A 56,212-nucleotide genomic window follows, 5' to 3' on the forward strand; every position below is an offset into this window, starting at 1 on the left:
GCGCGTGGTACAAAGCCGGGCGGCGCTTCGACACGATCGTGGTGGATCCCCCCGCGTTCGCCAAGACGAAAGCCGCCCTCGACGGGGCGCTGCGCGGCTACAAGGACATCAACCTCCAGGCGATGAAACTCTTAACGCCCGGCGGGCTTTTGTTCTCAGCCTCGTGCAGTTTCCATTTGTCGCGCGGGCACTTCTTCGATGTGCTGCAGGAAGCCGCGGCCGACAGTGGCCGCCGCCTGGCGTTGCGGGCATTCACCGGCCAGCCCCTCGATCATCCAGAAATCATCGGCATCCCCGAGACCGGGTATCTCAAGGGCGCCGTGCTGGAGGCGATGGACTGACGTGAGTGTGATGCGGCGCACGGTGCGCGCGTAGGGTGGTGCTTCTGTGACGGTGTCGTCAGATCACCACGTGTCATGCGTCCCTTCTCCGGAGACCGCCGTGTATTCAGGCTCGACAACAACGGCTGTGCGTCATCTCGCCATTGAGGCGACGCGTCTCGTGCAGGAGAAGCGGGGCATTGCCCGCTATGTGCGCAACGTGGTGCGCGAACTCGCCACGCAGCACCCGTCGCTGCGCTTCACGTTCTACACCGGCAGCCTGGCCGATGAGGCGCCCCTGCGTGCCCTCCTGCGCACGCTGCATCCCACGCTCGATGCGCGCGCCGAGGTGGCCCCCATCGATGAACTCCGCGACACGCGCGCCGATGTGGCGTGGTATGCCTGGAACTTCATCACCGAGCCCGCCGAGCACGCCGCACGCGTCGTGACCATTCACGACCTCGCCCCCATGCTCCAGGTGGACGGGCGCTGGTGGAAGTTCTACAAGCGCGCCAAGTATCGCCGCCGCTACGAGCGCACCGTGGCCATGGCCGATGCCATCGTCACCGACTCCGCGTTCAGCCGCCGCGAGATGATGCATCATCTGGGCGTCGACCCGTTTCACATCACCGTGACGCTGCTGGCGGCCGATGATCTGCCGCTCGCCAGCGCCGACGATACGACACCGCTCGACGACGCCGGTGTGCACGGCGCGTACTTTCTGTACGTGGGGGCCCAGGACGGCCGCAAGAATCTGTGCACGCTGTATCGCGCGATGGAGCAGCTGTGGGCGAATGGCCATCGCGTGCCGCTCGTGCAGTGCGGCCCGTCGCTCTCGCGCGAAACCAAGGCGCTTCTCGGCAAGGTCCCGTGGCTCCGCCATGTGGGCTTCGTGAGCGAGACGCAGCTGGCGACACTCTATCGACGGGCGACCGCGCTGGTCTTTCCGTCGTGCTACGAAGGCTTCGGCCTGCCCGTCGTGGAAGCGATGCGCGTGGGCACGCCCGTGATCTGCGCCGCGGGCAGTTCGCTCGCCGAGGTGGTGGGCGGCGCGGCGCTGCAGGTGACATGGAACGACGCCACCGGTTTCACCACCGAGATGCAGCGGTTGCTCGTGCATGCCGCACTGCGCGACGAGTTGCGCACGCGTAGCATCACGCAGGCCGCGCAGTACTCGTGGTCGCGCACCGCGAGCGAGACGTACGCGCTGTTCACGCGCGTCGTGCGTCGCCGCGTGGAGCGCGAGGTCACGCCACCACGCGTCCTCGTGCCGGTGGATGTGCTGCGCTCACCGGCGCTGGCACCGAGCGCACCAGTAGCTGCGTCGGCCCGCCTGCAGAACATCGCGAACGGCTGATCCGCAGCGCCGGCACGGGTCGCCCGTGCGGCCATACACGCGCCAGATCTCGCTCTCCCGCACCGGCGTGCCATCGGCGGTCGTCCGCTCCCAGTAGCGCCCCGTTGGCGCGGTGCGCAGGACCTCCACGATCGCATCGCGCAGGCGTGCCACCCGCGCCGCCGACAGCGTGTTGGCTGGCGTCGCCGGATGGATCCGCGCTTCCCACAGCGCTTCCGACGCGTAGATGTTGCCGACGCCCGCGACCACATGCTGATCGAGCAGCACGGGCTTGATGGGCGCACGCCGCGTGCGCAGCGCCGCGCGCAGCACCTCGGCGGTGAACGTGTCAGCGAGGGGCTCGGGCCCGGCCTCCACACCGGCGAACGTGCCCGGTGCATGGCGCGTGAGCACGCAGAGGGCGCGCGAATCCACGAGGCTCACTCGCACCCCTTCCCGGGTGGTCAGACGGACCCGTTCATGCCGCGGAGGTGGCTCGTCGAGAGTCGTGAACTCCCAGTCGCCGTTGAGCCGGAAGTGCACTTCCAGCACGCTGCCGTCGGTCAGGTGAATGAGCTGCACCTTGGCCCGGCGGTCCACCCGCTCGATCCGCTGGCCGGCGAGCGCCCGCGCCGCCGCCGGGGGCAGGTGTCGCCGCTGCGAGGGGTGCAGCGCCTCGGCGCGGTCGATGGTGTGCCCCAGCACCGCTTGGCGGAGCCGACCGGCAGCGAATTCGACTTCGGGAAGTTCCGGCATGCCGATCGGAACCCCACCGGGCGGCTCGCGGTGCCGATGCGCCAAACATGGTCCAATCCGTCACTTAGTGGTCCGTGAATCACAAAAGTGGGGTCTTGCGCGAATCGCCGGTGGGCGTAAGTTGTCCACAATCTTCCACAAGGCCTCGAGGGCTATTCCTATCAGTTCGCCCCGGTCCCTCAAGTACGAATACGAGCTCTACGTCGAGAGCGAGATCGAGCACTACAAAGACTCGGTGTCGCGCGGCGCGCTCCTGAAAATCGGTGACGAGGCGGTCGCGGCGCTCATGGCGTCCGACCAGATCGGGCTCACCGAGCTCCTCGTGTGCGACGAGGTGGACCGGATTATCGCGAAGCGCCTCCGGCTGCCCACGTTCGCGACCTGGAAGCGGCGCCGCCTCAAGGCGCTCGAGGAATACCGCAAGCCGGAGCACTGGGGGATCGACCCGAACGCCGCCTTTGTTCGCGCGCTCGCCGATTCTGATGGGCACGTGCTGGTGGCCGGTGCGGAGCAGGAGGGGCCGGCGCTCTATCTGGCGGCGCGTGGGGCTGCCGTGACCGCCGTGGAGCCCGAGGAAGACGCCGTGGAGCGCGTTGTCCGGGCGGCCCATGCCGCAGGCCTGACCGAGCGGGTGCGGGGCTACTGCAGCGATCTGGGCGCCTGGGCGCCCGACGTGGCGCTGCATGCGGTGGTGTGCACGCCGGCGGCCTTCGCCGGGCTCGATGCCCAGGACCGCGCCCGGGTCATCGAGGTGCTCCAGAGTGCCACGGTTGACGGGGGCGTGCACCTCGTGGAGACGATCGTCGCCGGGACCGAGCCGCGGCAGGGCGATGCGCCGGCGATGATGGAGGAGCTCCAGACCCGCTATCGCGGCTGGACGATCTCGATCGACCGGAGCTCGCCGTTCAAGGAAACCTTCCTCGCGCGGAAGGCCGCGGCGGTCGCCTAGCCGCTGGCGGTCGATCACAAAGTTCGCGGAACCGGGCCAAGCGCGTGTCACACCGACACGCGCTTTTGCTTTTGTGACGTGTCGGCGGGACACAGCAAAGGCCGCGAGACGCGCCGGCAATCCTGCAAGTCCTTGATAAGCAATCGGTTGGAACGATTCCGCCGACTGGCATCCACCCTGCTATATACGGGAGTGAATGCCGACTTCGCGTGACGTCGGCCGACTCTTTTTCGGGTGGAGGGCCACCCATGCGAACCAAGACGATGCTCATCAAGCCCGAGTCCAAGGAACCCCTCGGGATCGTTGTCGCCGATGGCGGCCAGGGGGATGTGGCGCCGCGCTTTTCCGCCTTTGTCTGGGGCCCTGTGCCCGACGATCTCGAGGCGGAAGCCCAGCACCCTGCCCTGGTCGGGTCAGCGGCCTGACGGGCCATTTCCGGCCAACGGCCGGGCAGAAAACGTGAAAGGCGCCGGCTGACATGCCGGCGCCTTTCGCGTATGGTCCCCGAACGGGGGTACTGCGACTGCGTCTTCGCTGACGAGCGAAGGATTACGCAGCAGCCGGGGCCGGAGCCGCAGCCTTCTTGGCGCGCTTGGCCGGCTTCTTGGCCTTCTTCGCAGCCTTCTTCGCACCCTTCTTGGCGGCCTTCTTGGCCGTCTTCTTGGCGCCCTTCTTGGCGGCCTTCTTGGCCGTCTTCTTCGCGCCCTTCTTCGCGGCCTTCTTGGCGGCCTTCTTCACGGTCTTGCGGGCAGCCTTCTTGGCGGTCTTGCGAGCGCCCTTCTTCGCCGCCTTCTTGGCGGCCTTCTTGGCAGGAGCCATTTGAACAACCCTCTCACGAGAGGTGGAAATGCTCACTTTCCCCCGGTGGAAAGGTGAGCGCGCACTTCGAGCGGCGCATGCACCGCGTCGGAATGCGCTACGCAGCCTCCAGGAGGACAGCGTAGCTGGGGGTCAGCGCCACAACGGCCGCCGACAACTGGGTGGGGGTCGCATCGGCGCGATCAGCGGCCACGGGGCGCGCGCTGCCGGACGCAGACTGGGGAGGGAGAGACGACGGCGCCGAGGTCTCGACCGCCGTGCGCTGAGCGCACCGGGAGACCTCCAGGCGGGGAGCCACGGGGCATGCTGCCACCGCAGCCATAGGCTTTCGAAGGAACTCGTGCCGTTTTATCGCCACGCGTTTCCGATGGGGCTTACACAGCGCATATCCGCGAACATCCGTGACGTTGGGTGCATCAGATGTGGACAGCGTGCGCAAGTCGTTGAATTACAGCGAATATAGGCGTGGATAATTGCATCGCGCAATAGTGCGTATAAAGAACGCGCGCGATTACATCATCCGGCGCTCGCGGAAGAGACGGACCACCCCCCGCCACCGTCACACATTCGGCACCATTTTCGTGCCCCTTTCTCCCGTCGGGCGTCCGTGCGAGTTTGCGGCTCTCCCCAGTGGGACTCGCCCAACCCCCCCTCGCCGGCCTCGCCGGCTTCTCGTGCGGAGCGTCATGAAAGCGCTGGTGAAGGAGACCGCGGGTCGCGGTCTCACCCTCAAGGACGTCCCGGAACCCACCATCCGCGACAACGAAGTCCTCGTCAAAGTCCGGAGCGCCGGGGTCTGTGGCACCGACGTGCACATCTACGAGTGGGATGCCTGGGCCGCCGGTCGCTGCAAGCCGCCCTTCATCTGCGGCCATGAGTTCGCCGGCGATGTCGTCCAGGTCGGCGCCCTCGTCGACTCGGTGAAGGTCGGCGCCCGGGTCACCGCCGAAGGCCACATCGTCGACGAGCACTCGCTCTTTTCCCGAACGGGCAACGCCCACGTCGATCCGGCCACCAAGATCATCGGCGTCGATCGCGATGGCTGCTTCGCCGAGTACATCGCGATGCCGGCCTCGAACATCTGGCCCCTCGACCCGGCGATCAGCTATGACCTGGGCGGGATCCACGACCCGATGGGCAACGCCTTTCACACCGCCCTCACCGCCGATATCCCCGGCAGTGTCGTGCTCATCACCGGCTGTGGCCCGATCGGCGCGTTCGCCGTCGGCATCTGCAAGGCCGCCGGCGCCGCGCACATCATCGCGACCGATGTGAATCCGCGCCGCCTCGAACTCGCCCGGCGCATGGGCGCCCACGATGCGGTCACCCCCGACGAGGCGAAGGACGCCGTCATGCGCGCCTCCGATGGCCATGGGGCCGACGTCGTCCTCGAGATGTCCGGGGTGCCGAGCGCCGTCCATCAGGCCTTCGCGCTCGCCCGCCCCGCCGGCCGCGTGAACATGCTGGGCATCCCGTCGAAGACCATCGACATCGATTTCGCCACCGAAATCATCTTCAAGGGGCTCACCATCTATGGGGTCGTCGGCCGCCGCATGTACGACACCTGGCACCAGATGACCCGTTTCATCCGCTCGGGCGCCTTCGACCCGACGCCGGTCATCACCCACCGCCTCCCGCTCGAAGCCGTCGACGACGCCATGCACCTCATCAAGAGCGGCGAAGCGGGCAAGATCATCTTCCAGATCGGCTGACGCCTTCCCGACCATGAGTCTTTTCACCGACCTGCAGGACGAACTCGACGCGCTCAAGGCGGCCGGCACCTACAAGCGCCTCAACTATCTCGAAGGGCCGCAGGGGGCACGCGTCCGCATGGAAGGGCGCGGCGAGGTCATCGTCCTCTCCTCCAACAACTACCTCGGCCTGTCGAACGAGCCGAGTGTGGTGCAGGCGGGCATCGATGCTCTGCACCAGTTCGGCGCCGGGACGGCGAGTGTCCGGTTCATCTGCGGCACCTTCACCGTACACCGCGAGCTCGAGGCCGCGCTCGCGCGCTTCGTCGGCACCGAAGCCAGCATGAGTTATGTGTCGGCGTGGAACGCCAACGAAGCGCTGACTGCCACCATCGTGCGCGAAGGCGATTTCGCCATTTCCGACGCACTCAACCACGCCTCGATCATCGATTCGATCCGCCTCGCCAAGGCGATCACCAAGTGCACGACGGCGGTCTACAAGCACGCCGACCTCGACGATCTCCGCGAAAAGCTCCGGGCCAACAAAGACGCCAAGCGGAAGCTCATCTGGACCGATGGCGTCTTTTCGATGGAAGGGGCGATCGCCAAGCTCCCCGACATCGTGCAGATCGCCCGCGAGGAAGGGGCGATCGTGGTCATGGACGACTCCCACGCCACCGGCGTGCTGGGCAAGACGGGGCGCGGGACCGCCGAGCATTTCAACATGATCGGCGAGGTGGACATCATCACCTCGACCCTCGGCAAGGCACTCGGCGGCGCCGCCGGTGGATTCATCGCCGGCCCGGCGTCGCTCTGCGACATCATGACGCAGCGCTCGCGCCCGCAGCTCTTTTCCAACGCCCTGCCGCCGACGGTCGCGGCGAGTGCGCTCCAGTCGGTGCGCTACACGGAAGCGCACCCGGAGCTGGTGACGCGGCTCCACGAGAACGCCCGCTATTTCCGCGCGGCGATCCAGGAGGCGGGGTTCCATCCGCTCCCGGGTGAAACGCCGATCGTCCCGATCATCGTCGGCGAGACGGCGCTGGCGATCCGTATGAGCGACCTGCTCCTCGAGCGCGGCGTGTTCGTGACGGGCTTCGGCTTCCCGGTCGTCCCGCAGGGCCAGGCGCGCGTGCGCTGTCAGGTCAGTGCGGCGCACACGAAGGAGGACTTGGACGCGGTGGTCTCCGCGTTCAAGTCGGCGGGCAAGGTCGCCGGGCTGCTGTAAACAGCATACACAGAGCGCATGGAGACTGAGGGGCGCACGGGGATTCTGGAGATACGGACCGATACCGTCCTCCTTCCCCTCTTCAGTCACCGTGACCTCTGTGTGTGCTGTGAGCGTTCGTCCAGATCGGCACCCAACACTACTATATAGATGCAATGTCGTCGCTCCTCCTGCCGCTGATCCTGTTTTTGGGGTTCATCGGCTTCCGCATCGCCAGCATCATGGCGACGCGGAAGCGCGAGGCGCAGCTGCGCGCGGCATGGCGTGCGGAGGTCGAGGCGACGCGCGCGGCGTCCGCGCAGGCGGCACGCGCACTCCGTGAGCCGCTCGACGCGCTGCTCTCCGCCGCCGCGCGATTGCAGGCGAGCGGCGCGGAGCGGACGGCGGCGGAACGCGCCGAACTCGCGACGATCGCGGCGGCCGGGCAGCAGCTCACCACGCTCGTGGACGGGATGGTCGGCGCTCCCGCGACGGGTCCCACCGCGTGAGCGCGTCGGAGATGCACGTCTACGCCGCCGACCCGCTCACGCTCGAACAGCTGAGTGAGATCCGCACCTTTGTCCGGGATGCGTTGTCGGGATTGGGCTGCGACGCCGCCATCGAGCCCTGCACGCTCGCCGTGGACGAAGTCTGCGCCAATCTCGTGGAGCATACCGTCGGTCCATCGGCCGGACCCACCCGGGTGATGGTGCGTCGCGACGGTTTTGACGCCATAATCGTGGTGGAGGATCACGGCACGCCGTTCGATCCTGCCAACGCCCCGCCTCCCAACCTCTCCACCAACTGGGAAGAGCGCCCGATCGGCGGTCTCGGTTGGTTTTTCGTCAAGCAGCTGATGGACGGCGTGCACTACGCCTCCGCGCCAACGGCCACCGGTCAGGTCAATCGCCTGACGTTGACCAAGCGCGACGCGTGTCCGCCTCCCCCCGAATCGTCCCAAGCCTGACCATGCAGATCGCCATCGACCAGCACGACCATGTCACGGTCGTCGCCGTGACCGGCAGTATTGACGCCCTGACCGCCGACACCCTCGTCACCGCCATGCGCGAGCAGCTCGAGTTGGGACGCACGCGCCTCATCGCCCACTTCGCCGGCGTGGAGTACACGAGTTCCGCCGGGCTGCGCGTCCTGCTCACCACGCTCAAGGACGCCCGCCAGCGAGGCGGCGACCTGCGACTCGCCGAAATTCGGCCGAACGTGAAGCAGGTGCTCGAGCTGTCGGGCTTCACCAGCATTCTCAAGTGCTTCGCCGACGTGCCGTCGGCGGTGGCGAGCTTCCCGGCGTGAGCCACCCGTGAGTCAGCCCGGCGTCGCGCTGGTGATCGGCTCAGGCGGTGTGAAGTGCGCCGCGTCGATCGGTCTGATGAAGTGCTTCCATGCCGAGGGCATCCCCATCGAGCAGGTGGTGGGGTGCAGCGGCGGCGCCATCTACGCCGCCGCCATCGCGCTGGGCCATGATGCGGCCACCGTGCAGGCGCTCACGACGGAATTGTGGACGCGCGAGGTCACCTCGCAACCCGACCGCCGGGCGCTGCTGAGCATGGTGTTCCCCAAGCTCTTCGGCTTCGACGGCCGCTTCGGCCTCAAGCAGGATCGCATCGTCAATGAACGGCTGGCCACGGCCTTCGGCGACGCGACCTTTGCCGACTGCAAGATCCCGCTGCACATCACCGCCACCGATTTCCGCACCGGCGAGCAGGTCACGATTTCCGAGGGGCGCATTCGCGACGCCGTGCGAGCCAGTATCGCGATTCCCTTCGCCTTTGCGCCGTGGGAGATCGATGGCCGCCTGCTCGTTGACGGGTTCCTGTCGGATCCGCTGCCGGTGGGCGTCGCCATTCGGGAAGGGGGACACGTGATCGTGGCGATGGGCTTCGAAAGCCCTAATCAGGAGCGGATCACGTCGGGCGGGCGCTTCGCGTTCCAGCTGAGCAGCATCATGACCAACAACCTGCTGCGTGCCTCCTTTGCCTTTCACGGCCTGGCGCACCACAGCGAGGTCATCGCGGTCATTCCGCAGTTCTCCGAGCGGATTCGCCTGTTCGACACGGCCAAGATTCCGCTCCTCGTGCGCGAAGGCGAAGCGGCGATGCGCGAGCAGCTTCCGTATCTCCGCCGCTTGCTGGCGGCGGTTCCCGCCACCGGCGCGTAATCCCTATGGAACGGCGCGCCCGCATCGGCCTGGTGATCGGCTCCGGCGGCATCAAGTGCGCCATGGCCATCGGCCTGCTCAAGGTGCTCGCGCGCGAAGGGATTCCGGTGGACGTCGCCGTGGGGTGCAGCGGCGGCTCGATCTACGCCGAGCTCTATGCCCTCGGCGACGATGTGGACGTGATGGAAGAGCAGTCGCAGTATCTCTGGCGCGACCTCTTCACCAAGCTCCACTACCGCTCGATCGTGCGCACGGTGGCGCCGGCGCTCTTCGGCTATCACGAACAGGTCGGCATCATCGACGATCGTCGCGTCTGGAAGACGCTCGAAGCCGCCTTCGGCACCCGCACGTTCGCCGATTGCCGCTATCCGTTCTTCGTTGCGGCGACCGATTACCGGACCGGCGAGAAGGTGACCCTGAGTGAGGGGCGGCTGCTCGACGCCGTCCGCGCGAGTATCGCAATTCCGCTGCTGCTTCGCCCGTGGCCCGTGCAGGATCGACTGCTGGTGGACGGCGGTGCCTCGAACCCGCTGCCGGTGGACGTGGCGATCCGCGAAGGGTGCGATCTCATCCTGGCCATGGGCTTTGAAAGCCAGATGACCGCGGACGTTTCCAGCCTGACCGAAGCGGTGGGGCGTACCTCCACCATCGTCACCAATCACCTGCTCCGCGCCACCTTCGCGTTCTACAGCGCCGCGCATCACGCCGAAGTGCTCCCCATCGTGCCGCTGCTCGATCGCGAGGTGGGGCTCACCGACTGGCAGGAGATTCCCTATCTCATCGCGCAGGGCGAGAAGGCGGCGTACGAGCATGTGCCGTACTTGCGACGGCTGCTCGAGTCGGAAGGGATCGAGCCGACCTTCGGGGGATCGACGCAGCATGCCATTCCGACGGATCTGCCGCGCATTCAGCCGGGGTGAGGTGGGCGCCTGCGGTTCTCGGTTCTTAGCCGCCTTTGCCGTAAGGTTTCCGCCCCCCCGCGCCATACAGAATGTCCGCCCTCCCCCGCTCTCGAATGGAGCCACCAATGCGCCGCCTGTTCGTTTCGCTGCTCGCGCTGACCGTCGCCGCCCTGCCGGTGCGCGCGCAAACGCTTCGTGTTGCCGGCACGCCATCGCTGCGCCTCGGCGCCTCCGACGAGCAGAGCGGCCTCTTCAACGCCATCGCCGGCGCCACGCGGTTGCCCACTGGGCAGATCGTGGTCGGCAACCGCGGCGACTACGCGCTGCTCGTGTTCGATGCGAAGGGCGCCCTCGTCAGGAAGGCCGCGCGCAAGGGCAAAGGCCCCGGGGAGATCGACTACCTGCTGTGGCTCAAGCGCTGCGGCACGCAGCTCTTTACCGGCGACATCGAAGCGAATCGCGTGCTCGTCTTCAACCCCGATTTCACAGTCGCGCGCAGCTTTCGCTTTGCCGACCAGACGTATCGCCTGGCGTGCAACGCCGCCGGGCAGTTCGTGCACATGGGGTGGGAGCCCAGCAGCGCCTTCAAGCAAGGCGTCTTTCGCGCCGACACGAAGTTCTGGATCACCGGTGCCAACGGCGACGCGGGGATCTCGCTGGGTATGCTACCGGGCTCCGAACGCTTCGGCACCACCACCGCCGACGGACGTCCCACGGGCACGGGGCCGCTGGTGCTGGGACGTGAGACGCGACTCGCGATCGGCAGTCAGGCCGCCTACGTCGCCACCGCCGACAGCCTGACGCTGCTGGCCTTCGCGCTCGATGGTGCGCGGCGACCCGCCCTGCGCGCGCCGTATGTGCCCGTGCCGAGCACCGAGGCCGACGTGGACGCCGAGGTCGAGCGGCAGGTCGCCGCCCTTGGCGAGGCCGCGCGCAAGCGCACGGCGGAGGGGCTGCGCGCGATGCCACGCCCCAAGACGCTCCCGGCCACGCGTGACGTACTGGTGGATGCCGCCGATCTGGTGTGGGTGCAGGCGTATCCCAGCGCGAAGCAGGCGATGGTCGCCTGGACGGTGTTCCGCCCGAACGGCACCGTGGCGGCGCGGCTTTCGCTGCCGACGGCACTCGAAGTGTTCGAGATCGGGCGCGACTATCTGCTGGGACAGGTGCTCAACGCCGACACGGGCGTGCCGGAGATTCACCTCTATACCGTCACGCGATAGCGCAGCGGCCAGTCCACCGCCTTGGAGATGCCGATGCGCGGGCCGATGACCACGCGTGCATCGGGTACGGGCTCGCCAGCGCGGATCGACAGCGCGGACGCCCCGGTGAGGGGTGCGCCATCGAAGTCGCGCGTGATGCCAAGGGCCGCGCACACCTTGCCCGGCCCATTGCACAGCTCCGCTTCGCGTCGGGCCTTCGGGCGCCGCGCGCGCATGTGTTCGATCCCTTCGAGCGGCTCGAGCGCGCGGATGAGCACCGCACTGCCGTACCCCTCTTCGCGGGTGACGGCATTCACGCACCAGTGCATGCCGTAGATGAAGTACACGTAGGCCGTCCCCGGCGGGCCGAACATGTGCCACGTTCGGGCCGTCCGCCCCACGGCCGAATGCGAGGCGGGGTCATGCGGACCCAGGTAGGCCTCGGTCTCGATGATCCGCCCGCTGACGACGACGGGGCCGTCCTCCATGCGGAGAACGGCCCCGAGCAGGTCCCGGGCCACCCGGTCCGGCTCGCGATCGTAGAACGCGGCCGGCAGGGGGGCGCCGTACGTCGTCACCGCTTCTTGGCCGCCTTCTTGGCTGGGGCCTTGGCGGCCTTCGCCGGGGCCTTGGCCGCCTTCTTGGCCGGCGCGGCAGGGGCAGCCTTGGCCGCCGGCTTCTCGGCCTTGGCCGGGGCCTTGGCGGCCTTCTTGGCGGGCGCCTTGGCCGGAGCCTTGGCCGCCTTCTTGGCCTTGGCCGGAGCCGCCGCCGGAGCCGGGGTCTCGGCGGCCGCCGGAGTCGCCGGAGCCACCGCCTGAGGCGCCGGGGCAGCCGGCGCGGCCGGAGCCGCCCCGTTGGTCGCCACCGGCTTCGCGGCGCCCACCACGCCCACCATCAGCAACTCCGGCGGCGGACCCGCCGGCTTGCCACGCCCACCGATCCCGCGGGCACCCATCCCACGCGGGGCGGCCGGCAGCAACGCCTGCGCCGCCTTCTTCTCGGCGGCCTGCTGCTCATCGACCGCCTTGAGCTGCTCCACGATGCTCGCCGCATCTGCCGCGCGCGCAACTTCCCAGTCGTGTCCACGACGACGCAAATCGATCATGTTCGCATCATGCGCGTCCTGCAGGATGCGCTCGAACATGCGCGACGCGAGCGACTCGCTGTCGCGGCCGAGCAGATCGAACGCCTTCTGCCGCACGGCGCTGGCCGTAGTCGCGTCTTCACCCGTGACCAGCGCTTCGACGGCGCGGCGCACGAGATCGAACGCGTCGTTGCGCGTCAGACGCTCGCCACTGCGGCCAATGTCATCGGCCAACGGCTTGATGCCTTCCGGCTCGAGCTTGAGCGGCACATCCACCGGCGGTGCCGCCGGCGTCCGCGCGAGCACGGGGATCTCGACGGTCTCGTCAAGCGCACCCTCCGCGCCCTCCGCGGGGGCCAGCGAAGCGTCGCCCCCCTCCGCGCCCTCCGCGCCCTCCGCGCCCTCCGCGCCCTCGGCGCGATCACGGAAGCGGTCGCGACCACGCCCGCGACGCCCACGGCGCCCACGCCGGTCGTCGCGATCGCGCTCCGCGCGGGCGGTCTCCGCAGGAGCCGCCCCCTCCGCGCCACCAACCGACGGCGCGGCGCCAGCCGCGCCTTCCTTCGCCTCCGCGACACTCGTCGGCGTGCCGTCCGGCACGTCGACCTCGAGCTGGCCGCTTTCGAGCTTCGTCACCTTGAGCAGGCCGCGCTGCTGCGCCTCCTGCACGAAGCGCGAGAACTTCGGATGGCCGAGGTTCTTTTCGTCGAACGACGCGTCGATCTCCTGCATCACCTGCTTCAGGCGATCGGAGCGCATCACGTCGCCGTTGCGCTTCATGCGCGCCACCGACTCCGTCACGAGCTCCCACGGATCCCAGCGCGTGGTTTCGTCTTCGCCGTTCTTCACGAGGCCGGCGAGCGCGTTGTACGAGTAGTACTCGTCGCAATTCATGACGAGCAGGTCGCTCGACGACTCGCGGATGCCGACGCCGATCACGTACTTGCCGTACTCCTTGAGCTTGATGACCATGCTCGAGAAGTCGGAGTCGCCCGAGAGGAGCACGAACGTGCCGATCTCGGGGCGCGTGAAGACGAGTTCGAGGGCGTCGATCGCGAGACGGATGTCCGTCGCGTTCTTCTTCGACGAGCCGTAGGCCGGCGCGAAGATGAGATCGATGGACGCTTCGGTGAGGGGGACGATGTACTGCGGATAGCGGCGCCAGTCGGCATAGGCGCGGCGCACCGCGACCTTGCCCTTCACGATGTCCGACGAGAGGAGGTTCTTCAGCTCCTCCTGCAGGTCGGAGCGGATGCCCATCGTGACGTTGTCGAAATCGATGAGCAGCGCGGCATTCGGCGCGTGCGCCGGCGGCGCGACATTCGGCTGGGACACCGGCACCATCGGCTGCGCCGAGGGGCCACGGTGAAACGGGGCCACGGAACGGGCCGGCGACGAACCGCCTGACCGGGACTGATGACTTCTCATGAGGTACTGACCTGAAAACGAATCGGGGTGATCGAGCGCGCGCGCGTCAGACGCCCCTGGCCTCAAGCCAGGACGTGCAGCGTGTTCGCACTCAGCGCGATCGCGCGCGCGAGCTCTCGCCGCCTCACCTTGCCGCTCCCCGTCATGGGGAACGCATCGAAGAAGCGCACGAGGTCGGGAACCTTGTCGGCCGTCATCGTGTCCCGCGCGAATCGCTTGATATCGTCGCCGGTGATGACAGCGCCCTCCACCGCCACGATGCACGCGCACACCAGCTCCCCCAACACATCGTGGGGGACGCCGATGACGCACACATCGTCCACTGCCGGGTGCGCCCGCAGGCGGTCTTCGAGCTCGCGCGGGTAGAGCTGGATGCCCCCGCGGGAGATCGTTTCCTGCCGACGACCCAGAATCCTCACGGTGCCGTCCTCGTCGATGATCCCAAGATCACCCGTGAGGAAGAACCCGTCCGACGTGTGGACCTTGGCGGTCTCCGTCGGCATGCGGAGGTAGCCCCGCATGAGGTTGGACCCGCGCACGGCGATTTCGCCGACCGCTTCGGGTCCGTGCAACTGCCCCGTCATGAGATCCGCCGCCATCACTTCGACGCCCGGGAGCGGACCGCCCACCGTTTCGCGACGCACCGCGTCGGAATCGGTCGGGCGCGTGATCGTGACCACGGCGCCGGTTTCGGTGAGGCCATACGCCACCAGCACGTCGCACCAGCGACGCACCTTGCGGACGAGCGCCTCGGCCACTGAGCTGCCAGCCATCAGGCCGGTGCGCAGCGACGTGAGACGCGACGGGTCGAACGCCTCCTCGCGCATGAGGAGGTGGTACTGCGTGGGCACGCCATGGAGCACCGTGACCCGCTCGGCGGCCATGAGCGCGAGCGCGCCGGCCGGATCGAAGGCAGGTTGCAGTACCAGCGCCGCGCCGGTCGCCATCGCCCCCAGCATCGCGCTGAAGCCAAAGGCCGCCGAAAACGGCACCGCCGTCAGAACGCGATCCTCGGAGCTGAGCCCCAGGACCGTGGCCGTTCGGACGGCGTTTTCCACCAGCGCACGATGCGAGAGCTGCACCCCTTTGGGTTTGCCCATCGTGCCCGATGTGTAGACGACCGCGAGGTCATCGGCGTCATCGTACTGGGGCGGACGCGGCACCGCGCGTCCGGCACCCCGGGCGACCAGATCGCCAAACTGAAAGATCCGATCGTCGTACCACACCTCGGCGTCACCGACCGCCACGACGTATTGCAGGTCGGGCAGTTCGCCGAGGAGCTCTTCGAAGCGCTGAAGGAAATCGACCCCGCCCCAGCGTTCGATGGTGACCACGGCGCTCGCTTCGGCGTGGCGCAGCTGATAGCGCAGGTCATGCACATTCAGCTGCGGACTCACCGGCACCACGACCGCGCCCAGCTTGGCGGCGGCCAGGGTGGCGATGATCCACTCGATGCCGTTCGGCAGATTCACCGCGATGCGGTCACCCGCACCCAATCCGAGATCCGCGAGGGTCGCCGCCAATGCCGACGCGTCGGCATCGACCTGGGCATATGTCCAGGTCCGTTCACCGGTTGTCGCAAGCAGGCGCTCAGGATGTTCTTGAGCGCGCCGCTCCACGACGGGGGCGAGCGACCACGTGGCTACCATCTCACTCCGAAAAACGGGGTCCGGGATCGGGTACAGCCACGTAAATTACCGAATATGAACGAGATGCGGAAGCAACCCACGGTGCCGGCCGAAACCGCCGCCCCGGGATCGCCAGCGGGGGTTCCCAGCGGGAAACCGCTCGGGGATGCGCCGCGTAGGGCCCCTTCGCGAGCCCCGTTCCGCACCCGGCTCTTCGCGATGCTGCTGCTGTTCGCCGTGATTCCCACGGTGGCGGTGACGCTCGTGTGGGCCGGGGCCACGTCGCAGGTCCTGCAGCGCTTCTCCGCCCGGTCGGCGTGGGAGCGCATCGCCCAGAGCGGCGAGCAGGCGCTGCGGGCCGTGGACAGTGCGCCCCTGACGCCGGCGCAGCGGCAGGCCCTGGCCCGGCATGGCGCCGAGTTGCGGGAATCGGCGGAACTGGCCCGGCGCTTCGACTTCGTGGCTGGTCGGTCGGTGCGGCTGGTGCTGGTGGGGGCTGTGGTGGTGGTCGTGCTGGTGGCGGTCGGCGCCTCGCGGGTGGCCGGTCATCTCAGCCGGCAGCTCAGCCGCCCGTTGGACGAACTGGTGGGATGGACCGGACTCATCCGGGCCGGGCGCAGCATCCCGGCACAAACCGACCGGCGCGGTGCGCCGGAATTCGAGGTGTTGCGGACGGGCATGCGAACCATGGCGCAGGAACTCGAAACGGGACGGCAGCGCGCGCTCGAGGCGGAGCGGGCGGAAGCGTTCCGTGAGTCGGCCCGGCGCTTTGCGCATGAGCTCAAGAATCCGCTCACGCCCATTCGCTTTGCCGTTGATCGCCTGCGCCGCAGCGCGCCCGACGAGCTGCGTGATACGGTGGAAGTACTGGCCGAAGAGGCCACGCGGCTGGAACTGATGGCCAAGAGCTTCGCCCAGTTCGGCCGGCTGCCCGACGGACCGCCCGCCGACGTGGACGTGACCGAGCTGGTGGCGCGCGTGGCCCAGACCACGGTGCCCGACTGGATCACGCTCGACCTCGACATCGCGCCCGACATGCCGCTCGTGCGGGGCTTCTACGAGCCGCTGGTGCGCGCCGTGTCGAACGTGATGATCAATGCCGTCGATGCCTGCGGCCGCTCGGGGACGATCGGCGTTCGCGTGGCCCGACATGGCCAGCAGGTGCACATCACGGTGCGCGACAGCGGCTGTGGCATCGCCCCCGACGCGCTGGCGCGCATCTTCGACCCGTACGTCACCACCAAGCCGGGTGGCACGGGGCTTGGACTCGCCATTGCGCGCCAGACGGTGGAGGCACACCGCGGGAGCATCAGCGCCACGAGCGTGGTGGGTGAAGGCACCACGATGACCATGCGGCTCCCGGTGCGGGAGCTGCCGATTCTGGAGACGATGGGATGAGGCAGTCCGGAGCGGAGCAGGCGAAGGCGGCGGAGAAGCTGGCGAACGACGCGATCGCCGCGGCGCAGCGCGAGCTGGCGCAAGCGAAGGAGGGGCAGACGAACGTGCGTGTCGAGCAGGGCGCCGCCGGCATTACCATCTCGATCCCCGATGAAGACGGCGATCCGCAGGTGATCGTGCTCTCGCGCGACGGCCATCAGATCAAGTCGATCGAGAACATGTCGGCGTCGGCGATCATGCCGAAGCGTGAGCCGAATGAGATGCCCAAGTCGGTGATGATCGTGACGCTGTTTGCGATCGCCGCCGGCGTCATGATCATGTCTCCCCTCGTGCGGTCGCTGACGCGGCTGCTCGACCGTCGCGTCGCGTCGCCGATGTCGAACGACAGCGCCCAGCGGCTGGCGGCCATTGAGCAGGCGGTGGAAGCGGTCGCGGTGGAGGTGGAGCGCATCAGTGAAGGGCAGCGCTTCACGGCCAAGTTGCTGAGTGAGCGGGCGAAGGACGCGGTGGAGGTGCGATGAGACAGTCGTCGACGGCCACCCAGGCCCGCGAGGCCGCGCTGCAGGCGCGCGATGCCGCCCGCGAAGCCGCCCAGACGACGCGCGATGCCGCGCAAGCGGCGCGCGACGCCGCGCGCGCCGGGCAGGCGTCCGAGGGCGGGGCCGCGCAGGCGCCCGACCCGCCCTCGCCGCCGGACCCGCCGCTGGTCTTCAACGGCATCACGTTTGGCGACGGCCAGCCGAGAATTTCGGCCGATCTCGTGAACGGCAACCTCGTGCTCCGTCAGGAGGGGCACACCGCCAGCATTCCGTGGCGTGATGCCGTGCCCGCCGGCGCGGTCCAGATCGCCTGGGCCATTCCGGCCACGCTCTCGATTCTCGTGATCTGGTGGCCGCTCACGCGCGCGCTCACCGGCTGGCTGCGTCGCAAGACGGCCGTCGCACAGGACACCGCCGCGCTCGAGGCGCGCCTGCGCGAGCGCTTCGAGACCATCGAGCGCAACGTGGACACCGTCGCGATCGAGATGGAGCGCCTTGCCGAAGGGCAGCGCTTCACCAACAAGCTGTTGAGTGAGCGGCAGGCGGGAGTCGCGGTGCCGGGAGCGCCGGCCCCGGTGCAGGTCCCGGTGAACGTGCCGGCTGGCACCCCGCGCGCCTAGCGAGCGTCATCGATGCCCAGCGTCCTCATCGTCGACGACGAACCGAACATCCGGCGCATGGTTGGTGCCTTGCTGTCGGCCGAGGGGTACGACGTGCGCGACGCGGCCGATGGCGCCACCGGGCTGGCCCTCGCCGAGGTCACGGAGCCGGATATCGCGCTCGTCGATCTCATGATGCCGGGTGAACTCGACGGGCTGGGGCTGCTCGAGAAGTTGCGCGAGCGGCGCCCCGATGTGCCGGTCGTGATGATGAGCGGCCGCGCCGCGCTGACCGATGCCGTCCGCGCCACCAAGCTCGGCGCGTTCACGTTCCTCGAGAAGCCGCTGACCCCCGAGGGGGTGCTGCTCGCGCTCGCGTCGGCGTTCGAACTGCGCCAGGCACGCCGCGCGGCCGCCGCGTTGCGTGAGGATCTCGGGATCTCGGGCGAGATGATCGGCGAGTCGCCGGCGCTGCGCGACGTGCGCGCGCTCATTGCGCGCGTGGGGCCCACCGATGCGCGCGTGCTCATCACCGGCGAGTCGGGCACCGGCAAGGAGCTGGTCGCTGCGGCCCTGCACGAGGCCAGCCCGCGGCGCGACCGGCCGTTCATTCGCGTGAACTGCGCCGCCATTCCGCGCGATCTGGTGGAAAGCGAGATGTTCGGCCATGAACGCGGCGCCTTCACCGGCGCCACCGAACGGCGCATCGGCCGCTTCGAACTCGCGCACACCGGCACGCTCTTTCTCGATGAGGTGGGCGACCTGGGCGCTGAAGCGCAGGCCAAGCTGCTGCGCGCCATCGAAGCGCGCGAGATCGAGCGCGTCGGGGGCGGCAAGCCGATCAAGATCGACGTGCGCATCCTCGCCGCGACCAACAAGGATCTCACGCGCGCGGTGGCCGACGGCTCGTTCCGTGAGGATCTGTTCTTCCGCCTGAACGTCATCCCCATGCAGCTGCCCCCGCTCCGCGATCGCCCGGGCGACCTGCCGGCGCTCGTGCGCCACTTCTCGGCGCGCCATCGCAGCCGCACCGGTCGGCCGCTCGTGCAGTGGCGCGACGAGGCGCTCGGGGCGCTCAGCGCCTACCGGTGGCCCGGCAACGTGCGCGAGCTCGCGAATGTCGTGGAGCGCCTCGCCATCCTGCACGCCGGCAGCGAGGTGACGCGCGCCGATGTGCATCAGGTGCTCCCGCCCGATGTCGCGCCGACCTCGAACGGCACGCCATCGCAGGGCATGGTGGCGGTGGAGACGGTGGGCGAAGGCCTCCCGCTCAGCGACGCCCTCGATGCCTATGAGCGCAAGCTCATTGCCGCCGCCCTCGCGCAAAGCGACGGCAACGTCGCCGAAGCGGCCCGACGGTTGCAGACCGATCGCCCCAATCTGTATCGACGGATGCGGCGGCTGGGGCTGGGGACGAGTGGGGAGGCGTGAGCGAGGGGACCGTGTGTCCGTTCAAACCCTTTCGCCCTGTGTCACTGTCCCTCGCCTCGGCGCGTTTCCATCGGACACGTCCCTGTCCACTCTCCGCACCGTCGGCGGTCGGGCGCTCACCGCGCCATGCATTGGGTTCCCGCCCTCAACTCGTGATATTGCTGGGAGTTGACTGGTGATCGCCGTCGCGGTGGTCGGGCGCGTGTGGCGTGCGGTTCGTGGTACGCCGCCTGCCCTGCGCGATGCCGACCCTCAGCCGGAGAATCGGATGTCCGCACCCATGGCCAATGCCGGTCATGTACCCAAGGCCCGTATGCTCGTTCGCCCTCGTTCGTTCTGGTCCGCCGCCCTCGCGGTGACCGCCCTGCTGGTGACGGCCCGCCCGTCCGTCGTGCTGGCGCAGCGCGACACTCGCGAACGGCGCGTGGGCGGTGTGCCCCGCGAGGTGACGCTCGAAGTCACCCGGGTGTACAACGCCCCCGGTACCCGGCGTGTCCACGGAGACTTTTCCCTCGCCGCCGGCGATACCGTCCGCAGCGATCTGGCCGTGCTCAACGGTGCCGTTCGGATTGCCGGCGTCGTCACCGGACAGGTCGTCGCGCTCAACAGCGATGTGCGCCTTCTCGATGGGGCGCGCGTGGAGCAGTCGCTCACCGTGATCGGTGGCACCTTCGACGGCCCGGAGCGGCCCACGGTCGGTGGCGAGATTCGCGTCTGGAGTTCGCGCTATCGCTATCGCGAAGATGCCGACACGCTGATCGCCGAGACCGATCTGTTCGCGCGCTGGTCGCGCTGGGTGCGCGAGGAGAATGAGTCGAGCACGCAGAGCCAGCTCTTCGTCACCACGGCCCACACGTACAATCGCGTCGAAGGGCTCCCGATCTTCGTCGGCCCCCGGGTGCGGGTGAAGGCCGGCACGACGCGGGTCTCCGCTGAAGCCTTCGGCATCTTCCGGACCGGCGATCAGCTGGTGTGGAAGCGCGAGAACCTCGGTCACCGCGCCATGCTCGAGTTGCGCCAGGGGCAGCGCACCGGGTTTGCGGTCGGCGGGCGCCTGTTCGACGAAGTGGCACCGGTGGAGAACTGGCAGCTGACCGATGCCGAAGTGGGGCTCAACAGCTTTCTGTTCACGCGCGACTATCGCGACTTCTACCAGCGCCACGGCGGACAGGGCTACGTCTCGGTCTTCGGCGCGCTGGGCACCGAGTTGCGCGCGGGCATCGGCGAAGAGCGCTGGAGCAGCCGTCGAGCCCGGGATGTCTGGTCGCTCTTCAACGACAACCTCGCGTGGCGCGCCAACCCGCTGGTGGACGAGGGCGTGCTGCATCTCTTCACCCTGAGCGGCACCCTCGACACGCGGAACCGCAAGACGAATCCTCGGTCCGGGTGGTACCTGCGCGGCGAGTACGAGCGCGGGACGGGGGATCTCACGTCGGCGGGGCCTCTCACCACGGGCGTCCGCACGCTCACGGCCGGGCCGATCGAGTACGGCCGCGCCCTCTTCGATCTGCGGCGGTACACGCGCCTTGGCCCCCGCTCGCAGGTCAACCTGCGCGCGGTGTTCGGTGGCTGGACCGATGGCGATCCACTCCCCATTCAGCGCCGCCTCGCGGTGAGCGGCCTCGACGCACTCCCGGGCTTCGACTTCCGCCGCATGATCGGATCGGCCGATATCGGCACGTGCGCGACGGGCGCGGAAGGGGTCTACGCCGCGCTCGGTCGCCCCGCGCAGTGTGATCGCATGGCGCTGCTGCAGATCGAGTGGAAGGGCGATATCCGCCTGCGCTTCTTTGGCGACGACGACTTTGGCGATCGGCGCTGGTCGTTCGGCAGCAAGGCCGACGGCACCTGGGTCATCTTCGCCAACAGCGGCCGGGGCTGGCTCGTGGGCAACACGACCGGCTCCACCAACGCCGACGAACTCCGCTACGCCCGCAACACGGTGCCGGCCATCGGGACGTGGCGTACGGACATCGGCGGCGGCTTCGACTTCGGCGACTTCGGCGTGTACGTCGCGCAAGCCGTCTCGCAGAGCGGCCTGTCGCCCAACGTGTACGTCCGTCTGGCCCGCCGCTTCTAGGTACCCACCTCCGCGCCCTCCCGACTCCCTCCGTGTCCCTCGCGCGCGCGCTCCTCGTCACCCTGGTCCTGCTCACCACAGGGCTGAGCGCGCGCGCCCAAGGCAGACCTGAGATCGAGATCCGCGTCGCCCCGGGCGCCTACCCGCCGCAGGTCGCGGTGCGGAACGTCCTCGCCGAACAGCCGTTCGATACGCTCCTCAAGAGCGGCTTCCCGGCGCGGCTCACCGTGCGAGCGGAGACGTGGTCGATCGGCCGCTGGTTCGACGATCAGCAGAGCAGCAGCGAGTGGAGCATCATCGTGCGCTACAGCGTCGTCGATCGCGCATACGAAGTGGCGCGGGTCGTCGCCAACCGGGTGACACCGTTGGGCAGCTATGTGCGCTTTGCCGACGCGCGTGCGGCGTCTGAGCTCGCCTTTCAGCCGGCGTTGCCCCCGCCGCCGCGGGGCCGCAAGAGCTATGTCCTCGTGCAGGCCGAACTCCAGACGCTCGACGTGAGCGATCTCGACGAACTGGAGCGCTGGCTCAAGGGTGAGGCGCGCCCGCTGGTCCGCGGGCGCCGCAACCCCGGCACGGTGCTGACGCGCGGCCTGCGCTCCCTCGCCAGCCGCATTCTGGGCGGCGAGGTGCGTCGGCTCGAGGCGCGCAGTCCGGCGATGGACCTCTTCTAGAGGCGTTCGCCTACAAGCGCTCGCTGACGAGCGGGCGCGTGGCCCCTTCGATCTTCTGCAGTTCGCGCAGGGTGTCCTCACCGTAGAAGGTGCGGATGTACTGCGACTGGATCGGCGTCAGGCGGCGCACGGCCCACGACAGATGCACGAAGTGCGGTTCGACCGGCACGTGCAGCGGGTGCATCCCGATTTCATTCGGCATGCGATTGGCCTTCTTCGTGTTGCACGGACTGCACGCCGTGACCACGTTCGACCACTCGTTCGTGCCGCCGCGCGACATCGGAATGAGGTGATCGCGGGTGAGCGATTCCCGCGGCTTGAGCTCGCTCTGCCGGCGCCCACAGTACTGGCACTGATAGTCGTCGCGCGCGAAGAGGAACGTGTTCGTGACCTGCCGGCGGAAACGCCGCGGCACGTGCACGTAACGCGTCAGGCGAATGACCGCCGGGCGCGGATAGGCCTGCTTTTCCGATCGTACGGGGACTGCCAGGTCGGCCTCGACGATCTCGGCCTTGCCGTCAATGACGAGGCGAAGGGCCCGCCGCAGCGGGACCATCGTCAGGGGTTCGTACGACGCATTCAGTGCGAGACAGCCGGCGATCACGCCCTACCCTCCGCTGAAAGTGCCTGCGACAACCACGAACGATTCCGAACCACCGTACTCCGGGGGCACCAAGCGAAATCCCCGCTGATGCGTCGGCACGAGGCCGACCGGCATGCAGCGGGGATTCGATGGGGTCACACGAGCACAGACCTGCGCACGCTCGCGCGGCTCCGGCAGGGTCTGCAGGAACTCTCCCAACTGCCGAGGGCGCGCGGGGCGGAGCGGTGCATGGCGTACGATACCGTCGGGACAACCAACGAGGCAAGGGACGGTGGGCGCTTTTACGCGACGACGAACGAGGCACGGGACAACTGACGAGGATAGTCTCTGGCAACGAACCTCGTCAGCTGTCCCCACCCTCGTTAGTGGTCGCGCCGAAGGCGCCCTGATACGGACTCGACCCGCGCGTAGAGGCCGGGATCCACGCCCAGCACCTCCCCCCCGCGCACGAGTTCCTTCCCCGCCACCGTGACGAGGGACGCCCGCGCCGAACCACCGAGCACGTGGACGAGCGTGACCGTCGGATCAAAGACCGCCGGCGCCCAAGGCTGGACGAGGGGAAACGCCGCCAGATCTGCCTGTTTGCCGACCTCGAGCGTGCCGATCAGCGTGTCGAGCCCGAGCGCGCGCGCACCACCAACCGTGGCCAGTTCCAGCGCCCGTGACGGATGCAGCGAGTCCGGTTCCCCCGACCGCAGGGCGTGAAACAGACAGGCCTGCCGCGCTTCCTCCAGCAGATGCATGCGGTCGTTGCTCGCCACCGAATCGGTTCCGAGGCCGGTGGCGATGCCGTGCGCCAGCATCCGGTCGAGCGGCGCGATGGCGTGACCGAGCTTGGCGTTCGACACGGGGCAGTGCACGATCGTCGCACCGGCGTCGGCGACGCGGGCGAGATCGTCATCGTCGGTGCGAATCGCATGAATGAGGAGCGGGCGCGCCTCCAGCACCCCGCAGGCATCCAGCAGCGCAATCGGTGACCGCGCCTGCGGCGCGACGGCAATACCGCGCGCGCGCAATCCATCGGCGAACGGTCCCGCGCCCTCCACCACGAATGCCACCTCGGCGGCACTCTCGGCGATGTGCACGGCCATCGGCAGCGCCTCTGCGCGCGCATACTCGGCGGCAGCGCGGAAAAGCGGCACGGACACCGTATACGGCGCGTGCGGCGAAATGCCCGTGCGCACCAGCGCCGTATCCTGCGTCCGTAGGTCCGCCACCCGCTCGCGCAGCCGTGCCATCGATCCATCGCGCTGCACCGGATCGGGGCCGAAGACCTCCACATACCCAATGCCACGCACGCCGAGTTCGCGCATGGCGACCAGCGGGGCCGCCGAATCGGTGGTATCGGCCAGGGTGGTGATGCCGTGCGCCAGCGCTTCCACGATCCCCAGGCGCGACGCATCGAGGAGATCCTCGGCCGTCAGCACATCGCGCCGCACCCGTGTGAGCGTCACCAGCCAGTCGCGGAACGCAAACCCCTCGAGATACCCGCGCAGCGTGGTGAGCTCGAGATGACTGTGCGCGTTCACGAGGCCCGGCAGGAGCGCGGCGGCACCGAGATCCACCCGGCGCACGTCGGCAGACTCCGGGAACGCCGCGGCGGCACCGACCCACGCGATCGCGTCCCCCTCCACGAGCACCGCGCCGTTGGGAAGAGGCGCGGCCGCCATGGGGAGGACCCAGGCGGCCGAATAGAGAGTGCGGGCGCCGGTCACGCTCACGACGGGGGCAGGCGGAACGGATTCGAGGTGTCGGCCTTGCTGCGATAGCGCGCCGTGTCGATCACGAACGGCGACGGACCGGCCGGATCGGTGCAGCTCTTGGTGGGCTCCGTGCCCTGCACGAAGAACTCCGTCACCAGGTTGCCGGTGCAGTTGCTGTTGGCGAGCCGCCCCGTCACCGCGTCCACTTCACGCACGATCACGCCATCGGGGCGCGGCCAGTCGGGCGGCTGCGGCTTGCGACGGTACACTTCGGTCATGAACGCGGCCCACGCCGGCGCGGCCAGTTCGCCGCCCTGCGCGTTGGCCTTGATCTTCTGCGGCTTGTCGAAGCCCATCCACACACCGGCCACCAGATCCGCCGTGTAGCCAATAAACCACACGTCGGCACCGTCGTTGGTCGTCCCCGTCTTGCCGCCGGCCGGGACATGGAAGCCGCTCTGCCAGATGCGCGCGCCGGTGCCGCGCACCACGACGTCCTTCATCATGCTGACCATCAGCCACGACTCTTCGGGCGAGAGCACTGCCTCGCGCTCCGGTTCGGGCTTCCAGATCACCTTCCCTTCGGCATTCTCCACCCGCACGATCGCGTACGGCGAGGTCCGCAGCCCGAGGTTGGCGAACACCGAGTAGGCGCCGATCATCTGAATCGGATAGACGTCCGCCGAGCCGATGAAGATCGACGGGTACGGCGGAATGGGCGTCGTGATGCCGAACTTGCGGGCCATCGAGATGACGCCCTCTTCGCCCACCGCCATGCCGGTGCGAATCGCCGCCAGATTGCGAGACATGTAGAGCGCTTTGCGCATCGGCATCGCGCCCATGAACTTCATGTCGTAGTTGCTGGGCGTCCACGTCTCGCCGCTCACCTGATCGAGCGAGATCGGCGAATCGTCCACCACCTGCGCGGGGCTGAAGCCCTGATGCACCGCACTCGCGTACACGATCGGCTTGAACGTCGATCCCGGCTGGCGCATCGCCTGCACCGCGCGGTTGAACTTGGAGTCACCGAAGTCGCGGCCGCCCACCATCGCGCGAACGGCCCCGGTGCGCGGGTCGAGCGCCACGAAGGCGCCCTGCAGGTACGGCGAGTTCGCCGCGCCGGTCTCACCACCATCGGCGCTGCGGGCGAGATACCCCTCGTAGGTGAGATGCGCGTACTTGCCGTGGCGCCCGGCTTCGATCGCCTGCAGCTGGTTCTCCAGCGCGCGTTCGGCAGCGAGCTGCATGTCCACGTCGAGACTCGTGTACACCTTGAGCCCTTCATCGTAGAGCCGCTTGCCAAAGTGCTCCTCGAGCTCCTGGCGAACCCACTCCACAAAGTACGGTGCGATATCACCGCTTTCGGTGCGCTCGGCGAGCTGCAGCGGATATGCCTTGGCAAGGGAGGCATCCGCGTCGGTGATGGCGCCCTCGCGGCGCATCAGCTCGAGCACCGTGTTGCGCCGCTGAATGGCCCGATCGGCAAAGCGGCGCGGATTGTAGCGCTCGGGTCCCTTGAGCAGCCCCGCCAGCACCGCGGCCTCGGCCACCGTGACGTCGCGCACCGACTTGCCGAAATAGCGCTGCGACGCTGTCTCCACGCCGTAGGCGCCGTTGCCCAGATAGACCTGATTGAGATAGAGCTCGAGAATGCGCTGCTTGGAGTAGCGCTGCTCGATCGCGCGGGCCACGCGGGCTTCCTTGAGCTTCCGGAGCAGCGTCTTCTCGCGCGAGATGCGATCGGAGAAGACGTTGCGGGCGAGCTGCATCGTGATCGTGGAGAAGCCCTGCGCGTAGCCGCCGGCCTTCACGTTCCGGAGCGCCGCCCCGAAGATGCGGAAGTAGTCGATGCCGTGGTGGCTGTAGAAGCGCCGGTCTTCGGTCTTCACGACGGCGTCCTGGACATGCTTCGGGATGTCCTTGAGCGTCACCAGCGTCCGGCGCTCGAGCCCCAGTTCGGTGACGAAGCGCCCATCGGCGGCAAAGACCTTGGAGGTCTGCCGGGGCACGTAGGCTTCGAGCGAGGCGATGGACGGGCAGCGCCCGTCGCGGCAGATCACGGTCCAGGCACCCAGCAGGGTGCCGACCCCGAGCCCGCCGCCGAAGAGCGCGAGCACCAGCAGCCACCCGAGCCACGGGCGGCGCGAAAGCAGGGAGAAGAAGGCCATAGCGGTCCTGAAGGCTACCGATCGCGGGGGCCCGGCGCCACGCCGACCGGCCCGGTTATCTTGGGACCATGTCCGCGAATCCAGCCCCCCTCGAAGAACTCGCCTGGCGCGAGCTCCTGTTTCAGCACACCGACGGTCTGCCGGCGGCGTTCCAGAGTGGTACCGTGACCGGCTACTGCGGGTTCGACCCCACGGCGTCGAGCCTGCACGTCGGCAACCTCGTCCCCGTGATGGGGCTGGTACACCTGCAGCGTGCCGGCCACCGTCCCATCGCGCTCGTAGGCGGCGGCACGGGGATGATCGGCGATCCGAGCGGGCGCAGCAGCGAGCGGAACCTCCAGGATCTCGACACGATTCGCGCCAACGCCGAGGCCATTCGCGGGCAGCTGGCCAAGTTCCTCGACTTCGAGGGCCCCAGGGGCGCGAAGCTGATGAACAATGCCGACTGGCTGATGCCGCTGTCGCTGCTCGATTTCCTGCGCGACACCGGCAAGCATTTCTCCATCAACTACATGCTGGCCAAGGACTCGGTGAAGAGCCGCCTCGAGGGCGGTATCTCCTTCACGGAGTTCTCCTACATGCTGCTCCAGAGCTACGACTTCCTCGAACTGCACAAGCGCGAGGGGGTCACGCTGCAGATCGGTGGCAGCGACCAGTGGGGGAACATCACCGCCGGCCTCGAGCTCATCCGCAAAACGACGGGCGGGGAGGCGCACGCGCTCACCTTCCCGCTCATCACCAACGCCGACGGCACTAAGTTCGGCAAGAGCACGGGTGGCGGCTCGGTGTGGCTCGACCCGGCGCGCACGTCGCCGTACAAGTTCTACCAGTTCTGGATCGGCGCCGACGACCGCGATGTGTCGCGCTACCTCCGCTACTTCTCGCTCCTCTCACGCGAGGAGATCGAAGCGCTCGACGAGGCCGTACGGACGGCGCCCGAGAAGCGCGCTGCTCAGCGCGCCCTCGCGACCGACGTCACCGCCCGCGTGCACGGCGCCGATGCCGCCCGCGTGGCGCAGGAAGTCTCGGCGCTGCTCTTCGAAAAGGCCGATCCCGCCGCGCTCTCCGACGGAGCGCTCGCGGCCCTGCGCGAGGAGATTCCGTTCGCCACCTACGCCCCGCCTGCCGAGAACCCGCCGGCGAGTGGCGTGGACATCTACGAATGCCTCACGCTGCTGGGCATCGCCGCCTCGCGTGGTGCCGCCAAGCGCCTGCTCGAACAGGGCGGGATCGCCGTGAACGGCGCGAAGCTCACCGCCGCCGATCGTGTCGTTGGCGAGGAGCGGTTGCTGCGCGGGCGGCATCTGCTCATTCGCAAGGGACAGCGGGAGTTTGGGTTGGTGCAGGTTCCCTAGGGCTCGCTGCGCTCGCCGACAACTGGGACAACAGCGGGACAACCCACGAGGATTGTGGCCGAAGCCAATCCTCGTGGGTTGTCCATTTTGTTTCCCGGTTGTCGGCGAGCGCAGCGAGCCCTAAGAGTCCAGCAGCCCAAGCACCCGATCGATCTCGTCAGCGGTGTTATAGCAGTGCGGCGACAACCGAATCGCCCCCTCGCGCACAGTGTAGGACACATGTCCCGCCTTGAGCCGAGCCGCCATCGCGTCGAGGGCCGTTGGCGCGAACGAGAAGACGCCTGCCCGCCGCGCGCGATCCGCTGGCGTGACCAGCCGCACATCGGACCGTGACTCGGCCCACGCCACAATGCGGTCGCCCAGCGCCTCGATGTGCGCGGCGACATTGGCCACGCCGAGCTCGAGGAGCATGGCGGTGGCGGCGTTGGCGACGGCAAAGTCGTGGTAGGCCAGCGTCACCACTTCAAATCGCCGGGCGTCGTCGAAGAAGTCGAACTCGTAGTCGGTCAGGCGCGTGTAGTCGGTACTCGACTTCATGCACGCCCACCCCACATCGAGCGGCTCGAGCTGCGTGACGAGTCCACGGCGGACATACACGAAGCCGGTGCCCCACGGGCTGAGCTGCCACTTCTGCGCGCCGCTGGCGAAGATGTCCACCGGCAGGGCATGCAGATCGATGGGGCGGATACCGCAGCCCTGAATACCGTCCACGATCACGAAGACGCCCTTCTGCCGACAGGCGTGACCGATGCGCGCGAGGTCCGCGACGAAGCCGGTGGCAAACTGCACCCAGCTCACGACGACGGCCACCACATCATCGCGCTGCTGAATGGCCGTCACCAGCGCGTCTTCGTCCGGCAACCCGTTCACGCGCGGGATGAGTTCGAGCGTGATGCCGCGTGAGCCGAGGGCCTGGAACGGGTAGACGCAGCTCGGAAACTCGCCGTCGAACGCCAGAATCACGCCCGGCCGCAGCGGCAACGCGCGCGCGGCGAGATTGAGCCCGTACGTGGTGTTGGGCATCAGCGCGATCTCGTCGGCGTCGGCCCCCACGAGCGCGGCGAACTGCGTACGCGCGGTCGCCGCCGCCTCCTGCATCAGCGCAAACGGAATGGTGTGCGGCCTGGCTCGCAGCCCCGCCCATCGCGCAAAGGTGTCGACCGCGCGCTGGGGGTTGGGACCGGTACTGGCGGCGTTGAGATAGATCGTGGGATCGTCCGCCATCCAGGCGTACTCGCGCGCGCGCAGCGCCGGGACATCGAGGCTCATGGGTCGCAGAAACGGAGGGTCAGAGGCGACGGTGCGCACGCGGATCGAGCGCGTCGCGCAGGGCATCGCCCAAGAGGTTGAAGCCAAGCACCGCGAAACCGATCGCGAGACCGGGCGCCAGCGAGGTCCAGGGGGCGTTCCGCAGCTGCGATAGATCGCGCCCATCCGCGATCATGGCCCCCCAGCTCGGGGTTGGCGGCTGCACACCGAGGCCAAGGAACGACAGCGCCGCTTCGGCCATGATCGCGCCGGCAATCCCCAGCGTGGCCGCAATCACCACCGGGGCCACGACGTTCGGTAAGACGTGGCGTAGCAGAATGCGAGCGTCCGCGGCGCCGAGCGCGCGCATCGCCTGCACGTACTCGAGCTCGCGCACCACCAAGACCTGCCCGCGTACCAGACGCGCCATCCCGGCCCATCCCACCACACCAATCACCACGCACACCACCGTGAGCGACGGCTCGAAGGCCGCCGCCATCGCGATGAGCAGCAGCAGCGTGGGAAAGGCGAGCGTCACATCGGCCAGACGCATCACCACATCATCCGTCCAGCGGCCGCGGTAGCCGGCCACGAGCCCGAGCACCACACCAATCGACAGCGCGATCCCCTGCGACACGAGCCCCACGAGCAGCGAGACGCGCGCGCCGTAGATCAGGCGCGCCCACACATCGCGCCCCTGGGCGTCCGTGCCCAACCAATGCGCGGCACTGGGCGCTTCGAGCGTATGGCGCAAATCGATGGCCGCCGGATCGAGTCGCGTAGCCAACGGCGCGGCCGCCGCCAGCAGCACGAGTCCACCCACGACCACGAGGCCGATCCAGCTGCGCCCATCGGCGCGCAGCCGGCTCCACGTATCACTCGCCCCAACGGCGCGCACCGGCGTGCTCATGCCGGCGTGAGACTGGGCCGCGACGTGATGCGCGCCGCCGTGGTTCCGCTCACCCGGGCCAACCGCTCCGCCGCGGCGTCCACAAAGGCATCCCACCCAAAGGCGTCGCGCGCACGTGATTGCGCCGCGAGCCCCATGCGACGGGCGGCCTCGTGATCGCCGAGCAGGCGCGCCAACTCCGAGACGACCACCGGGAGCGTGGCCGCATCGGCCGCAAAGCCCGACACACGCGGATCCACCAGCGACGCAAAGGCGGACGCGGCCGGCACCACGACCGGAACACGCTGTTGCATCGCGGCGAGCGTCGCCACCGCGCCCGCATCATCGGCCGCACAGACCCACGTCGCAAAGGCGTCGAGCGGCTGATGATGCAACAGCACATCGAGCGGCGCGATCTGCATCACGTTCGTCAGGTCGAGCGCCGCCGCGTGCAGGCGCGTGGCCTGCAGCTCGGCCGTGTTCCCCAGCAACGTGACCCGCAACGCCGGATGCCGCGCCCGCAGCTGCGCCGCAGCGCGCAAGGCGAGCGCGGTGTGTTCGTCGTGCGTGCGCGGCGGCACGATCACCAGATGCGGCGGCGCAATCGGTAGCGGGTGCAACGCCGGATCGAGCGCGTCGGGTTCGATAGGCTCGGGCCAGCTCACCGCCAGTCCGTCCACGCCCCACGCCTCATAGCGGGTCCGCGACCGCGCGAGGCGCTGCCGCCACCCGTTGTCCGACGCGTCCTCGCGGACCAGCGCCGCGCTTTCTCCCACCGACAGCCGGCGCACCACGCCGCCCCGCGCACCAAGCGCCACGGCCGCGATGGAGGCATCGGCCTCGCTCCCCACGAGCATCGCATCGGGCCGCAGCGCCGTGACGATCCCGCGCACACTCGCCGTGCGGCGCACGAAGCCGGACCCCACGATGGCACGGTGCGACAACCGCGGCCACTCCGCCTCGATCGCCCGCTCGACCTCACCGCGCGACAGGCAGGCCACCGCCGCGATCTCACCACGTCGCCCCAGGCCCGCGGCCACGGCCGCCAGCAGGCGCACGCTCGGCGTGTACCGCTCGCTGGTGGTGAGCACGACGACCCGCATGGCCGCTACGCGCCGAGCGCCGAGGTCGAGAGCGCCGTCTCCGCGTCACCAGCGGCAGCCTCGTCGCGCCGATCGAACTGCAGCGCATGCAGTCGGGCGTACGCCCCCCCCTTCGCCAGCAGCGCGACGTGCGTGCCTTCCTCCACGAGCTGGCCGCGATCGAGCACCAGAATGCGATCGGCATGCTGAATGGTGGCCAGCCGGTGCGCAATCACGAAGACGGTGCGCCCGGCGAGCAGGCGATCGATCGCCTCCTGCACCAGCCGTTCGCTCTCCACGTCGAGCGCACTCGTCGCTTCGTCGAGAATGAGAATGGGCGGATCGGAGAGCAGCGCCCGGGCAATCGCAAGGCGTTGCCGCTGGCCACCCGACAGGCGCGTGCCGCGCTCGCCGAGGTTGGTGTCCCACCCTTCGGGCAGCGCTTCGATGAAGGCCAGCGCATTGGCCGCCCGCGCCGCCGCGTCGAGCTGCGCCTGTGTCACATCGGGGCGCCCGAAGGCCACGTTGGCGCGCACCGTGTCGTTGAAGAGCACCGTATCCTGGCTCACGATGCCGGTCAGTGCGCGCAACGCGTCCAGTTTGATTTCGCGCAGGTCCACGCCGTCGAGCAGGATGCGCCCCGCCGTGGGATCGATGAAGCGCGGCAGCAGGTCCACGAGCGTGCTCTTCCCCGCGCCGCTCGCTCCCACCAGGGCGATCACCTCACCCTTGCGCGCCGTGAACGACACGTCGCTGAGCGCCGGCGGGCGATCGGCCTCGACCCCCTCGTGGCGGAAGGTGACGTGCTCGAACACCACCGAGTCCCCAAAGGTGGCCTGCGTGCGCGTCCCACGGTCGATCGCCACCTCGGTGGGCTCGTCCAGGATCTCGAAAATGCGCTCGGCACTCGCGAGCGACTGCTGGGCCGCCGCCGGCGCCTGCGACAGCTGCTTGAGCGGCTGCAGGATGCGCATGACCTGAATGAGGAACACCATCAGCTCGGCGGGCGCCATCGACTTCTCGCTGATCACGAGCGTCGCGCCGTACCAGAGAATGGCCACCGCGGTGATGGTGCCCAGCGTTTCGATGGCCGGGCCCGAGAGGAGCGCGAGGCGTCCCACGCGGATGTAGCCCCTGGCGAACGCCGCGTTGCGCGTCGTGAACTTTGCCTCTTCGCGCGGCTCGGCGCGATACGACTTCACCAGCCGCACGCCACTCACGACTTCCTGCACGAGGCTCGTGATTTCGCCCTGATCGTTCCCCAGGCGACCGTAGCCCTTGCGCAGCTTGCGGAGCACAGGCTGCACCGCCCCAATCGTGATGGGGGCAATGAACAGGGCCGCGATCGACAGCCGCCACGACGTCACGAACATCGCCACGATCGTCGCCACGATCTGCGCGGTGCTCCACATCGACCGCGTCACCAGTTCGGTCACGACCGTCTTGGCGGTGGTCGTGTCGTTCAGCACCCGGCTGATGACCTGTCCGACCTTGTTGCGCGTGAACCAGGGGAGGGGCAGCCGGAGGAGATGCCCATAGAGTGCGTCGCGCAGGTCGCGCACGACGAACTCCTGCAGCTTGACACCGACCTGCCCACTGAGCCACACGAGCACGTTCTTGAGCGTGACCGCCGCGATCACGATCAGCATCACGTTCTGCAGCGAGCGCTGGGGATTCCGCTGGTCGAGCAGGAAGCCGATCGTGGACTCGAGCAGCCGCCCGATCGTGCCATTCGACGGCAACAGCTGCTCCAACCCGAAGAGCGCGTTGAAGAACGGCACCAGCAGCGTGAACGAGAAGACGTCCGCCACCGCGGCGGTGGCGTTCAGCACGATGACCGTAAACAGCTTGAGCTTGTGCGGCGCCACGAACCGCCAGAGCCGCCGCCACAGCTGCATCGACGGCGTGCGCCGCCCCTCTTTCAACGCCGAGGCCATCGTCAGCGCTTGGGGGTCAGGAGCGACACCGGCAGGATGCACTCCTCCGGCGACACGCCCCCGTGCAGGAACGAGCCGCGATAGCGCCCCTGATACTCCCGCAGCTTCGTGGGATAGACAAAGAAGCCGTCGCCCGTGGCGATGAGGGTGTTCGTGCCCGCGCCACGCTCGGGGAGCCGCAGGTCGCGGGCATCGGCAAAGAGCAGCGCCTGCTCCGGACGTTCGGCGCGGATATCCTCACCAAACTTGTAGCGCAGGTTGGCCGTGGCATCCCGCTTGGCGAACACCGTCGCCGGCGTATTGCAGTGGAGCGCCCCATGGTCGGTGGTAACCACGACCGAAATGTTCCGGCGCGACGCCTCGCGCAGCAGCGAGAGCAACGCCGACCGCTCGAACCACTGCTTGGTGAGGGCGCGCAGGGCGATCTCGTCCTTCGCCACCTCGTACAGGATCATCGACTCCGAGCGACCATGCGTGAGCATGTCCACGAAGTTGAAGACGAACGCATGCACGCCATCGCCGGCAATCGCCGCCGGGAGATGCCGCTCGAGATCGGCGGCGTCGAGTGCGGTCGTGATCTTCTGGTACCGCACCGGCACCTTGACCTGCAACTCCTCCAGGTGCGCCGTCAGCAGCTCCCGCTCGTAGGCATTGAGCGTCTCATCATCACGATCGCCCCACCACTGCGGATACTTCTCGGCGATCTCTCCCGGAAAGAGCCCGCTGAAGAGCGCATTGCGGGCATACGGAGTGGCCGTGGGAAGAATGCCGTAGTAGTGCGTCGTCTCGACTTCGAAGAACGGCGTGAGCAACGGTTGCAACGCCCGCCATTGGTCGAGCCGCAGGCAATCGATCACCACGAACAGCGCCTTGCGGTCGCGTGACAGCACCGGGAGCAGGAACTCGGTCACCACGTCCACCGAGAGCGGCGGCCGGTCGCCATCGAGCTCCCGCAGCCAGCGCGGATACTCGGTACGCATGAAGGCGGCGAACTCGCGCTGCATATCGGGATAGAGCCCCCGCAGCGATTCGTGCAGCCCCATTTCGCCCGCTTCGGCCAGATCCACGTCCCACTGCGTCAGCTCGGCGAAGCGCTCGATCCAGCCCCGCCAGTCGAGGCCGGCGTAGCGCTCCTGCTCGATGGCGCGGAACCGCTCCACGAAGGCGCGCGCCATGGCCTGCGACCGGATGAGCGGGCCATCGAGAATGCGCGTCACCACCGTCAGCACCTGCCGCGGGGTGACCGGCTTCACGAGGTAGTCGCGGATGTTCGCGCCGATGGCCTCCTTGAGCGTGGCGTCTTCCTCGCTCTTGGTGACCATCACCACCGGCAGCGACGGGGCCATCTCGCGGATGTCGCGGTAGGCGTCGAGCCCGCGGGTGCCGGGCATCTGCTCGTCGAGCAGGACCAGATCGTACGGCGCGCGGCGCAGCAGCTCGAGGGCGTCATCGGCATTGGTTGCCGTCTGGACCTGGTACCCCCGGTCGGACAGCAGCAGCCGATGCGGCTCGAGCAGCTCCGCTTCGTCGTCCACCCACAGAATCGCTTTCGCCGGCTGCGCCATACCCTGCAAGTTAGCAGGGGGGGTGTAGATTTGGCCCGTGCACACCGAGCCCCTTCCGTACGCCCTCGAGCCGCTGCGCTTCCCCTTTCCGGCCCTGGCCGCCCTGGCGGGACGTCTGCCGCTGGGCGGTGGTCGCGAAGTCGCGCTGGCGGCGCTCATGACCGCCCGCCTCGCGCAGGGGGTCTCCAGCGCTGACGCCCTGCACCCGGCCGATCGCGTCTCCCGCGCGGCCGCGGCCAAGGTCTGGCTGGCCTCGCTCGCCCTCCCCTCCACCACGCGCGCGCCCTTTACCCGGGCCGTAGACGCCACGACCGGTACGGCGCTGCAGGTGGCCGGCGCGCTCCGCTCGCTCGTGGCCGCCGCCGGCGCCCATCTCGACGGCCCGAGCGTGCAGGAGTTGGAGCGCCTCGCGCGCACGCTCGCCGGGTAAGCGCCGCGTGACGCACCATTCCGACATCTCTCCGCTGACGCGCGTCGTCGCCCGCCTGGACCGCGCGGCCGCTGGCGATGTGGACGCCGGGATCATCCCGACCTACTTCCCGTCGATCGACCGCGCCGTCGGCGGCGGCTTTCGGCGTGGAGATCTCATCGTCATCGGTGGCGACGACAGCAGCGGCGCCTCATCGCTCGTGCTGGCCATCGCCCTGCGCTGCCGCGAGCGAGCGCTCGTCCTCACCACCGAGATGCACGCCGAACGCGTCTACGAGCGCGCACTGGCCATGTCGGCCAAGGTGCCCCTCGAGTCGCTGCGCCTGGGCGTGGTCCAGGACGGGGAACGCACCCGGCTCGCCGCCGCCGCCACCATGCTGCGCGACGCCGCCCCCGTCGTGGACACGCTGTCCCAGGGCGGCCTCGCCGCCGTGGAACGGGCCGTCGAGGCGTCGCCGGAGCTGCCGCTGGTCGTCGTCGACGCGCTCGAAGGGCTGCTCGACGTCCCCACCGGGCAGGAGGAGGCGCTCGGCTACATCCTCCTCGGCCTCAAGCGGCTCGCCCTGCGCCGGAACGTGGTAGTGCTGGTCACCGTGCACCTCCCGGTCCTCGACCGTCAGCGTGCCGACCGCCGCCCCCGCCTCAGCGACTTCGGACTCGCCGGCGCCGCCGGCACCCACGCCGACATCGTGGCCGGGCTCTACCGCGAAGAGCTCTACGAAGCCGACCTCGGCGTCTCCGGCGCCGCCGAACTCCTCCTCCTCAAGCACCGCGACGGGCCACGGAGCTACGTGGACCTGTACTTCGATGCGCGGTTTGGGCGGTTTGAGGACGTACTGGAGGAGTAGGCTGGCGGTTGGCTAACTTTGGGTGTTCCAACTGATCAGTGATGGGTTTCGGGCGAGAGGTCATGGGTGCTGGGTAACCCACAACCCACGACCAAGAACCCGCGACCCACGACTGATCCGTTCCACCCCACCGCACCGCCCGACCCGGAATACCCATGGCTGGCCACAGCAAATGGAAGCAAATCAAGCACTACAAGGCCGCCACGGATAAAAAGCGCGGCGCGCTCTTCACGCGCCTGATTCGTGAAATCACGATGGCCGCCAAGCTGGGCGGCGGCGATCCGGCGGGGAATCCGCGGTTGCGTACGGCGATCGACAACGCCAAGGCGAGCTCGATGCCCAAGGACAACATCGAGCGCGCCATCAAGAAGGGCACCGGCGAACTCGAGGGCGTGGACTACACCGAAGTGCTCTACGAGGCGTACGGGCCGGGCGGTGTGGCGATCATGATCGCCGCGGTCACCGACAACCCCACCCGCACGGTGGCCGACGTGCGCCACAAGCTCTCGCGCAACGGCGGCAACATGGGCACGAGCAACTCCGTCGCCTTCATGTTCGACCGGAAGGGGCAGATGACCGTCCCCGCCGAGGGCGTGAGCGAGGACGCGATCATCGAGGCGGCGCTCGAAGCCGGCGCCGATGATGTGTCGAACGAGGGCGAGGTGTTCGTGATCACCACCGAGCCGGCGGCGCTGCACGCCGTGAAGGAAGGGCTCGAGGCCAAGAAGTACAAGGTCGAAGACGCCGAACTCGCCTGGGTGCCCAAGAACACCGTGAAGGTCGAAGGCGAGAACGCGGCCGCGCTCCTCAAGCTGCTCGAAGCCCTCGAAGAGCTCGACGATGTGCAGAAGGTCGACGCGAACTTCGAGATGGACGAAAGCGCGATGGCCGACGCGTGATGAAACACCCGTCGCTGGTGCTCGGGATCGACCCGGGCACCGCAGTGACGGGGTATGGCGTCGTCCGCTTCGACGGACGCGTCGCCACGCTGGTCGAGTGCGGGGTCATTCGCACCGCCGCCAGCGAACCGCTCCCCAAGCGGCTGCATGACATCCACACCGGCGTCGTCGAACTGCTGGAGCGCCACCAGCCCGACACCCTCGCCATCGAGGATGTCTTCTACGCCAAGAACGTGCGGACCACGGTGGTACTCGGGCACGCCCGCGGCGTCGTGCTCCTCGCCGCGCAGGAGCGCGGACTCGTGATCCACGAGTCCGCGCCCACGGAGATCAAGAAAGCGATCACCGGCACCGGCGCGGCCACGAAAGAACAGGTGCAGTTCATGGTCACCCGGCTGCTGCGCCTCAAGAGCGCCCCGCAGCCGGCCGACGCCGCCGACGGAGTCGCCGCCGCGCTGAGCGTCTGTATGTCTCCCGTCCTCCGCCTCACCCTGCCGAAATGATCGCCCAGATTCGCGGTGCCCTCGTCTCCAAGGATCTCGATCGTGTGGAGCTCATGACCGCCGGCGGCGTGGCGTACGAATGCCTCATCCCGCTCTCGGTCTTCGAGACGCTCCCCAACGTGGGCGGTGAGGCGACGCTCTTCACGCATCTCTCCGTGCGTGAAGACGGTTGGCATCTCTACGGCTTCAAGCACGCCTACGAGCGGGCCGTCTTTCAGCGCCTGCTCACCGCCAAGGGCGTCGGACCTGCGCTGGCGCTGGGCATTCTCTCAGCACTCACCCCCGACCGCGTGGTGAAGGCGCTCCGCGAGAAGGACATCACCACCCTCATGCGCGTCCCGCGCGTGGGGCGGAAGAAGGCCGAGCAGATCATTCTCGACCTGTCGGACAAGATCGACCAGGTGGGCGCTGCCCCTACGGGTGCCGGACCGAGCACCCCCATCGCCGACGACGCCACGCGGGCCCTCCTCGCCCTCGGCTACAATCAGACCGAAGCCGATCGCGCGATCCGCGCCGTGATGGAAGCCGGCGGCGGCGCGGATGTGAGTGTGGTCGTGCGAAAAGCCTTGGCGCGGTTGACGACGAAGTAACCGCAGTTCCCGCACCACGTATACGTGTACGTATACGAACTACGTATACGTGGTACGTATACGAGGTGCGCGAAAGCGGTTTACCGGCGACTCCCGGTCGAGTTGCGCATTACAGGCCCACAGGCCGGCAAAGTGATGGGCTGCCCATTCTGCCCCTTCGGCAGCGGATCCACGAGCACCTTCGACGAGGGCTGCGCGTCCTCGCTCGCCAGATACGCGAACATCGCGACCAGCGTCGCGTTCTGCTTCAGGTCATCCACCATGACCTTGTCGAACGAATCGCGGTTAGTGTGCCACGTGGTGTAGCTGTAGTCCCAGGAAAGCGCATTGAGCCCGATCGAGGGCGCGCCCCAGCAGCGGAAGCTCGCGTCGTCGGAACCGCCGCCGATGCCGCTCGTGCCGGCCAGCCGAATAGTCTTGGTCAGCTCGGCCGGCATCTCGCTCATGTACTTCGCGAGCCGGGGGCCGTTCTCCGGGTGGAGTCCCGGCCCGGTGCCCACGATGCGACCGGTGCCGTTGTCCTGATTGAACGAGAACTGCAGCCCCTTCACCACCTCGGGGTGATCGGCCGTGAACGCGCCGGAGCCAAAGAGCCCCTGCTCTTCGCCGCTCCAGTGTCCCACGAGAATGGTGCGGCTCGGCTTGGGGAGCACCGTCTTCAGAATGCGCAGCGCCTCGAGCATGGTGATGCTGCCGGTGCCATTGTCGGTGGCGCCGGAGTGCCCTTCCCAGCTGTCGAAGTGCGCCGAGAGCACCACGTACTCGTTCGGCTTCGTGGCGCCCTTGATCTCGGCGATGACGTTGAACACCGGCTGCTCACCCTGCGCCTCCGATTCGGCCATCAGCGTGACCTTGGGGCCCTGCCGCTTCTGCGCGAGACGGAACAGCAGCCCATAGTCTTCGCAGCCGACATCGAGCGTGGGCAGCGCACTGTTGCGCGGCGAGCCGAAGATGCGATCGATCCCCGGATAGTTGGACCAGTTGTGCTCGAACACCGCCACGGCGCCGGCCGCCTTGAGATCGGCGTAGAACGAGGGGACGCGCTGCGTGATGCCGGCATACGTGGCACTCAGCTCGCGCTGCGCCGAGTCGAGCGCGGCACGGCTCTCGTCCGTGGCGAACTCCATCACCTGCTGCGGGCTCCGGCAGGTCAGGCGCGGCGCACTCGCCAGCACGATCTTCCCCTTCACCGAGGGGAGCCACGCGCGGTAGTCGTCCACCGAGAGATAGGGCTTCGCGATGACAACATCGCCATCCACCCACTCCCCATTCGTGCTGCCACTCCACGAAAGCATCATCGCTTCGATGGGCTTCACGCGCGGCGCGGTGAGCTGCACGAACGCCGCGCCGCGCTTCCACGAGTTCCACGTGCCGTACGCTTCCTTCCGCGCTGGTACGCCCCACGACTGGTACGTGGCCAGCAGCCAATCCTGGCCGCGCTGCATGCCGGGCGAGCCGGTGAGCCGCGGGCCGATCGAGTCCATCAGCACCTGCGCGAGCGCGCCCGCCTGACTGCGGGTCATGCCCTCGTCCCACAGCTTCTGGATGACCGGATCACTCGGCGGCGCGGTGCGCACGTACGCCGGCGCCGGCGTAATGGGCAGCCCGAGTGGATTCTTGGTGGTTTGCGCGAGAGCCGGCACGGCGGCGGCCCACGTGGCTAACGCACAGATCAGGGCGCAGCGTGGAGTCATGGGATGAACAGCAAAACGTGACATGGAGACGGTGGAGCGGGAACAGCGTTATGGAACCGCCAGCTCATCCACCACGACGTGGGCGCGCACCGGAATCCGCCTTGGCACCCTTGGGCTTCACCTTGCCCTCGGCAGCCTTTTCCTTCGCTTCCTGCGCCGGCGATTCATGCTCGGTCTTGACCAGCGCGCCGGTCATGGCATCCACGAGCACTTCGTCCTCTCCTTTCTTCCCCTTTTGCGTGAAGCTGAAGACGAACACCAGCTTGCCGTCTTCCTTCTCGATCTCGGCTTCCTTGAGCGTGCCGCCGGGGACCTTGGCCTGTGCCGTGGCCAACGCGGCCTCAGGCGTCACCTTCGCCTGCTTGAGCATGCCCGGCTTCTCTTCCGAGACCTTGAGCGGGCTCCCCTGCGCCATTGCCGCCGAGGTCCCGCATACCAGCATCAGCGCCGTGAACCCTGCCACAAATTTTGGTTGCTGCATCTGCCGCTCCGGTGAAGTGTGGGGACACGCATAGACACCGCGCGTGACCGCGCGCTGACAACCATCGCCTTCAGCGCCTCACGCGCGCGGTGACAACCCGTCCACGAGGCTCGTGCGATACGCCTTCCACGCCGGGACAAATCCGATCAGCACACCGGCGCTCATCACCACGGCGAGATACGTCCACTCCGTGCTGCCCAGCGGGCGCAGCGCGAGGTGCAAGCCAAAGCGCTGCTCGATGGGCTGCTGCGCGAGGGCGAGACCGCCATACACGAAGGCCACGCCAATTACGCAGCCGAGGAGCGCCAGCAGACCGCTCTCGAGCACCAGCAGCGCGATGATCGTGCGCGGGCCGGCACCGATGGCGCGCAGAATGGCCATCTCCCGGCGGCGCGCCTCAAGCGACGAGTAGAGCGACACGAGCATGCCGGTCAGACCGATCGCGACGGCGAAGATCGCCACCACGCGCAGGCCCACTTCGGCGCTGCCGATGTTCTGCCACAACTCACCCAGCGCGACGCCGGGGATGATGGCCGTGAGCGGCTCCACGAGGTCGGTGTTCATCTCGCGCTGCAGCATCAGGGCTTCGAAACGGTTCTTGGTGCCGACGAAGAACGCGGTGATCTGGTCGTCGCCGTGATCGTGCGGGGCTTCGGCGTCCGCAGCGGGCGCGGCCGGCGCCGCAGCCTTTGGCGTTGCGGTGGCCGCCTTCACCACGGCCTTGGCCTTGGCGGCCGCCGCTTCGACTTGCTGCACGACCGCCGGCGGGGGCTCGGCCCCCGGCATCACGAGCGGCGTGCCGGGCGGGGGTGCGGCGCCCGGCATCACCGTCGGTGTTCCCGGCGGCGGCGACGCGCCGGGCATCGCCGCCGGCGTCCGCGGGGGCGGGGTCATGGCCGCCGCGCGCCGCTTGTTCGCCTCGCGAATGCGCGCGGCCCTCGAGGTATCCACACGCGCGGCCGGCTTGCGTGTTGTCGCCGCAGGCGCTGCGATCGGCGCGACAGACGGGGCCGCCGGCCCTTCGTCGTGCATCGCCTCGATCCCTTCGAGCGTGACGTACACCGCCCGATCGATCGGTGTGAACGTGCGCGCCAGAATGCCCACCACATGGAATGGGTGCGCCTCATGACTCGACGTCCCGATATCCCGCAGCCCGTGGACCACCACGACCGGTGTGCCGAGCTGGTACTTGAGCCGCTCGGCCACTTCGCTGCCGATCACGACCTCGGTATCGGCGCGCGCTGCACGCCCCTGCGCAAAGACGATCCGGCCGTCTTTGCGGAAGCGATAGCGCCGATAGAACTCCTCGGTGGTGCCCACCACGCGAAAGCCGCGGTGACTGTCGCCGAGCGAGTACGGCACCACCCACTTCACCGCCGGGTGCGCCTTCCAGCGCTCCATCGTGGAGAGCTTCACGCTGCCCGCCGGGGATCCGATCCCGAACACGGTACTGAGCAGCACCTGCAGGGTGCCGCCGCGCGCGCCCACGATGAGATCGACGCCGCGAATGGTACCGGCAAAGCTTTCGCGCACGCCGGCGCGCACAGTTTCGATGCCCACGAGCAACGTCACCGAGAGCGCGATCGACGCGACGGTGAGTGACGTGGTCAGCAACCGACTGCGCAGCGACTTGAGGGCAAGACGCGGAATCAGCATCAGGCGTCCGCCCCCACGCGCGCTGCCGTATTGATCTCGGCCAGCTCCACGATGCGCGAGAACATCGGCATCAGCGTGTGATCATGACTCACGAACACGAGCGTGGCGTTGGCTCGCTTGCAGGACGCGAAGAGCAATTGCAGAAACGCTTCGCGGCGATCGGTATCGAGCGCACTCGTCGGCTCATCGGCGATCACCACTTCGGGATGCCCAATGAGCGCGCGGGCCGCCGCGACGCGCTGCTGCTGCCCCACGCTCAACTCGCCAATGGGGCGCTCGAGGAACTGCTTGATGTCCAACTCGGTGGCGATCGCCGCGACCGCCTCATCGATGCTTTGCGGCGCGAGTCGCGCCTTGCGCGCGGCCTCGAGGCGGATGGGGAGCAGAATGTTCTCCCGCACCGACAGATACGGAATCAGGTTGAACATCTGGAACACATAGCCGAGGTGCCGCGCGCGGAAGGCATCGCGGGCGCCGCTCGACATCGTGCTGAAGTCCTGTCCGAGCACCTTCACGTGCCCGCTCGACGCCTGCAGTACCCCCGCAAGAAGGCCGAGCAGCGTGGTCTTGCCACTGCCGCTCGGCCCATGCAGGAACACCGTCTCGCCCCGCGCGATCGACAGCTGATCGATCGCGATGACGTCACGCCCGGCCTTGTAGGCGAAGCGGACCTTCGAGAGCTCGACCGCCGAGGCTCCTGCCGGCCCGTTGGCCGGCAGCGCATCGGGGTTCGCGCTCATTTCGACGAGTAAGGCTCGACCTTGAGACCTTCAAGCTGATACCCCACGGTGCCGTACGGGCTCTCGACCGACGAGATCTTGAGCTTGCCCGACATCCACACCGCATCGAACAGGTTGAGCTTCACGGCCTTCTTGCCGCTCATGCCCACCATCACGATCTGGTTCGGCGGCGGCGGCGGCGTGTGCACGCAGGCGCCGTAGTACGGCACCAGCAGGAACTCGGCGCCTTCCTCCTGGAAGTCGTCGAGCGGCACCACGAAGCCCGGAATGCGCACCGTCTTGCCGTCGAGCTTCTTGAGCGTGTCGGTGGCCTTGCCGTTCGTGTAGTCGAGACCGGCGAGGACGCGCCAATCGATGTTCACCGCCTCGTCAGCGGCCGGCGCAGGGGCCGCCGCGGCCGGCGCGGCCTTGACCTTCGGGGCCGGCTTGACCGGCGTAAACGCCGCCGTGGAGGCCACCAGAGCGGCCACACCAGCGAGCGAAGCAAGAGCAGACAGGCGTCGAGTCATGGGTAAGGGCTGGAGACAATGAAAGATACGCACCGGTAGCCCCCGGCGTTCCGCCGTTCGTCTTTCTTTCGGTATATTACCCCCCATGTCCCGCCCCGAAATCACGACCCCTGAGGCCCTCTCCGACGAGGGGGTCGTCGAGCTCTCCCTCCGCCCGCAGCGGCTGGCCGAGTTCATCGGCCAGCAAAAGGTCAAGGAGAGCCTCGCCATCGCCATCGATGCCGCGCGGGGGCGGAAGGAACCGCTCGACCACATCCTCTTCTTCGGCCCGCCCGGCCTGGGGAAGACGACGCTCGCCGATCTGATCGCGCGCGAGCTGGGCGTGAACCTCACGACCACCTCCGGGCCGGCGCTCGAAAACCCCAAGGACCTCGTAGGGCCCCTCACGAATCTCCGTGAGGGCGATGTCCTGTTCATCGACGAGATCCACCGGCTGCGCCCGATCATCGAAGAGTTCCTCTATCCGGCGATGGAGGACTACAAGATCGACATCCGCCTCTCCGAGGGCCCTAAGGCGCAGACGGTCACGATGCCCATCGAGCGCTTCACGCTGGTCGGTGCGACCACCAAGCTCGGGATGCTCACGTCGCCGCTCCGCGCGCGCTTCGGGATCCTGCACCAGCTCGCGTTCTATCCGACCGACGAACTCGAGTTCATCGTGCGACGCACCGCCGATGTGCTCAAGGTGGAGATGGACGCCGAAGGCGCCCATGAGATTGCGCGCCGTTCACGCGGCACACCGCGCGTCGCCAACCGCCTGCTGCGCCGCGTGCGCGACTACGCCCAGGTGCGCGCCGACGGGCGCATCTCCCTCGACGTGGCCCAGGCGGCGCTCGCGCTTTTGGACGTCGACCACTTTGGCCTCGACGACACCGACACGCGCCTGCTGCGCGCCATCATCGAGAAGTTCGACGGCGGCCCGGTGGGACTTGGCACCATCGCCGCAGCGATCGGCGATGACCCAGGCACCATCGAGGAAGTGTACGAGCCGTTCCTCGTGCAGCACGGCTTTCTGCAGCGCACGCCGCGCGGCCGCGTCGCCACCGCGCACGCCTATCGGCACCTCGGATTCGTTCCGCCAGCGGGAAGCGCCGAGCAGCCCGGCCTCTTCTAGCACCGCGCGCGATTTCCGCGCGGGGTGGCGCGCAGGATTGCGCTGGCGGCCGGTTTCGGTTGTCTTTGTCCCGCGTATGTCCACCGAGCCCGCACCCGTGGACGTGCCGCTCCCCCACGATGCGCCCAAGGGGAGCCGCACCTCCGACTATGACTATGATCTGCCGGACGCACGCATCGCGCAGCGGCCGGTCGAGCCGCGCGATGCGAGCCGCATGCTGGTCGTCGATCGCGCCACCGGCTCCCTCGCGCACCGCACGTTCCGCGACGTCGCCGAGCTGATTCCCGAAGGCGATGCGATCGTGCTGAACACCACCAAGGTGTTCAAGGCGCGCCTGCTCGGGCATCGTGACAGCGGCGGCCCCGCGGAAATTCTCCTCCTGCGGCCGCTCGACGAGACGCACTACGAAGCGATGATCCACCCGGGTGGCAAACTGCGACCGGGGCGCATGGTGACCATCGCGCCGGGCTTCCGCGTGGAGATCGTGGACGCCACCCCGCGCCGCACGCGCGTCGTGAAGCTGCACGTGGACAGCGGCTCGGTGACCGACGCCATCGAGGCGCACGGCCACGTGCCGCTGCCGCCCTATATCGAGCGCGCGGATGAACAGAACGACACGACGCGCTACCAGACGGTCTACGCGAACGAAGCGGGCTCTGTCGCCGCGCCGACCGCGGGGCTCCACTTCACGCCGGAGCTGCTCGCCACGCTCGAACGCAAGGGCGTCGAACGGGTGAACGTGCTGCTGCACGTGGGCGCGGGCACCTTCCGCCCGGTGAGCGACGAAGATCCGGCGCTGCACGTGATGCACGAGGAGTGGTGCGAAGTCACCGACGACGCCGCGCAACGCCTCAACGCGGTGCGGGCCCGCGGCAACAAGATCTGGGTGATCGGCACCACCGGCGTGCGCACGCTGGAGACGGCGACAGGGCGCGACGGCATCGTGCAGCCGTTCCGCGGGGAGACGAACATCTTCCTGCGCCCGCCGTACGAGTTCCGCGGGGTGGACCATCTGATCACGAACTTCCACCTCCCCAAGAGCACGCTCATCATGCTCGTCGCCGCCTTCGCCGGCTACGATCTCACCATGAGCGCTTACCGCACTGCGGTGGCCGACGAGTACCGCTTCTACTCGTACGGCGACGCCATGTGCCTCATCTAGCTCGCAGCGCTTTCGCGATCGTCTGGCGGTTGCGGGGCTGAGATTGGTGCGGGGGGCGGGAGCGCGACGCCGCGCGCAGCGGGGAGTCTCCGGGGTTCGGAAACCGCTGCGCGGTTCCGAAGCCCGGAGACCTCCCCACTGCGTCGGCATCGCGCCCCCGCCCTGACGCAGGTACGGCCCGGTATCCGACGTCCGACATCGCGCGCGGCGCTTCGCTGGCGCGCGGACGTCGGACGGCCGAATACTCGGCGTGTCCTTCGCGCGCGGCCATGCGGGCGCGTGCGCATGGTGAGGTCGCAGCCAGCGAGACGGCGCGAGCCCTTCGATTCGCAGAGTCCTGCCCAAGTCCCGACCGCCAGCGAGCGCAGCGAGCGTCGCACCCAGAGGTCGGAGGCTGTTCGCAGTCCCCGCCGGGGCTGGCGGTGACGGTCCGCACGCGGCGGAGGTCTCCGGGCTTCGGAACGCGCAGCGTTTCCGAACCCCGGAGACTCCGTCGTGGGGGGACCGTCACCGCCAGCCCCCCCCGCGACGAACCCAAAGAGCCCCTCAGAAAGCCGGCCGAAATCGCTAGCTTGCGGGCGTGACCACCCCGTTCAAGTTCGAGATTGAGGCCCACGACGGCCACGCGCGCGCCGGCACGTTCATGACGCCGCATGGGCCGGTGCAGACGCCGCAGTTCATGCCGGTGGGGACGCTGGCGTCGGTGAAGGCGCTCGACCCCGAGGACCTGCACCGGCTCGGCGCCACGATGGTGCTGAGCAACGCATACCACCTGCGCCTCCGGCCAGGGGACGACCTCGTCCGGACCATGGGCGGGCTCCACCAGTTCATGCAGTGGAGCGGCCCCATGCTCACCGACTCCGGCGGGTTCCAGGTCTTTTCGCTGGAAGGACTGCGGGCCATCAAGGAGGAGGGCGTCGAATTCCGGAGCCACCTCGACGGCTCCAAGCAGCAGTTCACCCCCGAGTCCGTCATGCGCATCGAGCGCAACCTCGGCGCCGACGTCATCATGCAGTTCGATCACGTCGTCCCCGGGCAGTCGCCGCACGACCTCGCCAAGGAGGCGATGGAGCGGAGTATCCGCTGGCTCGAGCGCTGCCGGACCGAGTTCAACCGGCTGCTGGTCGAGGACACGCTCGCCCCCACCCCGGTCCAGGCGCTCTTCCCCATCGTGCAGGGCGGCATTCACGCCGACCTGCGCCGGGATTCGGCGCGCGCCATTCAGGGCGTCGGCGACTGGGTCGGCTTTGGCATCGGCGGGCTGTCGGTGGGCGAGGCCAAGCCCGACATGTACGCCGTGCTCGATGTCGTGAACGAGGTGCTCCCGACCGATCGGCCGCGCTACCTCATGGGCGTCGGCTTCCCCGAAGATCTCGTGGAGGGGGTCGCGCGCGGCGTGGACCTCTTCGACTGCGTCGCCCCCACCCGCATGGGACGCACCGGGGCCTTCTTCACGACCACCGGCCGGCGGAGCATCAAGAACGCCGCCTGGCGGCTCGACTCGTCCCCCTTGGATGAGGCCTGTACCTGCCCGGCCTGTACCCGGTTCTCCAAGGCGTATATCCGGCATCTCTTCGTGGCCGAAGAGATCCTCGGACTCCGCCTCCTGAGCCTGCACAATGTACATTTCCTCGTTGCGCTGATGCGCGATGCCCGGGCCGCCATCCAGGCCGGCTCGTTCGAGGGCTGGAGCCGGGATTGGCTCGCCCGCTACCACTCCGGAAAGACTGCCTCATGACCGTGCCCGTTTTCGCCAGCCTTGCCCTGCTCCAGACCGCCGGGACCGCCGGGATCGCCCAGATGCTGTTCATGTACGGCGCCATCTTTGCGATCTTCTACTTCGTGCTCATCCGCCCGCAGCAGAAGCAGCGCAAGGATCACGAGGCGCGCGTCCGCCAGCTCAAGAAGGGCGACGAAATCGTGACCGCCGGCGGCATCGTGGGCGAGGTCGTCCACATTGCCGCGCAGGGAAAGGACGGCGCGGCGTCGCTGAACGACCGCATCACGATCAAGTCGGGTGAATCCAAGCTCATCGTCGAGCGCGGCCGCATCGCGGCCATCGGCGGCAGCGCGCCCGCGGCGTAACGAGGGCCCCGTGTCGCTGCTCGACATTCACGTCCTCGGCTCGCCCATCCTCCGCCAGGAGACGGAGCGCGTCGATCAGATCACCCCGGAGCTCCGCCGTCTCATCGACGACATGTTCGAGACGATGGAGAAGGCCAAGGGCGTCGGCCTCGCCGCCCCGCAGGTCGGGCGCCGCGAACGCCTCTGCGTGGTGGACGCCGATGACACGCGCCTCGTGGTGATCAATCCTGAGATCATCCACCACGAAGGCGGCATCGTGCGGGGCGAGGAAGGGTGCCTTTCGATCCCTGAGATCTACGCTGACGTGGACCGCCACGCGCGGGTGACCGTGCGCGCGCAGGACATCGACGGCAACTGGTACGAAGTCGAGGGCGCCAATCTCCTCGGCCGCTGCCTGCAGCATGAGATCGATCACCTGCACGGCAAGCTCTTCACCGATCGCCTGAGCCTCCTCAAGCGGCGCGCGGCGATGAAGCAGTGGGATCAGGAAAAGCAGCAGTACCCGAAGAACCTGCGCGTGCTTCCCGTGGGCGATCTGCCCCCGGAAGACGAGTAAGGGGCAGGTTCCGCTCGCGTGCGCATTCTCTTCTGGGGGACGCCCGACTTCGCCGTGCTGCCACTCCGGGCGTTGCTCGGCGAGGGGCACGATGTCGTGGGCGTCGTCACGCAGCCCGACAAGCCGCGTGGCCGCTCGCGCACGCAGCTCGATCCCTCGCCGGTCAAGAGGGTCGCGCTCGAAGAAGGGCTGCCCGTGCTGCAGCCCGACAAGCCGCGGGGCGACGCCTTCGAAGCCGAGATGCGCGCCCTCGCGCCCGACATCTCGGTCGTCGTGGCGTATGGGCGCATTCTCCCCAAGAGCGTGATTGACCTGCCGCCGCACGGCACGCTCAACATTCATGCCTCGTTGCTCCCGGAACTGCGCGGCGCCGCGCCCATTCAGGCGTCGATCCTGCAGGGGATGCCCGAGACTGGCATCACCATCATGCAGATGGTGCCCGCGCTCGACGCCGGGGACATGCTGCATGTGCTGCGCACACCCATCGGCGTCGATCAGACCTACGGCGAGTTGCATGACACGCTCGCCGAAATGGGCGCACTCGCCATCGTGCAGGCGCTGGCGATGATCGAGGCCGGGGTCTCGCGCCCCGTCCCGCAGGACGACGCGCAGAGCACCTACGCACCCAAGATCGAGCGCGACATGGCCCGGCTCGACTTCACGAAATCGGCCGTGGACGTTTCGCGGGCCACGCGCGCCTTCGATCCGCGCCCGGGGGCCTTCGCCGCGCTGCGCGAGCAGGATGTGAAGCTCTTCGGTGCGCGTCTCGTGGGCACCGGCAGCGATGCCGATCTCGACGAGCCTACGCGCAGCAGTCCGCCGGGCACGGTGCGCAGCATCGGCGACGACGGCCTCCTCGTGCGCTGCGGCGAAGGCGCCGTGCGCTTTCTCGACGTGCAGCCAAGTGGGAAGCCACGCATGACCGCCGCTGCCTGGGGCCGCGGCCGCGGCGCGCAAGCGGGCGATCAGTTCACCACGTCCGCGTCGTGAGCAGCGTGGCTCGTCCTCCGCATCGCCGTCACGCGTCGCCGTCGGGCTCCGGCGCCGGCGTCACCGAGTCGCGCGTCGCAGCCGCACTCATCTGCGCCGATCTCCGCGCGGGGCAGCTGCTCGACGCCGCCTTCGAGAAGCGCACGCCGCCACTCGATGCGCGCGACCGCCGCTGGGTGCAGGAACTGGTCTGGGGGATGCTGCGCACCCGCGGCCGCCTCGATGCCATCCTGGCCGCGCGCGTGCGTGGCGGCCTCGCCAAGCTCGATGCCGATGTGACCGATCTGATGCGCCTCGGAGCCTACCAGCTGCTCAGCATGGACAGCGTGCCCCCGTACGCGGCCATCGGGCAGACGGTCGAGCTCATGAAGCGGCGCCATGGGATCGGCGCCAGCAAGCTCGCCAACGCCGTGCTGCGTCGCATCGATCGCGAGCGCGCCGAGATTGAGCCCGAGGTCCCCACCGACCCACTCGAAGCCCTCGCGCAGCAGTACTCGCATCCGCGCTGGGTCGTCGCACGCTGGGTCGAGCGCTGGGGCACCGACGAAACCGCTCGGCTCCTCGCGGCCAACAATGCCCCCGCGCACATCGTCGTGCGGCCATATGGCGTGTCGCGACAGGCGCTCGCCGAGCAGCTCGCCAGCGCCGATATCGATGCGCATGACGTGCCGCTCGTCCCCGACTCCCTGCGCCTGCCCACCGGCGTGGCGCTCACCGAGCTCGGCGCGTTCCGGCAGGGGCAGCTCTATGTGCAGGATCCGGCGGCCACACTCGTAGTGCAGTACGCGCACGTGCCCGAGGGCAGCGTCGTCGCCGATCTCTGCGCCGCGCCTGGCAGCAAGGCGCTCGAACTCTCGCGCCGCGCCGCGCTCGTGATCGCCGCCGATCGCAGTGCCGCGCGCGTGCAGCGCATGATCGACGGCTTCACGCGCGTGCACGCCACCCGCATCGACGCCATCGTGAGCGATGCCACCGAGCCATCGGTATCGCTCATGGACGCCGTGCTCGTGGACGTCCCCTGCACCGGCACCGGCACCTTCCGCCGCCACCCCGATGCGCGCTGGCGGCTCAAGGTGAGCGACTTCGCGGTGGTGGGCATGGCCCAGCGCGCGATCCTGCGCGCGGCCGCCAAGGTCGTGAAGCCCGGTGGGCTGCTCATCTACAGCACCTGTTCGCTCGAGCTGGAAGAAAACGACGAGATGATCGACCAGTTCCTTGCGCAGCACCCCGAGTTCACGCTCGAGGCGCCGCCCGCGGGCGTCGTCCCCGAGGCGGTGCTCGACAACGGGCGCCTGCGCGTGCTGCCGCAGCAGCATGGCTTCGACGGCGCGTTCGCCGCGCGCCTCCGGAGGGCCGCATGAGCGCCGCCAGGAAGACGGGCGCGTCACCCGCGCGCACCTGGCTCGTGCGCGGCGTCGTGGCACTGCTCCTTGGCGGGGCGCTTGGTGCCGGCGCCGGGGTGTTCACGGTGAACAAGCTCGAACCCGGCCGTGGCAACGGCGTGGATTCGCTGCAGGTCATGCTCGACAGCATCGCCAAGGGGCGCCTCGCCGCCGACAGCGGTGTCCCCACGCCCGCCGCGCCCGCGTCGTCCAAGCCCGACACGCAGGCCGCCGCCGTGGATTCGGTGCCCGTGCCCACCGTGGCCGATCTGGAAGAGGGCGCGGCGCGCAACGCCATTCGCGACGCCGGCCTGCTCGTGGGCGATGTCAGCTTTCAGGCCAGCACCAAGCCGGCCGGCACCGTGCTGTCCAGCACGCCGGCCGCCGGCACCTTTGTGGCGCGGGGCACTCCGGTGCTGCTCACGTTGAGCGATGGCCGCCCCCCCACCGATACGTTCCCTTCGACTTTTTCGCCGGTTCGCCCATGACGGTTCGCATTGCCCCTTCGCTCCTCGCTGCCGACTTCCGCAAACTCGGTGACGAGATCGCGCTCGTCGAAGCCGGTGGAGCCGACTGGATTCACGTCGATGTGATGGACGGGCGCTTCGTGCCCAACCTGTCGTTCGGCGTAAAGGTCATCGAGGCGGCCCGGAAGTGCACGACCAAGGTTGTGGACTGCCACCTCATGGTGCTCGAGCCGGAGAACTACTTCGACGAGTACGTGAAGGCCGGCGCCGATGTCATCACCATCCACGCCGAAGCGGCGCCGCATCTCGATCGCCAGCTCACGCGCATCAAGGAACTCGGCTGCAAGGCCGGCGTGGCGCTCAATCCGGGCACGTCGCTGAGCGTAATCGAAGAAGTCGCGCACATGCTCGACCTGCTGCTGATCATGACGGTGAACCCCGGCTACGGCGGGCAGAAGTTCATCGAGTACAGCGTGGACAAGATCGAGCGCGCGCGCTTCCTCCTCGATCAGGCCGGGAGCACCGCGGTGCTGGAGGTCGATGGCGGCATCTCGCGCGACACGATCCATCGCTGCTGGAAGGCCGGTGCCGATACGTTCGTGGCCGGGAACGCCGTCTTTGCGGCCGCCGATCCGAAGGCGGAAATCGCGCTCCTCAAGAGCCTCTGCGCCGACGCGGTATGACCAATCGCCAGCAGTGGATGATCGTCGGCGGTATCGTCGCGCTGTTGGCCGGTGGCTCCATCGTGGCCTCGCGCTTCATGGGCGATGAGCTGGTGGATGTGAGCGTGGGCGTGCAGGCGCCAGGCTTCACGGTGCAGACCGTGGACAACACGCCGCGCACCAAGACGCTCACCGACTATCGCGGGCAGGTGCTCGTGCTCAATCTGTGGGCGACCTGGTGCGTGCCGTGCCGCAGCGAGATGCCGAGCATCGAGGCGCTCTACAAGGAGCTCGGCCCCAAGGGGCTCAAGATCGTTGCCGTGAGCGTGGACGAAGACGGCATGCAGCAGGAGATCCGCAAGTTCGTGCAGGAGTTCGGGCTCACGTTCGAGATTCTGCATGATCAGGCGGGCGTGATGCAGCAGATCTATCGCACCACCGGCATTCCCGAGACGTTCGTGATCGGCCGCGACGGCACGATTCGCAAGAAGTGGGTCGGTGCCGACGACTGGAACACGCCCGGCAACAAGCGGCTGCTCGAGCAGCTGCTCGCCGAACCCGCGCCGTAAGCGCCGCGTTGGCCAGCGTGCCCCAAGGCGTCCGGATTCTCGGCATCGAGACCAGCTGCGACGAAACCTCAGCAGCGGTCGTCACGGGAACGCCTGAGCGGCTGTCGCTCGACGGGCTCGTGATTCTGTCGCAGGACGTGCATCGGTTGTTCGGCGGCGTCGTGCCGGAGATTGCGAGCCGCCAGCATCTCACCGGGATCGTGCCGGCCGTGGAGCGCGCGCTCACCGATGCGAAGGTCTCGCTGGCCGACATCGACGCCGTGGCCGTCACCCACGCCCCCGGGCTCGTGGGGGCGCTGCTCGTCGGCACGAGCTACGCCAAGGCGCTGGCCTTCACGCAGGGCAAGCCGGTCGTGCCGGTGCATCATCTCGAGGGGCATCTTTTTGCCACGCTCCTCGAGCACGCGCACGCAACGCCTCCCTTCACCGCACTGCTGGTGAGCGGCGGCCACACGCTGCTGCTCGACGTCCCCGAGTGGGGGCGGTACCAGCGCCTCGGCCAGACGCGCGACGATGCGGTGGGTGAAGCGTTCGACAAGGTCGCCAAGCTGTTGGGCCTCCCGTACCCGGGCGGGCGCCCGATCGAGCAACTCGCGGCCACGGTGGAGTCGCCGCCACCCGACTCGCCGCACTGGTTTGCGCGCCCCATGCTGCGCCGCCGTGCGGTGGTGACCGACGAGGATTACTACGACTGCTCCTTCAGCGGCCTCAAGACCGCCGTGCTCTACGCCGTCCGGGCGTCCGAGAAGGCGGGGACGCTGGAACAGGACAAGGCGAGCATCGCCCGCGGCTTTCAGGATGCCGTGGTGGACACGCTCACCGAAAAGGTCTATCGCGCTGCCAAGGCCCACCGCCGCGGGCGCGTCGTGCTCGGCGGCGGCGTGGCGTGCAACCAGGCGCTCCAGCGCGCCCTCCGCGAACGCTTTGCCGGGCGGGGCGGCGAGGTCTTTGCGCCCTCCCCGCGCCTCGCGACCGACAATGCGGCCATGATTGCGGCGGCTGGGGTATTTCGATTCGCCCGCGGAGAAATCGGCAGCGCCGACTTCACCGCCCACGCGATGCTCCCGATCCCGGGTATCTTCTAAGGCATGTCCCCGATCATCCATCATCCCGCGGCCTTCAAGCTGGGCCCCGTCGAGATCACCGGCTTTGGCCTGGCGGTCCTCGCGGCCTTTGCCATCTCGCAGATCATCTGTCAGCGGGAGCTCTGGCGCCGGGGCCAGAATCTCGAGGCCGACAACATCCCCGATCTGGTGATGGCGGCGCTCCTCGGCACCCTGATCGGGGCCAAGACCTACTATGTCGTCCTCACCGGCGACCCGAGCGCCTTCCTGAGCCGCGGCGGTTTCGTGTTCTGGGGAGGCTTCATCGGCTCGGTGATCCTCTGCGCGGCGCTCATCGTGAAGCGGAAGCTCAACTTCCTCCGCATCGCCGATGTGGCCGGCATCGCCATCGCGGCCGGCTATTCGGTGGGGCGCACGGGCTGCTGGGCGGTTGGCGACGACTACGGCCGCCCCTTCTCCGGGCTGTTCGCGACCCAGTTTCCCGAGGGGGCGCCGCCGAGCACGGTGGCGATCATGTCGAGCCAGTTCCATGTGAGCTTCCCGGCCGGCACCAACCCCGCGGACGTCGTGTCGGTCTACCCCACCCAGCTCTACGAGACGCTGATGGGGTTCATCATGTTTGCCATCCTGTGGCGCTTCCGGAAGCACACCCAGCAGGCGGGGTGGCTCTTCGGCCTCTACTGCCTCCTGGCGGGCATTGAGCGCTTCATCGTGGAGTTCTACCGCGCCAAGGACGATGCGCTCGACGTGGGGCTCACGACGGCCCAGACGATCGCCATTACGGTCGGTACGATCGGGGTGATTTTGCTCGCCGTCCGGCGTCGCCCGACGACCGCGTAAGGGTTATTCCCGACCGCAGAACTCCCTATTGCGAAAACCCACCTGGGCCGTGTATTATCCGATAGACGCTTTGAGAACCATTCTCAACTAAGCCCTGTGGCCTCGCACCAGCTTCCCACCCTTCAGTCTGCTTCCGATGTGGCGCCGCGCACCTGCGCGTTGAACGCCTGTCGGGCAGGCACCCGCGCGACGGTCATCGACATCGAGTGCTCGGGCGACGAAGCGTGCCGCCTCCGCGCCCTCGGGCTCTGCGAAGGCACCGCGGTGAACATCATCGATTCCCGCGACGCCATGCTCCTCGAAGTGCGGGGGACGCGCCTCGCGCTCGGCTCGGCGCTCACCGCCGGCATCACCGTGCGCCCCGTCGCACCGCGCGCCTGACCGCGCACTGAAGGCTGCCATGTCGGTGGACGTCGCCGCCCCGGCGACCCCGGATGTCGTCCGCGTTGCCATCATCGGCAACCCCAACACCGGCAAGACCACGCTCTTCAACGCGCTGACCGGCCTCCGGCAGCGCGTCGGCAACTTCGCTGGCGTCACCGTCGAACGCGTCGAAGGCGCCTTCCGCGGCCCCGACGGGCGCCGCATGCTCACGCTCGACCTGCCGGGGAGCTATTCGCTCTCGGCCGGCTCCCCCGATGAGCGCATCGCCCTCGAAGTGCTCCTCGAGCGCGACGCCGAAAGCTGGCGCCCCGATGTCGTGCTCGTCGTGGTCGACGCGGTGCACCTCGAGCGCAACCTGTTTCTCGCGAGTCAGGTCCTCGAGCTCGGCTTCCCGGTCGTCATCGCACTCAATCAGATCGACGTCGCCGAGGCCGAAGGCATTCGCATCGATGTCCCCGAGCTGATTCACGAGCTGGGCGTGCCCATCGTGCCCACCGTCGCCAAGCGCGGCGAAGGGCTCGAGCCGCTCAAGAAGGCGCTGCTCACCGCGCTGACGCTGCCGGCACCCGAGCGGCGCTTTACGCTCCCCGAGTCGGCCGCGCGGGCGCTGCAACCCCTCGAAGCGTGCCTCCTGGCCGACGGGCTCAAGCCCATCGCCGCGCGCATGGAAGCGTTGCGCCTGCTCGGTGTGGCCAAGACCGAGGCGCATCTCGAAAAGATCGCCGGACTCGACGACGCCATCGCCACCGCGAGTGCCGCCCTGCGCGCCGAGGGCTATCAGCCCACGCGGCTCGAGTCGGAAGTGCGGTATCAGTGGATCGCCGACGTGCTCGAACGCACCGTGCGCCACGAGGTGCACACGCGCGGCAACCTGAGCGACAAGGTCGATCGCTGGACGCTCCATCGTGTCTGGGGCCCGGTGATCTTCCTCGCGCTGATGGCGCTCGTCTTTCAGTCGGTCTTCTCGTGGGCCACACCCATGCAGGACGCCATCGAAGCGGGTATCGCGTTCCTGGGTCGTGAAGCGGGGCAGTTCATCCCTGAAGGCGACCTGCGATCGCTGGTCGTCGATGGTGTCTTCGGTGGCGCGGGCTCGGTGCTTGTCTTCCTGCCGCAGATCGCCATTCTATTCGCCTTCATTGGCCTGCTCGAGCACTCGGGCTACATGGCGCGCGCCGCATTCATCATGGACCGCGTGATGCGCAAGGTCGGGCTGCACGGCAAGAGCTTCATCCCCATGCTGTCGGGATATGCGTGCGCGGTGCCGGGCATCATGGCCACACGCACCATCGAAGATCCCAAGGACCGGCTCGCCACCATCATGGTGGTCCCGCTCATGAGCTGCTCGGCGCGCCTGCCGGTGTACACGCTGCTCATCGGCGCATTCGTCCCGGCCACCGCGCTCATCCCGGGGCTCACGCTGCAGGGTGCGACGATGCTGGGCATGTACCTGCTCGGCACCGTGGCCGCGCTCGTCGCGGCCGCCGTCTTCAAGCGCACGCTGCTCAAGGGCCCGGTGCGCCCCATGATCCTGGAGCTCCCGCCCTATCGCTGGCCGAGCCCCAAGTCGCTGGCGGTGTCGGTCTACCAGCGCTGCGTGCTCTTCCTGCGCCGCGCGGGGACGGTGATTCTGTCGCTCTCCATCGTGCTCTGGGCGCTCGCGACCTATCCCAAGGCCGACGCGCAGCCGTTCATGTCGCCGGAAGCACAGCAGGAGCATCGCCTCGAGCACTCCATGCTGGGCAAGATCGGCCACACCATCGAACCCCTCGTGCGCCCGCTGGGGTACGACTGGAAGATCGGCGTCTCGATGGCCGCGAGCTT

56 protein-coding genes (2 of these 56 running past the window's edge) are annotated in these 56,212 nt (G+C 68.4%); 38 read left to right on the forward strand and 18 right to left on the reverse strand.

Annotated features, from left to right (window positions below; all coding sequences use genetic code 11):
- Nucleotides 1–341, forward strand: the final stretch of a protein-coding gene (locus tag K2R93_09190; GenBank protein ID MBY0489998.1) for a class I SAM-dependent rRNA methyltransferase. It extends 838 nt beyond the left edge of the window; only the last 341 of its 1,179 coding nucleotides appear in the window; its start codon lies off the left edge, out of view; it ends in the stop codon at nt 339–341.
- 127 nt (nt 342–468) lie between these two features.
- Entirely contained in the window at nt 469–1,677 is a 1,209-nt protein-coding gene (locus K2R93_09195) for a glycosyltransferase family 4 protein (GenBank protein MBY0489999.1), read from the forward strand.
- On the opposite strand, the gene mutM is transcribed toward K2R93_09195, so the two are convergent.
- Entirely contained in the window at nt 1,609–2,412 is an 804-nt protein-coding gene (gene mutM, locus K2R93_09200) for a bifunctional DNA-formamidopyrimidine glycosylase/DNA-(apurinic or apyrimidinic site) lyase (GenBank protein MBY0490000.1), read from the reverse strand. The two genes, K2R93_09195 and mutM, sit on opposite strands and share 69 nt — an antisense overlap.
- Before the next feature lie 121 nt (nt 2,413–2,533).
- Between mutM and K2R93_09205 the strand changes: the two genes are divergently transcribed.
- Complete coding sequence (locus tag K2R93_09205; GenBank protein ID MBY0490001.1) at nt 2,534–3,361, forward strand: hypothetical protein; 828 nt, start codon at nt 2,534–2,536, stop codon at nt 3,359–3,361.
- Nucleotides 3,362–3,609: 248 nt separating this feature from the next.
- Nucleotides 3,610–3,786 carry a hypothetical protein gene (locus K2R93_09210; GenBank protein ID MBY0490002.1) on the forward strand — a complete coding sequence of 59 codons (177 nt, stop codon included), beginning with the start codon at nt 3,610–3,612 and terminating at the stop codon, nt 3,784–3,786.
- Nucleotides 3,787–3,910: 124 nt separating this feature from the next.
- Here the strand turns inward: K2R93_09210 and K2R93_09215 are convergent, their stop codons facing one another.
- A complete protein-coding gene (locus tag K2R93_09215; GenBank protein ID MBY0490003.1) occupies nt 3,911–4,180 on the reverse strand; it encodes a hypothetical protein in 270 nt (89 codons plus the stop codon).
- 686 nt (nt 4,181–4,866) lie between these two features.
- On the opposite strand from K2R93_09215, the gene tdh reads away from it, so the two are divergent.
- The 8 genes from tdh (at nt 4,867) to K2R93_09255 (ending at nt 11,376) form a co-directional block, all read left to right on the forward strand.
- On the forward strand, nt 4,867–5,892 hold the full coding sequence (gene tdh / locus K2R93_09220; protein ID MBY0490004.1) for an L-threonine 3-dehydrogenase: 1,026 nt from the start codon (nt 4,867–4,869) through the stop codon (nt 5,890–5,892).
- 13 nt (nt 5,893–5,905) lie between these two features.
- Complete coding sequence (locus K2R93_09225; GenBank protein ID MBY0490005.1) at nt 5,906–7,099, forward strand: glycine C-acetyltransferase; 1,194 nt, start codon at nt 5,906–5,908, stop codon at nt 7,097–7,099.
- 155 nt (nt 7,100–7,254) lie between these two features.
- Nucleotides 7,255–7,587, forward strand: coding sequence for a hypothetical protein (locus tag K2R93_09230; GenBank protein ID MBY0490006.1), 333 nt, complete (start codon nt 7,255–7,257; stop codon nt 7,585–7,587).
- An 11-nt stretch (nt 7,588–7,598) separates the two neighbouring features.
- Nucleotides 7,599–8,045: an ATP-binding protein gene (locus K2R93_09235; GenBank protein MBY0490007.1), complete on the forward strand. Its 447-nt coding sequence runs from the start codon at nt 7,599–7,601 to the stop codon at nt 8,043–8,045.
- A 2-nt stretch (nt 8,046–8,047) separates the two neighbouring features.
- Nucleotides 8,048–8,386, forward strand: a complete 339-nt coding sequence (locus K2R93_09240) for an STAS domain-containing protein (protein MBY0490008.1) — start codon at nt 8,048–8,050, stop codon at nt 8,384–8,386.
- A gap of 7 nt (nt 8,387–8,393) precedes the next feature.
- Entirely contained in the window at nt 8,394–9,251 is an 858-nt protein-coding gene (locus tag K2R93_09245) for a patatin-like phospholipase family protein (GenBank protein ID MBY0490009.1), read from the forward strand.
- Between the two features lie 5 nt (nt 9,252–9,256).
- Entirely contained in the window at nt 9,257–10,171 is a 915-nt protein-coding gene (locus K2R93_09250) for a patatin-like phospholipase family protein (protein MBY0490010.1), read from the forward strand.
- Nucleotides 10,172–10,278: 107 nt separating this feature from the next.
- A complete protein-coding gene (locus K2R93_09255) occupies nt 10,279–11,376 on the forward strand; it encodes a hypothetical protein (GenBank protein ID MBY0490011.1) in 1,098 nt (365 codons plus the stop codon).
- Here the strand turns inward: K2R93_09255 and K2R93_09260 are convergent.
- The 3 genes from K2R93_09260 to K2R93_09270 all read right to left on the reverse strand — a co-directional run bounded on the left by K2R93_09260 (nt 11,358) and on the right by K2R93_09270 (nt 15,516).
- The gene (locus K2R93_09260; GenBank protein ID MBY0490012.1) at nt 11,358–11,933 is read right to left on the reverse strand and encodes a DNA-3-methyladenine glycosylase; all 576 of its coding nucleotides are present in this window, start codon (nt 11,931–11,933) and stop codon (nt 11,358–11,360) included. The genes K2R93_09255 and K2R93_09260 overlap by 19 nt on opposite strands.
- On the reverse strand, nt 11,930–13,819 hold the full coding sequence (locus K2R93_09265; GenBank protein MBY0490013.1) for an NYN domain-containing protein: 1,890 nt from the start codon (nt 13,817–13,819) through the stop codon (nt 11,930–11,932). The genes K2R93_09260 and K2R93_09265 overlap by 4 nt, the downstream gene beginning before the upstream one ends.
- A 110-nt stretch (nt 13,820–13,929) precedes the next feature.
- Nucleotides 13,930–15,516 carry an acyl--CoA ligase gene (locus K2R93_09270; protein MBY0490014.1) on the reverse strand — a complete coding sequence of 529 codons (1,587 nt, stop codon included), beginning with the start codon at nt 15,514–15,516 and terminating at the stop codon, nt 13,930–13,932.
- Nucleotides 15,517–15,714: 198 nt separating this feature from the next.
- Here K2R93_09270 and K2R93_09275 point away from each other — a divergent pair, with 198 nt between their 5' ends.
- The 6 genes from K2R93_09275 to K2R93_09300 all read left to right on the forward strand — a co-directional run bounded on the left by K2R93_09275 (nt 15,715) and on the right by K2R93_09300 (nt 22,213).
- Complete coding sequence (locus K2R93_09275) at nt 15,715–16,893, forward strand: hypothetical protein (GenBank protein ID MBY0490015.1); 1,179 nt, start codon at nt 15,715–15,717, stop codon at nt 16,891–16,893.
- The gene (locus tag K2R93_09280) at nt 16,890–17,414 is read left to right on the forward strand and encodes a hypothetical protein (GenBank protein ID MBY0490016.1); all 525 of its coding nucleotides are present in this window, start codon (nt 16,890–16,892) and stop codon (nt 17,412–17,414) included. The genes K2R93_09275 and K2R93_09280 overlap by 4 nt, the downstream gene beginning before the upstream one ends.
- On the forward strand, nt 17,411–18,052 hold the full coding sequence (locus tag K2R93_09285; GenBank protein MBY0490017.1) for a hypothetical protein: 642 nt from the start codon (nt 17,411–17,413) through the stop codon (nt 18,050–18,052). The genes K2R93_09280 and K2R93_09285 overlap by 4 nt, the downstream gene beginning before the upstream one ends.
- Before the next feature lie 12 nt (nt 18,053–18,064).
- Nucleotides 18,065–19,462, forward strand: coding sequence for a sigma-54 dependent transcriptional regulator (locus K2R93_09290; GenBank protein ID MBY0490018.1), 1,398 nt, complete (start codon nt 18,065–18,067; stop codon nt 19,460–19,462).
- A 268-nt stretch (nt 19,463–19,730) separates the two neighbouring features.
- On the forward strand, nt 19,731–21,542 hold the full coding sequence (locus tag K2R93_09295) for a hypothetical protein (GenBank protein ID MBY0490019.1): 1,812 nt from the start codon (nt 19,731–19,733) through the stop codon (nt 21,540–21,542).
- Between the two features lie 32 nt (nt 21,543–21,574).
- Complete coding sequence (locus K2R93_09300) at nt 21,575–22,213, forward strand: hypothetical protein (GenBank protein ID MBY0490020.1); 639 nt, start codon at nt 21,575–21,577, stop codon at nt 22,211–22,213.
- A gap of 10 nt (nt 22,214–22,223) precedes the next feature.
- Here the strand turns inward: K2R93_09300 and K2R93_09305 are convergent, their stop codons facing one another.
- The 3 genes from K2R93_09305 to K2R93_09315 all read right to left on the reverse strand — a co-directional run bounded on the left by K2R93_09305 (nt 22,224) and on the right by K2R93_09315 (nt 26,688).
- Nucleotides 22,224–22,817, reverse strand: a complete 594-nt coding sequence (locus tag K2R93_09305) for an HNH endonuclease (protein MBY0490021.1) — start codon at nt 22,815–22,817, stop codon at nt 22,224–22,226.
- Nucleotides 22,818–23,179: 362 nt separating this feature from the next.
- The gene (locus K2R93_09310; GenBank protein MBY0490022.1) at nt 23,180–24,532 is read right to left on the reverse strand and encodes an amidohydrolase family protein; all 1,353 of its coding nucleotides are present in this window, start codon (nt 24,530–24,532) and stop codon (nt 23,180–23,182) included.
- Nucleotides 24,533–24,534: 2 nt separating this feature from the next.
- On the reverse strand, nt 24,535–26,688 hold the full coding sequence (locus K2R93_09315) for a penicillin-binding protein 1A (GenBank protein MBY0490023.1): 2,154 nt from the start codon (nt 26,686–26,688) through the stop codon (nt 24,535–24,537).
- Nucleotides 26,689–26,756: 68 nt separating this feature from the next.
- On the opposite strand from K2R93_09315, the gene tyrS reads away from it, so the two are divergent.
- Nucleotides 26,757–28,043, forward strand: a complete 1,287-nt coding sequence (tyrS, locus tag K2R93_09320; GenBank protein MBY0490024.1) for a tyrosine--tRNA ligase — start codon at nt 26,757–26,759, stop codon at nt 28,041–28,043.
- Nucleotides 28,044–28,163: 120 nt separating this feature from the next.
- On the opposite strand, the gene K2R93_09325 is transcribed toward tyrS, so the two are convergent.
- The 5 genes from K2R93_09325 to K2R93_09345 are packed head-to-tail and all read right to left on the reverse strand — an operon-like array spanning nt 28,164 to nt 34,764.
- Nucleotides 28,164–29,312 carry an aminotransferase class V-fold PLP-dependent enzyme gene (locus K2R93_09325; protein MBY0490025.1) on the reverse strand — a complete coding sequence of 383 codons (1,149 nt, stop codon included), beginning with the start codon at nt 29,310–29,312 and terminating at the stop codon, nt 28,164–28,166.
- Nucleotides 29,313–29,331: 19 nt separating this feature from the next.
- Nucleotides 29,332–30,201 (reverse strand): ABC transporter permease, encoded by an 870-nt coding sequence (locus K2R93_09330; protein MBY0490026.1) that lies wholly within the window; start codon nt 30,199–30,201, stop codon nt 29,332–29,334.
- Nucleotides 30,198–31,283, reverse strand: a complete 1,086-nt coding sequence (locus tag K2R93_09335; GenBank protein MBY0490027.1) for a glycosyltransferase — start codon at nt 31,281–31,283, stop codon at nt 30,198–30,200. Before K2R93_09335 ends, K2R93_09330 begins: the two co-directional genes overlap by 4 nt.
- A 5-nt stretch (nt 31,284–31,288) precedes the next feature.
- Nucleotides 31,289–33,199 (reverse strand): ABC transporter ATP-binding protein/permease, encoded by a 1,911-nt coding sequence (locus K2R93_09340; GenBank protein ID MBY0490028.1) that lies wholly within the window; start codon nt 33,197–33,199, stop codon nt 31,289–31,291.
- Between the two features lie 2 nt (nt 33,200–33,201).
- Nucleotides 33,202–34,764 carry a response regulator gene (locus tag K2R93_09345; protein MBY0490029.1) on the reverse strand — a complete coding sequence of 521 codons (1,563 nt, stop codon included), beginning with the start codon at nt 34,762–34,764 and terminating at the stop codon, nt 33,202–33,204.
- A gap of 37 nt (nt 34,765–34,801) precedes the next feature.
- On the opposite strand from K2R93_09345, the gene K2R93_09350 reads away from it, so the two are divergent.
- From K2R93_09350 to ruvA, 5 genes are all read left to right on the forward strand, one after another.
- Nucleotides 34,802–35,194: a hypothetical protein gene (locus K2R93_09350; protein ID MBY0490030.1), complete on the forward strand. Its 393-nt coding sequence runs from the start codon at nt 34,802–34,804 to the stop codon at nt 35,192–35,194.
- A gap of 7 nt (nt 35,195–35,201) precedes the next feature.
- A complete protein-coding gene (locus K2R93_09355; protein ID MBY0490031.1) occupies nt 35,202–36,041 on the forward strand; it encodes an AAA family ATPase in 840 nt (279 codons plus the stop codon).
- A gap of 155 nt (nt 36,042–36,196) precedes the next feature.
- Nucleotides 36,197–36,940, forward strand: coding sequence for a YebC/PmpR family DNA-binding transcriptional regulator (locus tag K2R93_09360; GenBank protein MBY0490032.1), 744 nt, complete (start codon nt 36,197–36,199; stop codon nt 36,938–36,940).
- Complete coding sequence (gene ruvC, locus K2R93_09365; GenBank protein ID MBY0490033.1) at nt 36,940–37,443, forward strand: crossover junction endodeoxyribonuclease RuvC; 504 nt, start codon at nt 36,940–36,942, stop codon at nt 37,441–37,443. Before K2R93_09360 ends, ruvC begins: the two co-directional genes overlap by 1 nt.
- Nucleotides 37,440–38,033, forward strand: a complete 594-nt coding sequence (gene ruvA, locus K2R93_09370; GenBank protein ID MBY0490034.1) for a Holliday junction branch migration protein RuvA — start codon at nt 37,440–37,442, stop codon at nt 38,031–38,033. The genes ruvC and ruvA overlap by 4 nt, the downstream gene beginning before the upstream one ends.
- 80 nt (nt 38,034–38,113) lie before the next feature.
- Here the strand turns inward: ruvA and K2R93_09375 are convergent, their stop codons facing one another.
- From K2R93_09375 to K2R93_09395, 5 genes are all read right to left on the reverse strand, one after another.
- Nucleotides 38,114–39,727, reverse strand: coding sequence for a M20/M25/M40 family metallo-hydrolase (locus K2R93_09375; protein MBY0490035.1), 1,614 nt, complete (start codon nt 39,725–39,727; stop codon nt 38,114–38,116).
- A 64-nt stretch (nt 39,728–39,791) separates the two neighbouring features.
- Complete coding sequence (locus tag K2R93_09380; protein MBY0490036.1) at nt 39,792–40,208, reverse strand: PepSY domain-containing protein; 417 nt, start codon at nt 40,206–40,208, stop codon at nt 39,792–39,794.
- A gap of 78 nt (nt 40,209–40,286) precedes the next feature.
- The gene (locus K2R93_09385; GenBank protein MBY0490037.1) at nt 40,287–41,864 is read right to left on the reverse strand and encodes an ABC transporter permease; all 1,578 of its coding nucleotides are present in this window, start codon (nt 41,862–41,864) and stop codon (nt 40,287–40,289) included.
- Nucleotides 41,864–42,604, reverse strand: coding sequence for an ABC transporter ATP-binding protein (locus tag K2R93_09390; protein ID MBY0490038.1), 741 nt, complete (start codon nt 42,602–42,604; stop codon nt 41,864–41,866). The genes K2R93_09385 and K2R93_09390 overlap by 1 nt, the downstream gene beginning before the upstream one ends.
- Nucleotides 42,601–43,113 (reverse strand): DUF3299 domain-containing protein, encoded by a 513-nt coding sequence (locus tag K2R93_09395; GenBank protein MBY0490039.1) that lies wholly within the window; start codon nt 43,111–43,113, stop codon nt 42,601–42,603. Before K2R93_09395 ends, K2R93_09390 begins: the two co-directional genes overlap by 4 nt.
- Nucleotides 43,114–43,198: 85 nt before the next feature.
- Between K2R93_09395 and ruvB the strand changes: the two genes are divergently transcribed.
- From ruvB to feoB, 14 genes are all read left to right on the forward strand, one after another.
- Nucleotides 43,199–44,227, forward strand: coding sequence for a Holliday junction branch migration DNA helicase RuvB (ruvB, locus tag K2R93_09400; GenBank protein MBY0490040.1), 1,029 nt, complete (start codon nt 43,199–43,201; stop codon nt 44,225–44,227).
- 76 nt (nt 44,228–44,303) lie between these two features.
- The gene (queA, locus tag K2R93_09405) at nt 44,304–45,389 is read left to right on the forward strand and encodes a tRNA preQ1(34) S-adenosylmethionine ribosyltransferase-isomerase QueA (protein MBY0490041.1); all 1,086 of its coding nucleotides are present in this window, start codon (nt 44,304–44,306) and stop codon (nt 45,387–45,389) included.
- 643 nt (nt 45,390–46,032) lie between these two features.
- A complete protein-coding gene (gene tgt / locus K2R93_09410; protein MBY0490042.1) occupies nt 46,033–47,127 on the forward strand; it encodes a tRNA guanosine(34) transglycosylase Tgt in 1,095 nt (364 codons plus the stop codon).
- A complete protein-coding gene (yajC, locus tag K2R93_09415; GenBank protein ID MBY0490043.1) occupies nt 47,124–47,474 on the forward strand; it encodes a preprotein translocase subunit YajC in 351 nt (116 codons plus the stop codon). The genes tgt and yajC overlap by 4 nt, the downstream gene beginning before the upstream one ends.
- Before the next feature lie 10 nt (nt 47,475–47,484).
- Nucleotides 47,485–48,030, forward strand: a complete 546-nt coding sequence (def, locus tag K2R93_09420; protein ID MBY0490044.1) for a peptide deformylase — start codon at nt 47,485–47,487, stop codon at nt 48,028–48,030.
- A gap of 18 nt (nt 48,031–48,048) precedes the next feature.
- On the forward strand, nt 48,049–49,020 hold the full coding sequence (gene fmt / locus K2R93_09425) for a methionyl-tRNA formyltransferase (protein MBY0490045.1): 972 nt from the start codon (nt 48,049–48,051) through the stop codon (nt 49,018–49,020).
- A gap of 5 nt (nt 49,021–49,025) precedes the next feature.
- A complete protein-coding gene (gene rsmB / locus K2R93_09430; GenBank protein ID MBY0490046.1) occupies nt 49,026–50,381 on the forward strand; it encodes a 16S rRNA (cytosine(967)-C(5))-methyltransferase RsmB in 1,356 nt (451 codons plus the stop codon).
- On the forward strand, nt 50,378–50,890 hold the full coding sequence (locus tag K2R93_09435) for a PASTA domain-containing protein (protein ID MBY0490047.1): 513 nt from the start codon (nt 50,378–50,380) through the stop codon (nt 50,888–50,890). The genes rsmB and K2R93_09435 overlap by 4 nt, the downstream gene beginning before the upstream one ends.
- A complete protein-coding gene (gene rpe, locus K2R93_09440; protein ID MBY0490048.1) occupies nt 50,887–51,552 on the forward strand; it encodes a ribulose-phosphate 3-epimerase in 666 nt (221 codons plus the stop codon). Before K2R93_09435 ends, rpe begins: the two co-directional genes overlap by 4 nt.
- Nucleotides 51,549–52,100, forward strand: a complete 552-nt coding sequence (locus K2R93_09445) for a TlpA family protein disulfide reductase (GenBank protein MBY0490049.1) — start codon at nt 51,549–51,551, stop codon at nt 52,098–52,100. Before rpe ends, K2R93_09445 begins: the two co-directional genes overlap by 4 nt.
- A gap of 17 nt (nt 52,101–52,117) precedes the next feature.
- Nucleotides 52,118–53,185 (forward strand): tRNA (adenosine(37)-N6)-threonylcarbamoyltransferase complex transferase subunit TsaD, encoded by a 1,068-nt coding sequence (gene tsaD, locus K2R93_09450; GenBank protein MBY0490050.1) that lies wholly within the window; start codon nt 52,118–52,120, stop codon nt 53,183–53,185.
- 3 nt (nt 53,186–53,188) lie between these two features.
- Nucleotides 53,189–54,004: a prolipoprotein diacylglyceryl transferase gene (gene lgt / locus K2R93_09455; GenBank protein MBY0490051.1), complete on the forward strand. Its 816-nt coding sequence runs from the start codon at nt 53,189–53,191 to the stop codon at nt 54,002–54,004.
- Between the two features lie 138 nt (nt 54,005–54,142).
- Nucleotides 54,143–54,385, forward strand: coding sequence for a FeoA domain-containing protein (locus K2R93_09460; GenBank protein MBY0490052.1), 243 nt, complete (start codon nt 54,143–54,145; stop codon nt 54,383–54,385).
- Nucleotides 54,386–54,404: 19 nt separating this feature from the next.
- A protein-coding gene (gene feoB, locus K2R93_09465) for a ferrous iron transport protein B (protein ID MBY0490053.1) crosses the window boundary here: on the forward strand, nt 54,405–56,212 show its 5' portion. It continues 328 nt past the right edge of the window; only the first 1,808 of its 2,136 coding nucleotides appear in the window; it begins with the start codon at nt 54,405–54,407; its stop codon lies off the right edge, out of view.

The organism is Gemmatimonadaceae bacterium (assembly GCA_019752115.1).
GTDB lineage: Bacteria > Gemmatimonadota > Gemmatimonadetes > Gemmatimonadales > Gemmatimonadaceae > Gemmatimonas.

Bases quoted from the DNA above. Each gene is read 5' to 3' on its own strand.
- mutM (MBY0490000.1), bottom strand. From the start codon at position 2,412: ATGCCGGAACTTCCCGAAGTCGAATTCGCTGCCGGTCGGCTCCGCCAA.
- K2R93_09210 (MBY0490002.1), top strand. From the start codon at position 3,610: ATGCGAACCAAGACGATGCTCATCAAGCCCGAGTCCAAGGAACCCCTC.
- K2R93_09215 (MBY0490003.1), bottom strand. From the start codon at position 4,180: ATGGCTCCTGCCAAGAAGGCCGCCAAGAAGGCGGCGAAGAAGGGCGCT.
- tdh (MBY0490004.1), top strand. From the start codon at position 4,867: ATGAAAGCGCTGGTGAAGGAGACCGCGGGTCGCGGTCTCACCCTCAAG.
- K2R93_09225 (MBY0490005.1), top strand. From the start codon at position 5,906: ATGAGTCTTTTCACCGACCTGCAGGACGAACTCGACGCGCTCAAGGCG.
- K2R93_09230 (MBY0490006.1), top strand. From the start codon at position 7,255: ATGTCGTCGCTCCTCCTGCCGCTGATCCTGTTTTTGGGGTTCATCGGC.
- K2R93_09235 (MBY0490007.1), top strand. From the start codon at position 7,599: ATGCACGTCTACGCCGCCGACCCGCTCACGCTCGAACAGCTGAGTGAG.
- K2R93_09240 (MBY0490008.1), top strand. From the start codon at position 8,048: ATGCAGATCGCCATCGACCAGCACGACCATGTCACGGTCGTCGCCGTG.
- K2R93_09250 (MBY0490010.1), top strand. From the start codon at position 9,257: ATGGAACGGCGCGCCCGCATCGGCCTGGTGATCGGCTCCGGCGGCATC.
- K2R93_09255 (MBY0490011.1), top strand. From the start codon at position 10,279: ATGCGCCGCCTGTTCGTTTCGCTGCTCGCGCTGACCGTCGCCGCCCTG.
- K2R93_09270 (MBY0490014.1), bottom strand. From the start codon at position 15,516: ATGGTAGCCACGTGGTCGCTCGCCCCCGTCGTGGAGCGGCGCGCTCAA.
- K2R93_09275 (MBY0490015.1), top strand. From the start codon at position 15,715: ATGCTGCTGCTGTTCGCCGTGATTCCCACGGTGGCGGTGACGCTCGTG.
- K2R93_09280 (MBY0490016.1), top strand. From the start codon at position 16,890: ATGAGGCAGTCCGGAGCGGAGCAGGCGAAGGCGGCGGAGAAGCTGGCG.
- K2R93_09285 (MBY0490017.1), top strand. From the start codon at position 17,411: ATGAGACAGTCGTCGACGGCCACCCAGGCCCGCGAGGCCGCGCTGCAG.
- K2R93_09290 (MBY0490018.1), top strand. From the start codon at position 18,065: ATGCCCAGCGTCCTCATCGTCGACGACGAACCGAACATCCGGCGCATG.
- K2R93_09295 (MBY0490019.1), top strand. From the start codon at position 19,731: ATGTCCGCACCCATGGCCAATGCCGGTCATGTACCCAAGGCCCGTATG.
- K2R93_09315 (MBY0490023.1), bottom strand. From the start codon at position 26,688: ATGGCCTTCTTCTCCCTGCTTTCGCGCCGCCCGTGGCTCGGGTGGCTG.
- tyrS (MBY0490024.1), top strand. From the start codon at position 26,757: ATGTCCGCGAATCCAGCCCCCCTCGAAGAACTCGCCTGGCGCGAGCTC.
- K2R93_09325 (MBY0490025.1), bottom strand. From the start codon at position 29,312: ATGAGCCTCGATGTCCCGGCGCTGCGCGCGCGCGAGTACGCCTGGATG.
- K2R93_09330 (MBY0490026.1), bottom strand. From the start codon at position 30,201: ATGAGCACGCCGGTGCGCGCCGTTGGGGCGAGTGATACGTGGAGCCGG.
- K2R93_09335 (MBY0490027.1), bottom strand. From the start codon at position 31,283: ATGCGGGTCGTCGTGCTCACCACCAGCGAGCGGTACACGCCGAGCGTG.
- K2R93_09340 (MBY0490028.1), bottom strand. From the start codon at position 33,199: ATGGCCTCGGCGTTGAAAGAGGGGCGGCGCACGCCGTCGATGCAGCTG.
- K2R93_09345 (MBY0490029.1), bottom strand. From the start codon at position 34,764: ATGGCGCAGCCGGCGAAAGCGATTCTGTGGGTGGACGACGAAGCGGAG.
- K2R93_09360 (MBY0490032.1), top strand. From the start codon at position 36,197: ATGGCTGGCCACAGCAAATGGAAGCAAATCAAGCACTACAAGGCCGCC.
- ruvC (MBY0490033.1), top strand. From the start codon at position 36,940: ATGAAACACCCGTCGCTGGTGCTCGGGATCGACCCGGGCACCGCAGTG.
- ruvA (MBY0490034.1), top strand. From the start codon at position 37,440: ATGATCGCCCAGATTCGCGGTGCCCTCGTCTCCAAGGATCTCGATCGT.
- K2R93_09375 (MBY0490035.1), bottom strand. From the start codon at position 39,727: ATGACTCCACGCTGCGCCCTGATCTGTGCGTTAGCCACGTGGGCCGCC.
- K2R93_09380 (MBY0490036.1), bottom strand. From the start codon at position 40,208: ATGCAGCAACCAAAATTTGTGGCAGGGTTCACGGCGCTGATGCTGGTA.
- K2R93_09385 (MBY0490037.1), bottom strand. From the start codon at position 41,864: ATGCTGATTCCGCGTCTTGCCCTCAAGTCGCTGCGCAGTCGGTTGCTG.
- K2R93_09390 (MBY0490038.1), bottom strand. From the start codon at position 42,604: ATGAGCGCGAACCCCGATGCGCTGCCGGCCAACGGGCCGGCAGGAGCC.
- K2R93_09395 (MBY0490039.1), bottom strand. From the start codon at position 43,113: ATGACTCGACGCCTGTCTGCTCTTGCTTCGCTCGCTGGTGTGGCCGCT.
- ruvB (MBY0490040.1), top strand. From the start codon at position 43,199: ATGTCCCGCCCCGAAATCACGACCCCTGAGGCCCTCTCCGACGAGGGG.
- queA (MBY0490041.1), top strand. From the start codon at position 44,304: ATGTCCACCGAGCCCGCACCCGTGGACGTGCCGCTCCCCCACGATGCG.
- tgt (MBY0490042.1), top strand. From the start codon at position 46,033: ATGACGCCGCATGGGCCGGTGCAGACGCCGCAGTTCATGCCGGTGGGG.
- yajC (MBY0490043.1), top strand. From the start codon at position 47,124: ATGACCGTGCCCGTTTTCGCCAGCCTTGCCCTGCTCCAGACCGCCGGG.
- K2R93_09435 (MBY0490047.1), top strand. From the start codon at position 50,378: ATGAGCGCCGCCAGGAAGACGGGCGCGTCACCCGCGCGCACCTGGCTC.
- rpe (MBY0490048.1), top strand. From the start codon at position 50,887: ATGACGGTTCGCATTGCCCCTTCGCTCCTCGCTGCCGACTTCCGCAAA.
- K2R93_09445 (MBY0490049.1), top strand. From the start codon at position 51,549: ATGACCAATCGCCAGCAGTGGATGATCGTCGGCGGTATCGTCGCGCTG.
- lgt (MBY0490051.1), top strand. From the start codon at position 53,189: ATGTCCCCGATCATCCATCATCCCGCGGCCTTCAAGCTGGGCCCCGTC.